Origin of the sequence: Bradyrhizobium sp. BWC-3-1, assembly GCF_032917965.1 — a bacterium.
GTDB classification, from domain to species: Bacteria; Pseudomonadota; Alphaproteobacteria; order Rhizobiales; family Xanthobacteraceae; genus Bradyrhizobium; species Bradyrhizobium canariense_D.
On sequence record NZ_CP136625.1, the window covers coordinates 735790 to 789595 of the forward strand.

Sequence of the window (53806 nt, forward strand, 5' to 3'; positions counted from 1 at the left end):
CGCTGATGCAGCGCGCTTACGGCAAGGCGCCGGAGAAAATGTACTTCATGGGGTCGTCCGAAGGCGGCCGCGAAGGCCTCACCATGGCGCAGCGCTACCCTGATGATTTCGACGGCATCTTTGCTCGCGTGCCCGTCATCAACTGGGTCGGCCTGCAGCATGCCGGCACGCGTTCGGGGCTCGTGACCATGGGCGATGGCTGGATCAATCCGGCGCAGGTGAAGCTAGTCGGCGATGCCGTGCGGGCCGCTTGCGACAAGGCCGACGGCTCCGATGACGCGCTGGTGCAAGATCCCGTTTCCTGCAAGGCGGCCTTCAAGGCGGAGACGCTGCGTTGCGCGAGCGGCAAGACGGGCGATCAGTGCCTCACCGACGCACAGATCAAGGCGATCGAGACCTTGCATGCGACCTACAAATTCCCGTTCGCGCTCGCCAATGGCCTCGACGATTATCCAGGCTGGGGCGTGTCGGGCGAGGACACGCCGGCGGTCGGCCCGACCGGCGGCTGGGTCGCGTGGTGGCTTGGCACGGCGCCTCCCGCGCAGCCGCCCGCGCCCAATAATGGCATCGCCTGGATCTACGGCGCCGGCGGCATCCAATACGTGTTCGCGCGCGATCCCAAGCTCGACGTGACGACGTATAAGCCCGAAGCGCACAAGGCGCGGCTGCTCGAGGTCTCCAGCCTGATGGATTCCACCGACCCCGACCTCAGCCGCTTCCGCGCTCGCGGCGGCCGGCTGATCATGCTCGAACATATGGCGGACTACGCGCAAAGCCCCTATGCCGGCATCCGCTATTTCGAGAACGTCGAACGCAAGGTCGGCAAAGCCGAGACGGCCGAGTTCGCGCGGCTCTACACCGCGCCAGGGGTCGACCATGTCGGCTCCGGCGCGCCGGCCAATGTCGACATGCTGAGCGTGCTGGTCGACTGGGTCGAAAAGGGCAGGGCGCCCGGCGATCTGGAAGTTACCGAGCAGAAGGTCGAGGCGCCGTCGTTTGCGACGCTTCGCGCGCTGCCGCTGTGCCGCTGGCCAACGTGGCCGCACTACAAGAGCGGCCCAGTGACGGAGGCGTCGAGCTTCACCTGCGCGCCGTAGCAGGCGCGCCACTTCGGAGCGTCACCCGGTGGCCATTGCCTGCGCGCCGCCGAGCAGCTGCGCGTTAAGCCGGCCGCCGGAGAACAGCATGTCGTCAAGGGCTTCGTCGATATCGGCGGAGATCACGGTGTTGCCGCCGTCCCGCGCGATGCTTCCTTGCGCCAGTCGTCGCATCAATTCCTTGATGAAGGCGCAACTTGTGCCCGCGCTGCGCCGGGCAGCCTCTGCGATCACCGCCCCATCGAGCGGCAGTCCCTTGCCGTAGAGCCGGACCAGCTTGCCGCGGCCGGTCTCGTCGGGCAGCGGCACTTCGATGGCTTGATCGATGCGGCCGGGACGACCCGCGAGAGCTCCCTCGAGGTCCTCCGGCCGATTGGTGGTCAGGACGAACAGGATGTCGGCATCTTCCTTCAGCCCGTCCATCTCGTTGAGCAGCTTGTTCAGCATGGATTCCTCACACGGCCCCATGTCATCGCGGTCACGGGCGATGAGATCGACATCCTCGATCACCACCATCGACGGCTGGAGCAGCCGTGCCAGGCTCATATAGGCGCCGAGCAAACCGATCTGCTCGGCCGTGATGATCAGCGTCGTATGCCCGGGCAAATGCGTTGCCAGATAGCGGATCGTGTGGGTCTTGCCGGTGCCCGGCGGCCCGTACAGCAAGATGCCTTTGCGTGTCGATTGGCCCAGCCGGCGCAATTGGTCTCGGGTGTTGACGAAGGTCAGAACGTTGCGATCGAGCAGCCGCAGGGTCTGCTCCGGCAGGATCACCTCGTCGCGCGTGACCTGCGGCAAGCGATGCACCGTGATGCCGCGCGAGCGACCGCGATAGTCGGAATCGGCATCGAGCGACAGGATCTTGCCGCGATAGGTCCGCGCAGCCTGTACGGCTTCTTCCAATTCACTGAAGCATTGCTGGACGAGAGCCGCGCCTGCGGAACCTGAGGGTACCAGGATTTCGATCCGAATTCCGGGCTCGCGACTGTATTCGCGGTGTGCGCAGAGCAAAACCGCATAGCGGAGATGATCCTGCTCACACAGCCACAGCCCGTTATCCAGACACTTGACCGGGCTCTTCTCGCCTACGTCGACGTCGGAATATTGCAGCGGGGCAATCGCGATCGCATAGCGGCCCTCCTTGAGCAGTCGTGGAATCGACAGCGTTTCGTAGCGCTGCTCCTCGTTCAGTCCCACCAGCCGGATGGCCTTGCCGAAGAGCCGGTCGACGGCGGCCTGGAGATCGACCCGCATGTGGCCAGGAAACTGGCGGATCGTGGTCACGAGTTTGCTGCGCGCGGTGCTGGCAAGGTGCCAATCGAGAACGTCGCAAGCAAAGTCGAAATCTTCCTCTTGTTCGTTCGAGGGTTCATCCGCCGCACGCATGCAGTCGCTGCACAGCCAGACCGTTCGGTCGCCGATACGAACGTCGGTCTGTCCCTCAGGCTTGCCACAGAGTTCGCAAGGAGTCTTGACCGCCTCTAGCGTGACCTGCAGTTGGTGGCCGGCCAATTCGATGGATTGTTGCGCAGATTTGAAAAGGGCTTCGGCAACCGATTGCGGGTAAGGTCCGCAAACCGCTTTTTCCTTCTGCTCGATCTGGGTGATCAGCGCGGTCGCTTCACGGTCTGATTTGCCGAAAACCTGCCGAAGCAGATCCATCACGAATTGGTCCGGCGTATCATCGTCATTATGAATTACGAGCTGGGTCGGCTGGTTCTCGCCACGCATACTGTTCATCACGAAAGGTCTCCGGGACAATCTATGATTGAATAGAACGAATAGAGAACATAAAAGGAAGCGGCCGTCAAGCGTGACGGCGGCGGCTAATTGCGATTGGTGGGTGAGGTCCTGGTGCGCCGGGGCGGCCCTGTTCCTCGACGACTGCCGCGGCACATGTCCAGCTGCCGTCCTTTGACAATCTGATCCGCCTCGATTATCTATTTCGCATGCGAAATAAAGACGCGGGCGCGAGACACCATCGGTTGATCTACCTGTTGAGCGTGGCGCAGCGGCGCGTGCAGCGCTGGATGGCGGCGCAGCCTTCGAGCGAGGTCACGCCGGCGCAAGCGGGGCTGCTGTTCATCCTCGGCAAGCAGAACGGCGTCCTGATGGGTGAGGTGGGCGCGGCGCTCGACATGGGGCCGGCCGGCATCTCGGGGCTGGTCGACCGTACGGCGGCGGCTAAACTGGTCGAGCGGCGCGCGGATCACGAGGATGGTCGCGCCTGGCGCGTCTGGCTGACGCCGAAGGGGCGGACGGCACTGGCGCAGGCGAAGGCCAGCGCGGCACAGGTCAACGCGGCGTTGACGGACGGATTCACCAGTGCGGAGATCGATATCGTCGCGCGCTGGCTGACCAGCATTCAGGACAAGTTTCCAAGACAGCTTTCAACAGAGCTTTCTAGAGATCCATAGGAATAGAGGAGAGACCCATGACCGAGCACGTCCGGATCCGGAACGACGGCGGAATTCTCACGCTCACGCTGGCACGCCCCGACAAGAAGAATGCGCTGACGGATGCGATGTACGGCAAGCTCGCCGATGCCATCGAATCAGCCGAGCACGATCCGTCGGTCCGCGTGATCCTGATCCGCGGCGAAGGCGACATGTTTACCGCCGGCAACGATGTCGGCGAGTTCGCGGCGGTCGCGGCGGGCAAGTCGGAAGGAAGCCGCAACGTCGTGCGCTTCATCCAGTCGCTGGCGCGCTGCTCCCGGCCCTTGGTGGCCGCGGTGCAGGGCCGCGCCGTCGGCGTCGGCACCACGATGCTGCTGCATTGCGACCTCGTCGTGCTTGCCGCCAACGCGCAATTGTCGACGCCCTTCGTCAGCCTCGCACTGGTGCCGGAAGCAGCTTCCAGCCTGCTGATGCCGGCGCGCATCGGCTATGCGCGGGCCTACGAGATGTTCGCGCTGGGCGAGACGGTGCCGGCCAAATCCGCGCTGGAATGGGGGCTCGCCAACCGCGTCGTGCCGCTCGACAAGCTCGATGCCGAGGCGCTCGCGCTGGCGCAGCGTCTTGCCCGTCAGCCGGCCGGCGCACTCACCGCCACCAAGAAGCTGATGCGCAACGGCGAGACGCTGGTCGCGCAGATGAATGCCGAAGGCGAGCAGTTCGGGCTGCGCCTGCGCACCGCTGAGGCGCGCGAGGCCTTCACGGCGTTCGCGGAACGCCGCCCGCCGGATTTCACCAAGGTTGCGTGATATCCGGGACTGCGCTGAGGCTCGTCGGGCCGGAAACTCACGCCCATTCGATTAAAACCTTAACGGAACATTGGCATGTCGCGGGCAAGGTGGCGCTCGAAAGAATAGGCCCCCCGACCCAGGCCCCCGACACCATGGCAATGTTTAAGAAATCGGTAAGTTCGCTCCTTCTGACCTTGATGGCCCTGCTGGCTGCGGGTGCGCTGGCCTCCACGGCGATCCAGATGGTTGGGGCGTTCGGCCGCTATAGCGACAGCCTCGAGACCGCGCGGCTTGCCGCGGCCGACAAGGCGATCTTCCATGGCGTGCTGGCGCTGCGCAACAATCGCGGCGATGCCCAGAGCGCGATCCTCGGCGAGGATGATCCGCGAGCAAAACTCGAGGCGGCGGAGAAGGCCGAGCAGGGCGGCTATGACGCCATCGGCGCCGCGCTCGCCACCGTCGATTTCGCCCGCCGCGACGAACTCGCCGGCACATTGAAGCAGGGCTGGAGCGCCGCCGCGCCGCAATTCCAGCTGTTCTACGACGAGGCCAAGCGCCCGCGCGCCGAACGCAAGATCGAGCGGACCAACTCCTGGTATGATGCCGTCACCAAGGTGATCGAAACGGCCAACCTCGCCTCCACCGCGGTGTCGAACCGTGCCTGGATGAATGACCCTTTCATCGCCCGCATGATCCAGGTCCGGCGCTTCGCCTGGCAGGTGCGCGACCGTTATGGGATCCATTGTTCGTCGCTTCGCTCCAACGTCAACAGCAGCAAGCCGCTCGACGACGCTCAGAAGCGGTCAGTGGCGCAATGGGATGGCACGATCGCCTCCGGTTGGGCGGGCATGGCCGAGTTGCTGGCCGCGCCCGGCGTCGCGGCGGAGCTGGTGACGGCAGCGGCGGACGCGAAGGCCAAGACCGACGGTGCCCTCAAGCAGATCGGCGACCTCACCAAGAATTTCGACGGCAGCGGTAAGCCCGCGATGCCCGCCGCGGAATGGAATACGCTGTGTCAGTCACCCTTTGCGTCCATCGTCGCGGTGGCCAACAAGGCGCTCGACCAGTCAATCGTCCGGGCGGAAACGGTGCAGGCCAAGGCGCTCACCAATCTCGTCGTGCAGTCGCTCGCGTTCCTGCTCGCGCTCGCCGTGACCCTGACCGGCGTGTACGTGGTGCGCAATCGCCTGATGCGCCCGGTGCGCGCCATCCTGGACGCGATCGCCAAGATCAGCGCCCGCGACTACGCGACGCCCGTCCCGCAATCCAGGTATCCCGACGAGTTCGGCACCATGGCGGCCGCACTCGAAAGCCTGCGCGAGAGCGCGGCGACCGCGGAACGCCTGGGCCAGGAGCGCGAATCGCAGCAGGCGCTCCAGCTCGCCCGCTCCGGCACCGTCGATGCGGCCTGCCGCAGTTTCGACGACACCGTGCAAGCCGTCATTCACAGCGTTGCGGCGTCGACCAAGGAGCTCGATGCCACCGCGACGGACGTCCGCTCACTGGTTTCGGAATCGAGCAGCCAGACCGCGGCGGTCTCCTCCTCCGCCGAGCAGGCCACCAACAATCTCGAGACCATCGCAGCGGCGACCGAAGAACTCTCGGCGTCCGTCGGCGAGATCTCCGCGCAGGTGCAGGCCAGCGCCCGCGAGGCCCGCGAAGCCGTGTCGCAGGCAGCGCAGACCAATGCGACGGTCGAAATCCTCGATCAGACCGCTGGCCGCATAGGCGAGGTCGTGAAGATGATCAACGCCATCGCAGGGCAGACCAATCTCCTGGCGTTGAACGCCACCATCGAAGCCGCGCGCGCGGGCGAGGCCGGCCGCGGCTTCGCCGTGGTCGCCGGCGAGGTCAAGAGCCTCGCTTCGCAGACGGCGACGGCGACGGAAGAAATCTCCCGCCAGGTCGCGGAGATCCAGGGCGCGACGGGCCAGGCGGTCGCGGCCATCCGCGCGATCGGCGGCGCGATCAGCGGCATCGACGAAAAGATGACGGCGATCGCGGCAGCGGTCGAACAGCAGCGTGCGGCCACCACCGAGATCTCCCGCAACTTCCAGCAGGCCGCGCAGGGAACCCGCGAGGTCACCGACACCATCGGCAGCGTCGCCAGGCTGAACCAGGAGACGGGCAATGCCGGTTCGGTCCTGTCGGTGTCCGTGACGAAAATGTCCGCCGACGCCGATCGTCTCCGCGTCGCGGTCGAGGGCTTTTTGGGCGCGGTGAGGACCGCATAGCTTCGACAATCTTCCGTCCTTACGTCGCGCGATCGGCATTGCCGCCGATGCGCGCGGCGGGTACATCTGTGGCGCTGTGCGAGCGTCGCGGCAGATGTAAGAGATATCAGGGATGGAGAGTTCGATGCCGGTCACGCCCCACCACAAGGCCCAGCGCCCCTATCGCGGCGTGTTCCCGGTCGCACCCACCATCTTCGACGAGCGCGGCGAACTCGACCTTGAGGGACAGCGTCGCTGCATCGATTTCATGATTGACGCAGGCTCGAACGGTCTGTGCATTCTCGCCAATTTCTCCGAGCAGTTCGTGCTCACGGATGCCGAGCGCGAGACCGTGATGCATGCGGTGCTGGAGCATGTCGCGGGCCGCGTTCCCGTGATCGTCACCACCACGCATTTCAGCTCGGCCGTCTGCGCCGCGCGCAGCCGGCAGGCCGAGGCGGCCGGTGCCGCCATGGTCATGGTGATGCCGCCCTATCACGGCGCCACCTTCCGCGTGCCCGAAAAAGGCGTCGTCGAATTCTTCAAGGTGCTGTCGGGCGCGATCAAGATTCCGATCATGATCCAGGATGCGCCTGTCGCCGGCACCCCCCTGTCGGTTGAGCTGCTCGCGCGGCTGGCGCGCGATTTCGCCAACATCCGCTATTTCAAGATCGAGGTGCCGGGCGCGGCTGCAAAGCTGCGCAGCCTGATCGACGCCGGCGGCAGCGATATCGAGGGTCCCTGGGACGGCGAGGAAGCGATCACGCTGCTCGCCGATCTCGATGCCGGCGCCACCGGCGCGATGACCGGCGGCGGCTATCCCGACGGCATCCGCCAGATCGTCGATCCTTATTTCGCCGGCAAGCGTGAAGAGGCCAAAGCCGCCTACGAACGCTGGCTGCCGCTGATCAACTACGAAAACCGCCAATGCGGCCTGATCGCCTGCAAGGCGATGATGCAGGCCGGCGGCGTGATCAAGTCGGACACGGTGCGGCATCCGCTCCAGCCGTTGCACCCGGCGACGCGGGCCGGGCTGCTGGAGTTGGCCAAGGAGCGCGATGCGCTGGCGTTGAGGTGGGGGAAGTAGCGCAACGCTGTCGTCCCGGCGAAGGCCGGGACGACGCTGAGTGTGAGGTGCGCACCCTGGCCTGATCCCGCCAGCTTCCATCTGGCTGAAGGCGTCGAATTAACGCGGTTCGGGCGGTTTCCCGCAGCCCGGCGATGACATATTGTACGCTCGCCAACCTGGCCCGCGGAGCAACTCAAGACATCGCGCAACAGCTCTTCATTATGCCGCTATTCCGAACCAGGTTGGTGCGAACCAACGAAACAGGGAGGCAGTGCCATGACGATGAGGCCGGATCCCACCTTTCACGCATCGCCCAAGCTTGCGATGGAAGCTCCTGCGGAGAACTTTGCCTACACGTTGCTGCTCAGTCCGGATTTCTCGAAACCGGATGCTCTCGCGGTGATCGACGCCAAGCCGGGATCGCCGACCTACAGCCAGATCGTCCACACCGTGACGATGCCCAACAAGGGCGATGAGTTTCATCACTTCGGTTGGAATGCCTGCTCCTCCGCCTTGTCGCCGCTCACTGGGCATGCCTTCATCGAGCGGCGCTATCTCATCATCCCCGGGCTGCGCTCGTCGCGGATTTACATCATCGATACGAAGCCCGATCCGACCAAAGCCAAAATCCACAAGATCATGGAGCCCGAGGAAGTCTTCAAAAAGACCGGCTATTCGCGGCCGCACACCATCCATTGCGGGCCGGACGGCGTCTATGTGAGCACGCTCGGCGGCGGCGGCAAGGACGGCACCAACGGGCCTCCAGGCGTCTTCATCATGGATTGCGAGACGTTCGAGGTCCTTGGACGATGGGAGATCGACCGCGGTCCGCAGACGCTGCACTATGATTTCTGGTGGAACCTGCCGCGCGACTACATGGTGACGAGCGAATGGGCATTGCCGCCGCAGTTCGAGAACGGGATCGTCCCGGAAGATCTGCTGGCGAACAAATATGGCCATCGTCTCCACTTCTGGGATCTCCGCGCCCGTCGCAACGTGCAGACCATCGACCTCGGCGCCAATCATCAGATGGCGCTGGAGGTACGGCCGGCGCACGATCCGGTTCGCGAATACGGCTTTGTAGGCGTTGTGGTCGACACCACGAATCTCGAAGCCTCGATCTGGACCTGGTGGCGCGAAGGCGGAAAATTCCATGCGGAGAAGACGGCGACGATCCCGCCCGAGCCTGCGCCAAAGGAGAAGCTCCCGCCGCTGCTTCAGGGCTTTGGCGCCGTGCCGCCGCTGGTGACCGACATCGACCTGTCGATGGATGATCGTTTTCTCTATGTCTCGTGCTGGGGCACGGGTGAAATGCGCCAGTACGACGTGAGTGATCCGCGAAAGCCGAAGCTTGCGGGCTCGGTTCACATCGGCGGCATCGCGCGCCGCACCCCCCATCCGAACGGCAAGGCATTTGCGGCCGGTCCGCAGATGGTCGAGATCAGCCGGGACGGCAGGCGGGTGTACTGGACCAATTCGCTCTATTCCACCTGGGATGACCAGTTCTATCCCGATGGCGTTCCGGGTTTGGAAGTCATGGCCAATGTCGGTCGCAATGGTGGCCTCGAGCTCGACAAGAACTACTTCGTGAGCTTCCCCGACGGATATCGTGCGCACCAGATCAGGCTGGAGGGCGGCGATTGTTCGACGGACTCCTTTTGCTACCCGTCGGCCTAGATTGGGCACACGCGAGCCTCGGCTGGCTGTGGCTCGCTCTTGTTGCGAGCGGTCTCTATCACGGGGTCAATCCGGGAATGGGCTGGCCGCTCGCCGTTTCGGCCGGGCTCATGGACAAGAGCCCGCGCGCGCTCTTTCGTGCGTTGTGGGCTCTGGCCGCCGGACATCTCCTGGCAACGCTTCTCGTGCTGCTGCCATTCGCGTTCCTGCTCGTGCTGGCCGAGTGGCAGCGTTCGATCCAGCTCGGCGCGAGCCTTTTCGTCATCGGCTTCGGCGTCTATCGGCTGGTCGAGCGGCGCCATCCGCGCGCGCTGGCACGAATTCCGCCGACGCAATTGGCGCTCTGGTCATTTGCCGTTGCCATTGCTCACGGCGCCGCCTTGATGCTCGTGCCGATCTATCTCGGGCTCTGCCAGGCCTTCGAACTCGATGCCGGCCATGAGGCCGCCGGCGCGCTGATGAAGGCGAGTCTCGGGATGGCGGTTCTGGTGTCTTTGGTGCACGTCGCTGCCATGGTCAGCGCCGGCGGATGTCTGGCGTGGCTGGTCTACCGCCATCTGGGATTGAGGTTCGTCTCGCGAAGCTGGTTCAATCTGGATGTAATCTGGGCCACCAGCCTCATTCTGGTTGGCGTTGTGGCCTTCGGCTTCAATCTCGCGAGCTGGCACTGACGCTTACTGGGTCAAAGCCCACTCGCCGATGATGCGGAAGCGAGCCTTGGCGTGGTCCTGTTTGAACAGCGCGACGCGATCGATCGCAAGCGTCTTGAGGCCGAGCGCAGCAAACCTTCCCTGCAGCATTTCCAGAATCGGCCCGCGCCGCTCCACGTCGAGCCGGCCCGTCAACGTCATGTGGAAACGGAATTCCTCCATCACGTAAGGATAGCCCCAGCGGTCGAGATAGTGGCGCTGCCGTTCGCTCAGCTTCTCCGGCTTGCGCCGCGCACGGTCTTCCGCGCTCAGCGGCGCGCGGAAGGAGTCGAAGTCGCGCGCGCAATCGGCGGCGAGCTGCTGGAGTTCGCCGACCGGCTCCCCGGGAATGACGGCGATGAAGCCGCTGATGGAATCGACGACCGGGCGGATCACCGGAATTGCGCGTGCCCTGCCGGCGAATGTCGCGCAGGCCGCAACAAGCTCGACCTCGCGCCTGTCGGACGCCAGCGCCATCGGCGCCTTCAGCGTGGCGTGAAAGCCGTATTTGCGGGGATCGGCGGTGACATCACGCCAGTCCGGCGCGAGACGCGATGCGTCGGCGGGAAACGGCAGCTCGTTGCCGGTATAGGCATCGTAGCCGAGCAACTCCGCGCCGAAGCGGGTGAGCGCGCTGTCGCTGCCTGCGGCAAAATAGATCGCGTAGCGGGGGAAACTCGTCATCGTCCGAGCATAGCGGGTTTATGCCGCGGCGACAGCTTGGCGCGGGGTAGCTGGCATGCCAAGCAACCGCGTCGCCTCGGTGAGATGCACGAGCTTGCCGCCTGATATCACGGCGATCAGCCGCGGCCGCAGCGGCATGCTGTCGTCGACCAGCAGAATGTCCGCGCGCCGGCCTTCCGCGAGCACGCCGCGATCTGCAAGACCGGTCGCGCGCGCGGGCGCGGCGGAGACCAGATTCCAGGCCTCGGTCAGCGGCAGCACGCCATCGGCGGCGAGCCGGAACGCAGCGAGCAGCTGCGCGGGATAGTAGTAGTCCGAGGCCAGAACCGAGCAGAGCCCTTTGGCGATCATGTCGGATGCCCTGGTCCAGCCCGTGTGGCTGCCTCCGCGCACGACGTTCGGCGCGCCGTAGACGATGGCGTCACCGTGGCTTGCTGCCGCCCGCGCTGTCTCCTCGTTGATCGGAAACTCCGCAATCGCCACGCCCATGGCGCGAAAGCCTTCGCGCATCGCGGGCGTCGCATCATCGTGCGAGAGCATCCGCACGTCGGCGGCGCGGGCCGTCGCGGCCAGCCGTGACACGGAAGCCGGCACATCCGCGGCGCGGGACATTATGTGTCCGACCAGCCGGTCGAATTCCTCGCTCGACAGGCCGGTGCGCTCCACCATGCGATTGCGCTTGCGCGGCTTGGCCATGTCCCCAACCGTGCCGTCCATGTGGTCGTTGAAGGCGAACAGGTCGACGCGGCCCTCAGTGAGCCATTGGCTGATCTCGGTTTCGGCGTCGAGATTGTAGGTCTCGTGGCGCAGGTGAAAGCGGGTGTCGGCGGCGAATTGCGGGCGCTGCCGTTCGATCGCCTCCATCAGGCTGCGCGCATTGCCGGCTCTGCGCAGGCCCGGCTCCCACGAACAGGTCGTGGCGTGAAAAACCGTGGTGATGCCGTTGCTGATCGCCTGGCGGTCGCTGTCGGCGAGCGCGACGTCGATCGGGAAATCGACCCCGGCGCGCGGCATCATCTGTCGCTCGAAGGCATCGCCATGCAGATCGACGATGCCCGGCAGGACCAGCAGATCGCGCGCGTTGATCGCCAGCCGCGCCCGGCTGCGCGAGGCATTGATCTCTGCGATGTCCGTTCCGGACACGAGAAGCGACGTTTCGGCGAACTCGGAGCCGATCAGGGCCCGCCCGCCCTCGAGGAATATGTCTGTCACGCGACCGCGCTTCGTTTGCTGGCAGAAGAGGGTGCCCCTGCTTCGTATGCCGTGAGGAAATCCTCAATCCCGAGCTTGCGGAAATTGGGCAGGGCTTCACGCAACTTGTCGTGATCCCAGTCCCACCAAGCGAGCCTCGCAAGCCGCCCCGCAACCTCTTCCGAGAACCGCCGGCGAACGATGCGCGCCGGATTGCCGGCAACGATGGTGTAGGCCGGCACGTCCTTGGTGACGATGGCGCCGGCCGCGATCACCGCGCCGGTGCCGACGTTGCGGCCCGGCAGCACGATCGCGCCATGGCCGATCCAGACGTCATGGCCGATATGGACGTGATGCTGGCGCCGCCAGTCGAAGAACTCGGTGTCGTCGCTCCCGCCTTCGAAATAGGCGCTCGAACGATAGGTGAAATGCGCCTGCGTGGCGCGGTGCATCGGGTGATTGCCCGGATTGATCCGCGTCATCGCCGCGATCGAGCAGAATTTTCCGATGGTGGTGTAGGTGATCTGGGCGTCGTTCACGACATAGGAGTAATCGCCCATCGTCACTTCGTGCAGCATCGTGCGGGCGCCGACCTCTGTGTAGGCCCCAAGCCTGGTGTCGTGCAGCTTCGCCGAGGAATCGACAGTCGGCTGGAGCGAAAGAGCTTTGGCGGCCATGTTGTATCCGAACGAGAGGGCGAGTGTTTCTCTTCGAGCGGCTTGATGACAATGTCATGACGGCGCGATGACAGGGGATGAACAGGGGATGAGGTGTGTAGGATCGCCGCATCGCAACGTCCGTGTCACACAAGTGTCAAGCGCCGGCGTTAGCGGTGGGTCCCAGCTACTCTGGAGCCCTGCATGCTGGTGGTTGAAGGTCTGACGTGTCGCTTCGGCGTGAAAGCCGCGGTGGACGACGCCTCGTTTCAAGTCTCTCCCGGCGGCTTCGTCGGCGTGATCGGACGGTCCGGCGCCGGCAAGTCGACCCTGCTGCGGACCATCAACCGTCTCGCGACCCCTTCGCAGGGTCGCATCCTGTTCGACGGTCTCGACGTCACCGCGCTACGCGGCAAGGAGCTGCGGCAGTGGCGGGCGCGCTCGGCGATGATCTTTCAGCAGTTCAATCTGGTCGGCCGGCTCGATGCTCTCACCAACGTTCTTATGGGACGGCTCGCGACGATGCCGGCCTGGCGCTCGCTGTCGCAGAGCTGGCCCGAGCAGGACAAGGCGCTGGCGATGTCCGCGCTCGAGCAGTTCGACATCGCCCCACTCGCAGCCCAGCGCGCCGACCAGCTCTCCGGCGGCCAGCAGCAGCGTGTCGCGATCGCCCGCGCGCTGGTGCAGCAGCCCGACATCATCCTTGCCGACGAGCCGATCGCCTCGCTCGATCCGCGCAACACCAAGATCGTGATGGATGCGCTTTTGCGCATCAACAAGCATTTCGGCATCACCGTGCTCTGCAATCTGCATTCGCTCGACCTGGCGCGCAGCTATTGCGACCGCCTGATCGGCATGGCGCAGGGTCGCGTGGTGTTCGACGGCGCGCCGGCCGAGTTGACCGAGCACGTTGCGCGCGAGCTCTACGATCTCGAAGCCGCCGAAGTCATGGGCGGCACGCCTGCACCGGTGCGACAGGGCATTCCGGCGCTTGGAACGGCGGCCGCCGCCTGAGCTGCGCCGCATCAGGACTTACCAATTTTGCGTCAACCGACCTCAACCAATGAAGAGGCTATCATGATTACTCGCAGATTGATTCTCGCCGGCGCCGCCGCGCTCGCGTTGACGACTTCGGCCTCCGCCGAAGACTGGAAAGCCAAATATCCCGAGCTGACCTTCGCGGTCATTCCGGCGGAAAACGCCTCGGGCGTGACCGAGCGCTGGGCGCCGTTCATGAGCTATCTCTCCAGGGAATTGGGCGTGAAAGTCACGCTGCGCATCGCCAACGACTACGCTGCCGTGATCGAAGGCCAGCGTGCCGGCAACATCCACATCGCGAGCTATGGCTCGGCTTCGTTCGCTCGCGCCCGCCTGACCGGCGTCAAGACCGACGCCTTCGCCAACGACATCAACTCCGACGGCTCCACCGGTTATTACTCGGTGTTCTTCGTCAAGGCGAGCAGCCCCTACAAGAGCATCGATCAGCTCAAGGGCAAGAACCTCGGCCTGGTCGATCCGAACTCGACCTCCGGCAACAACGTGCCGCGCTTCGAGCTCGACAAGATGGGCATCGCGGACGCCGACACCTATTTCAGCAAGGTCGTCTTCACCGGCAGCCATGAGAACGCGATCCTGGCACTGGCGCAGGGCACCGTCGACGTCGCCGCCAACCAGTGGACCAGCGACGACGATTCGACATTGGCGCAGATGTTGACCAAGGGCATGCTGAAGAATGCCGACGGCTCGGCGATGAAAAAGGACGATTTCCGCATCATCCACAAGTCGGCGCCGATCATCAACGGTCCGTATGCCTACAATTCCGACCTGCCGGAAGAGGCCAAGGCCGCCATCGCGAAGGCGTTCTTCGACGCGCCGGCCAAGGACAAGGCTGCCTTCGACCGCCTACAGGACGGCCAGAAGAAAGGTTTTCATCCCGCGACCAGCAAGGATTGGGATGGCACGATCGAGCTGATCAAGTTCGTCGATGCGCTGCGTAAGAAGAAGGCGTCCTGAGTTTCGGGACGATGCCACTGGAGCCGGGTCGATGGACCCGGCTCTTTCTCTTTGATCGACCACCTTTCCTGATCAGATGACCGTCGCGGTTTCGATTCTCCCCGAGCAGCAGCTCGCCGTGCTCAACGCCGGCTATCGCCAGGCGGTGGCGCGCAAGCGGCTCCGAATCCTGTCTGGAGCCGTGATCTTCGCCGCAGCACTGTGTCTGGCCGCGATCGGCGCTGAAGTGAATCTGCGCACGCTGTTCGCCCACTTTGGCAACTTCATCAGCTATTTCGACCGCATCCTCACACTCGACACCGGCCAGCGGGTCTGGACCGATGTCGGCGAGTGGCTCTGGGGCTGGCGCAAATGGCTGAGGATGCTGGGCGAGACCCTGCTGATCTCCTATGTCGGCACGCTGATCGGCGCGACTCTTGCGTTCTGCCTGAACTTCTTCGCCGCTGAAAACACCTCGCCCGCGCCCTGGCTGCGTTTCATGGTGCGGCGCCTGCTCGAATTCGCGCGCACGGTGCCTGGCATCGTGTTTGCGCTGATCTTCGTGATCGCCTTCGGGCTCGGTCCGATGGCCGGCGTGCTTGCGATCGCGATCCACTCCACCGGCGCGCTCGGCAAGCTGTTCTCGGAGATCGTCGAGAATGCCGACATGAAGCCGGTCGAAGGCGTCCGCTCGACCGGCGCAAGCTGGCTCTCCTGCATGCGCTTCGCCATCCTGCCGCAGGTCACGGCAGGCTATGCCAGCTACGCGCTGCTGCGGTTCGAGATCAACGTCCGCGAGGCCTCCGTGATGGGCTTCGTCGGTGCCGGCGGCATCGGCCAGGAGCTCGTCGTCGCCATCCGCAAGTTCTATTACTCCGACGTCAGCGCCATCCTGCTCACCATCATCGTCACGGTCTTCATCATCGACATCAGCACCGGATGGCTGCGCGGCCGTCTGTTCGGCAAGGAGGCGCGGACGTGACGGGACCGCAGGAGACCGACACTGCGGCGCTTCGCGCGCGCTATCCTGACGTGTTCGACCGGCCGGCCTCGGCGCGGCTCGCCATGCCGGCGATGAGCGTCGCGGCGCTCGCGATCCTGATTTACGGCCTCGTCGATCTCGACTTCTCGCCGTCGCGGTTCGTCGCGGGCCTCAACCAGCTCGGCTGGATCAGCCTGATGATGATCCCGCCGGATCCCGGCTCGTCGCTGCCGGTCTATCTGAAGGCGCTGGGCGAGACGCTGTCGATCGCGCTGCTCGGCACAACGCTCGCCGCGCTGTTCGCACTGCCGGTCAGTCTTCTTGCGGCGCGTAATGTCGTGCCATCAAAGCTGCTGCGCTTTCCGGTCCGACGTTTCCTGGATTTGATTCGCGGCGTCGACACGTTGATCTGGGCGCTGGTGTGGATCAACGTGGTCGGGCTCGGCCCGTTTGCCGGCGTGCTCGCCATCGCCGTGTCGGATTTCGGCGCCTTCGGAAAACTGTTCTCGGAGGCGATCGAGGGCGCCGACCAGAAGCAGGTCGAGGGCATCCGCGCCTCCGGCGGCAGCGCGCTGCACGAGATTCGCTTCGGCCTGCTGCCGCAGGTTTTGCCCGTGATTGCGGGGCAGGTGCTCTATTTCATCGAGTCGAACACGCGCTCGGCCACCATCATCGGCATCGTCGGCGCCGGCGGCATCGGCCTCCAACTCGCCGAGCAGATCCGCGTGCTGGAATGGCAGAAGGTGTCGTTCCTGATCCTGATGATCCTGGTCGCAGTCGCTGCGATCGATTTCGTTTCGGGCAAATTGCGTTTTGCGATTATCGGGCGGCGGGCGGTGGCGTAACCTTCTTCCTTCTCCCCTTGTGGGAGAAGGTGGCGCGAAGCGCCGGATGAGGGGTCTGCATCCTCAATTCAGATCAGTGCGCGGAGGCAACCCCTCACCCGTCTCGCCGCTAGCGCGGCGAGCCACCTCTCCCGCAAGGGGAGAGGGGCAGAGGGCAGCCAGTTCACCCGTTCTCCACCAGAAATTCCACCCGCTCCGCGGCAAAGCGCGAATGCTTGGTCACCAGCGGCTTGCCGTCGAGATCGTGATCGGTGGCGTCGACCACCAGGATCGGCCGTCCCAGCGCCAGATCGAGCCGTGCGGCGTCGGTTGCGTCGACGATACCGGCGGTGATCCGGGTCGCGCCGCGGCGATAGTCCCGGACGCCGTAATGCTCGAGCAATTTCGTCATCGAGCGGGTCGCGGCAAAGACGTCGCCCGCAGCCGGGAATAGCTGCGCCGACAGCCACGTCGTGGAGACACAGATCGGCGTGCGGTCGGCGAGGCGCATCGCCTCGATCCGGACCAGCGGTGCGCCGGTCTTGAGGCCAAGCTCCCGCGCGAGTTCGCGGGTCGCAACGTCAGCGGACGCCTCGATCAGCCGGCCATGCGGTTCGCGGCCGTCCGCGCCGACGATCTCGGAGAAACGGGTCCGCGAGCGCAGTGGATAAGCGAGCTTCTGCGCCTCGACATAGGTTCCGCTGCCGCGTTCTGCCCGCACGATGCCGCGCTCGGCAAGCGCGGCCAGCGCGCGTCGCACGGTGTGGCGGTTGACGCGATAGGTTTCGGCGATCTCCACCTCGCCCGGCAGCTTGTCGCCCGCCGCAAAGCGGCCGTCGGCGATGCCGCGCTCGATGCCGTCGGCAACGAGACGCCACAACGCGACGCCGGAGGAGGCTGTGTCCTGCATGCTCATGTGGCCGGGAAGCTACTCCAGAAATCACGCCTTTGTCACGAAACAGTCATGGCGCTCCCGTATCAAGTTGTCTAGTATCATAGACAACTTGGATTCGGCAAGTTCTGCAGAGAAGTCGGTGGATGCGGTGACCCAGCACAATAATCAGCAAGCCCAGCGCAAGGCCGCAATGGCCGTGCTGGCGCACGCGGAGGCGGGCGAGATCGCCGCTCGCCTCGACGCTCTCGTTTTGCCGGCGCATCAGGATCTGCGCGCGCCGGAAAACGGCCTCGTCATGCTGCGCGGCCGGGTCGGCGGTGACGGTGCGCCGTTCAACCTCGGTGAAGCCACGGTGTCGCGCGCCGCGGTGCGGCTTGCGAGCGGCGAGGTCGGTTTCGGCTACACGCTCGGTCGCGACGGCGAGAAGGCGCGGCTGATCGCGCTGTGCGATGCCCTGGTGCAGTCCCGCGATTTCGCCGGCGCGGTGGAGCGGGACATTATCGCGCCGTTGCGTGAGCAGCTTATGGTCAGGCGCAAGCAGGTGGCGGCCCAGACCGCCGCGACGAAGGTTGATTTCTATACCATGGTGCGCGGTGAGGGGTGAGATCATGACCACGATTGCGGAACTGCCCCCCGGGTTCGCCGACAAGGTGCTGTCGGCGCAATCGACCTTTCGTTCGGTCATGGACGCGATGGCCCGGCCGGGGTCGGTCCAGCGCATCGTGCCGACATCAGGAGCGCCTCATGTGATGATGCGCGGCACGGCCGCGATCGCGTTGACGCTGTTCGATCACGACACGCCGCTCTGGCTCGATGCGCGCATGCATGAGACTTCCGACGTCGTGAAATGGCTGAAATTCCATACTGGTGCGCCGGTGGTGCAGGATTCTTCCATCGCCAGCTTCGCGCTGATCAGCGACGGCGGGGCGCTGCCTTCGCTGGAGCGCTTCGCGCTCGGCACCAGCGAATATCCGGATCGGTCGACCACGTTGATCCTGCAGGTCGAGAGTCTGGACGGAGGGCGGAGCTTCGAGCTGCGCGGCCCCGGCATTGACGGTGTCGCGACGCTCCAGGCTTCGATTAAGCCGTTCGACCTGTTCGAGCGCCTGCGCGTCAACGAAACGCTGTTTCCGCGCGGCATCGATGTGGTGCTGGTCGCAAATGATGCCGTGGTTGCGATTCCGCGCACCACGCGTGTCGTGAGCAAGGGAAGCTAAGCATGTATGTCGCAGTCAAAGGCGGCGAACGCGCCATCGAGAACGCCCATCGCCTGCTCGCCAGTGCGCGGCGTGGCGACCAAAGCGTTCCGGAAATCTCGCTCGACCAGATCTCCGAGCAGCTTGGTCTCGCCGTGGACCGCGTCATGAGCGAAGGCTCGCTCTATGATCGCGAGCTCGCGGCGCTCGCCATCAAGCAGGCGCGCGGCGATCTGATCGAGGCGATCTTCCTGGTCCGCGCCTTCCGCGCGACGCTGCCCCGCTTCGGCGCCAGCGAGCCGGTCGAGACCGGCGCGATGCGGGTACGGCGGCGGGTGTCCCCGACCTTCAAGGACATTCCCGGCGGCCAGATCCTCGGCCCGACCTTCGACTATACCCACCGCCTGCTCGATCCCTCGCTCGCCGAGGGCTTTGTGCCGGAAGCGCCGGCGACGGCCGAAGCATCGTCTGCGCCGACCCCGCGGGTGACCGACATCCTCGGCCGCGACGGGCTGATCGAATCCTCGCCTAAGGCCGAGGAAGGCGCCAGCGTCGGCGATCTCACCCGCGAGCCGCTCAATTTTCCCGCCGATCGTGACCTGCGCCTGCAAAATCTCGCGCGTGGCGACGAAGGTTTTCTGCTGGCGATGGGCTATTCCACCCAGCGCGGCTACGGCCGCAACCATCCCTTCGCTGGCGAGATTCGCTTCGGTGAGGTCGAGGTTGAATTCTCCGCGGAAGACGTCGGCTTCGCCGTGCCGCTCGGCTCGATCGAGCTCACCGAGTGTCAGATGGTCAATCAGTTCAAGGGCTCCGCGACGGAGGCGCCGTGCTTCACCCGCGGCTATGGCCTCGCCTTCGGCCAGAGCGAGCGCAAGACGATGTCGATGGCGCTGGTCGACCGCGCGTTGCGTGCGCGCGAGCTCGGCGAAGAGGCACTCGCCCCCGCGCAAGACGAAGAATTCGTGATGTCGCATTCGGACAACGTCCAGGCTACCGGCTTCGTCGAGCATCTGAAGCTACCGCATTATGTCGACTTCCAGTCTGAGCTCGGCCTGTTGCGCAAGCTGCGGAAGGAATTCACTGAGGCCAATGCGCCCGATGCCATGAAGGAGGCCGCGGAATGAACGCGCCCGCCTACAATTTCGCTTATCTCGACGAACAGACCAAGCGGATGATCCGCCGCGCGATCCTCAAGGCGATCGCGATCCCCGGCTATCAGGTGCCGTTCGCCAGCCGTGAAATGCCGATGCCCTATGGCTGGGGCACCGGCGGCGTGCAGGTGACGGCCGCGATCCTCGGGCCCGAGGACGTGCTGAAGGTGATCGACCAGGGCTCCGACGACACCACCAATGCGATCTCGATCAGGAAGTTCTTTGCCAAGACCGCCGGCGTCGCCACGACGACGGCGACGATCGATGCGACCGTGATCCAGACCCGCCACCGCATTCCGGAGACGTCGCTACACGCAAATCAGGTGCTGGTCTACCAGGTGCCGATCCCGGAGCCGCTGCGCTTCGTCGAGCCGCGCGAGACGGAGACGCGGCGCATGCACGCGCTCGCCGAATACGGCCTGATGCATGTGAAGCTCTACGAGGACATCGCCCGCTTCGGCCACATCGCGACGGCTTACGCCTATCCGGTGAAGGTCAATGCGCGCTACGTGATGGACCCGTCGCCGACGCCCAAATTCGACAATCCCAAGATGGACAATTGCCCGGCGCTGCAACTGTTCGGCGCCGGCCGCGAGAAGCGCATCTATGCGATCCCGCCCTATACGCAAGTTGTGTCGCTCGACTTCGAGGACCATCCCTTCGAGCCGTACCGCTTCAACGCGCCGTGCGCGTTGTGCGCCGCTGAGAATTCCTACCTCGACGAGATCGTGACCGACGACAAGGGCGGTCGCATGTTCGTCTGCTCCGACACCGATTATTGCGAGGGACGTCAGGCCGCCGGCCATCACGGCAGCCTCAGCGCCGCGCCGTACAAGGACAAGGCGCAGGAGGCATCGAATGGCTGATCAAGACATGCTCGAGAACGACGAGCCGCTGCTGGTCGCAAAATCCCTCAGTAAGTCCTATGGCCGGATCGCGGCGTGCCGCGACGTGTCCTTTGCGCTCTACCCCGGCGAGGTGCTGGCGATCGTCGGCGAATCCGGCTCGGGCAAATCGACGCTGCTGCAGCTGCTGTCGGGTCAGCTCGCGGCCAGCGGCGGTGAGGTGTCCTACCGGATGCGCGATGGCGTCACCCGCGATCTCGCCACGCTGGGCGAGGCCGAGCGGCGCTTCCTGTTTCGTACCGATTGGGGCTTCGTTCATCAGGATCCCGCGCAGGGGCTGCGCATGGCCGTCTCGGCCGGCGCCAATGTCGGCGAGCGGCTGATGGCGGTGGGGTGGAATCACTACGGCCGCATCCGCGATACCGCGTCGGACTGGCTGACTCGCGTCGAGATCGACATCGCGCGCATCGACGATGCGCCGCGGACCTATTCCGGCGGCATGCGCCAGCGGCTCCAGATCGCCCGCAACCTCGTCACCGAGCCGCGGCTGGTGTTCATGGACGAGCCGACCGGCGGCCTCGATGTTTCCGTGCAAGCCCGTCTGCTCGACCTCGTGCGCAGCCTGGTCGCGGAGCTGCATCTCGCGGTCATCATCGTCACCCATGATCTCGCGGTCGCGCGCCTGCTGTCGCATCGGGTCATGGTCATGAAGGGCGGCCGAGTCATCGAGACCGGCCTCACCGATCAGGTGCTCGACGACCCCCGCGAGCCCTATACCCAGCTGCTCGTCTCCTCGATCCTGCCGCCATGAGCCTTCCAACGTAATGAGCCTTGCAAGAAGAGTTCTCCAATGACCGCCATGATCGACATCGCCGACGCCAACAAGACCTTCACGATGCACCTGCAAGGTGGCATCGAGCTGCCCGTGGTGCGCGGCGTGACCTTTCACGTCAATCCCGGCGAATGCGTCGTGCTGTCGGGGCCATCAGGCGCCGGAAAATCGTCGATCCTGAAGATGATCTTCGGCAATTATCGTTGCGATTCCGGCCGGATCGGCATCCACCATCGCGGCGCGCTGGTCGATCTCGCCACCGCCGAGCCGCGGCAGGTTCTCAACATCCGCCGCGCGACCATTGGCTATGTCAGCCAGTTCTTGCGCGCGGTGCCGCGCGTCGCGACCCTCGACGTGGTCGCCGAGCCGCTGATCGTCAACGGCCTGGCGCGCGCGGAGGCGCAAGCCCGTGCTGGCGAACTGTTGCATCGCCTCAACATCCCCGAGCGGCTCTGGCAGCTTCCGCCCGCGACCTTTTCCGGCGGCGAGCAGCAGCGCGTCAACATCGCGCGCGGCTTCATCTCGGATCTGCCGATCCTGCTGCTCGACGAGCCGACCGCGTCGCTCGACGCCGCCAACCGCGCCGTCGTGGTCGGGCTGGTAGCCGAAAAGAAGCGCCAGGGCGTCGCCATGGTCGCCATTGTCCATGACGACGAAATCCGTCATCAGATTGCCGACCGCATCGTCGACGTCACCAGCTTCGCCGCCGCGGCCTGAAGGAAATGGACATGAACGCCAAGAAGGACATCGTGATCGCCAACGCCAGGATCGTGCTGACGGAACGGGTGATCGAGCAGGGCTGGCTTGCCCTCGCCGATGGACGCATTGCCGAGATCGGCGAGGGCAGGGCGCCCGCGGGGGCAGAGGATGCCGGCGGCGATCTGATCATGCCCGGCTTGATCGAGCTCCACACCGATCACCTCGAGGCGCATTACGTGCCGCGACCAAAAGTGTTCTGGAATCCAGTCGCCGCCGTCGTCTCCTATGACGGCCAGCTCGCGACATCAGGCATCACGACGGTGTTCGACTCGCTCCGGGTCTGGCGCGAGGATGGCGCCGAGGAAGTCGACGGCCGCGCCGGCACGCTCGCCGCCGCAATCACGACCGCTCGCGATGCTGACCTGCTCCGCGCCGATCACTTCCTGCATCTGCGCTGCGAAATCCCGATGCCGAGCGTGGTCGAGGAGGCCAGGGAGCTGATCGACCGTCCCGACGTGCGGCTGATGTCGCTGATGGACCACACCCCCGGCCAGCGCCAGTTCCGGGACGAAGGCAAGCTGCGCGACTATTATCGCGGCAAGGGCGGCGGCAAGACCGACGCCGAGCTCGACGAGCTGTTCGCGAAGCGCTTCGAATATCAGAAGGCCTATGCCGCGACCAACATGCGCGAGATCGTGGCGCTGGCCCACAAGTACAAGATCCCGCTGGCGAGCCATGACGACACCACTGAGGAGAACGTCGTGGACGCCGTGCGCGATGGCGTTTCGGTGGCGGAATTTCCGACCACGCTGGAGGCCGCGCGCGGCCTGCACGAGGCCGGCATCGACATCCTGATGGGCGCGCCGAACGTCGTGCGCGGCGGCTCGCATTCCGGCAATATCGCCGCGGTCGATCTCGCCCGCGAGGGCCTGCTCGACATCCTGTCGTCGGACTACATCCCCTCGAGCCTTCTGATGGCCGCGCTGCACTTGCCCGAGCACGTGCCCGCCATCACTCTTCCGGCGGCGATCCGCACCGTGACGAAGGCGCCCGCGGAGGCAGTCGGCCTGTCCGACCGCGGCGAGATCGCGATCGGCAAGCGTGCCGATCTGATCCGCGTGCATGTCGCGGGCAGCGTCCCCGCGGTCCGCAGCGTCTGGCGCGAAGGAAGCCGTGTCGCATGAGCGAGGCCGTCACCGTGGCGGGAAAGACAACGGGTGCGATCGGGCCCGGGCGGCTCGTGCTCGTGGTCGGTCCCAGCGGTGCCGGCAAGGACACGCTGCTGCGGCTGGCGCGGGCAGCCTGCATCGAGGATCACGACATCGTCTTCCCGCGCCGTGTCGTGACGCGCGAATCCTCGGCCGACGAAGACAATATTGCGGTGAGCCCTGACGAATTCCGTCGCGCGCGCGATCGCGACGATTTCGCCGTGCATTGGGAGGCGCATGGGCATTGTTACGCGCTGCCGCTCGACCTCAACGACGATATTCGTGCCGGACGCGCCGTCGTGGCCAATGTTTCGCGCACGGTGATCGGCGTGCTGCGCCAGACCTATGCAAACGTCGTGGTGGTCGCGATCACGGCGCCTCCGGATGTGCTGGCGCAGCGGCTTGCCGCTCGCGCCCGGCACAGCGACGGCAATATTGCGGAACGGCTGACGCGCAGCGTCGACGACGCATCGACTCAGGCCGACGTCACCATCCTCAACGCCGGCAGCGCGGAGTATCACGGCCGCCAGCTTCTGCGCGTGATCAGGAACCAGGGCTGGCACGAATAGCCCGCACAACAAGGAGACTGGAATGTCGGTGATCGAAACGGTCGAGCAGCTGGAGGCCATCTACGGCGTCACCAACGACGCATCGATCGTGGAAGTCGCCGACCACGTCACCCCGCTCTATCGCGTCTTCATCGAAAAGGCGCCGTTCGCCGCGCTCGCTACCATCGGACCCGAGGGGATCGACTGCTCGCCGCGCGGCGATCTCTCCGGCTTCGTCCGCATTCATGACCCGAAGACGCTGATGCTGCCGGATCGCCGCGGCAACAACCGGGTCGATTCCTTGCGCAACATCGTGCGCGATCCCAGGGTGTCCCTGATGTTCCTGATCCCCGGCTCCGGAAATGCGGTTCGGGCCAATGGCCGGGCGCATCTGTCCATCAATCCCGAGCTGCTCGCCTCGTTCAAAGTCGACGGCAAGGCGCCGCGCAGCGTGATGGTGATGACGGTCAACGAAATCTACTTCCAGTGCGCCCGCGCCATCGTCCGCTCCGATCTCTGGAATCCCGACAAGCGCATCGACCCCAAGACGCTGCCGACGCCCGGCCAGATCCTCGCCGAGATGAGCGAGAACAAGGTCGGCGGCGCGGAGTATGATCGCGCCTGGCCCGAGCGTGCGGCCGCGACGATGTGGTGAGTTCGTTCTTCCCCTCTCCCCTTGCGGGAGAGGGTGGCTCGCCGCGTAGCGGCGAGACGGGTGAGGGGTCTCTCTCCGCGTGCGACTCTCTTGAGGATTCGCGGAGGCAAACCCCTCATCCGGCGCTTCGCGCCACCTTCTCCCGCAAGGGGAGAAGGAAGAACTCATCGCGAGATGAATTCGTTTGCCGGCGCTCGCACGCGGAGAAGCGCCCCTGCGCGCTCATCGCAATTACGGATAGACATTTCATTGACCGTTCGCGCTAAACGCTCGATATTCGACGCATCGACACTGCTCCTTCGAGCCGAAGCCGCGATATGAGAACCGATCACCAGCGCAGTAACAATGACATGCATGCGTGCATGACGCGCCGCTGTTTCTCGGCGGCCACCGGCGCATGTTGTTGTTGCTGACCGCCGCCTCCTAGCAGCACCTCACCCAGCAAATCCCAAGAAGCAAATCCAAAGACAGGAACGCCGAGACCCGGCGGACGAGCAGTCATGTCCCGAACTCAATCGAATGCCTACGTCATCGAGATCCACGACCGCGCCGCCGGCATCGTCACGAGGGATACGCGCGGCTTCCGCTTCTTCTCCTCCGAGCGTCTGTTCGACAGCCTCGAAGGCCGCCAGTTCCGCTCGGCGCGCGAGGCGGAGCGCGCCGCCCGTGCGGTATTCTCCGAGCGGGGCCGGCGCGCGAACTGATCAGCTCCGGCGGCGCGCCCTGGTGCGTGCCGCCTTCTTTGCGGCGGTGGAGCGGGCCTTGACGCCCTTGGTGCGGCTCGCCTTGCGCGCGGCGGCTGAACGCGACGCGGCCGTTCGCCGGCTCGCGGCGCGCTTGCCCTGCTTCGACAGTGCGCTGCGCGATGCGGTCGAGCGCGGCTCCTTCTTCAAAACCTTTTCGACTGCTTGCGACACGCGCGGCCGGCGCTTCGGGGTGCGTTTGCCCTGACCGACGTCATAGGCATATTTGGCGCTGCGGCGCGTCGCCTTCTTGACGCGACCTTTGCGCGGTGGCGGCAGATCGACGCCGGCGCGGCGCGCTTCGGACAGACCGATGGCGATGGCCTGCTTCGTCGAGCGGGCGCCATGCTTGCCCTTGCGGATCTTGTCGATCTGGTCCTTGACGAATTCACCGGCCTGCGTGCTTGCCGATTTTCCGGCACGCTTGTCTTGCCTGGCTTTGCGAATGACTTCCTGTCTTGGCATGGGTCCAGTTCCCTCTGGAATTCACGGGAATGTCTGACCGCAACGCGCAAGATGGACGATTGATCCTGTCAGTTCCGTAGCGCAGCGAGCAGTTCATCGGGGCGTTCGGCCATGATCATGTGGCCCGCGCCGGGCACCACGACGGTCTTCGCATGCGGGATCGCGGCGGCAAGTGCCTTGCCGGCCTTCACCGGCGTCATCATGTCCCGTTCGCCGAGGATGAGCGTCGTGGGCACCTTCACGCTTGCGGCTGCTTGCAGCGCATTCGCGTAAGCATTGCAGGCCGACAAATCCCGGAACAGCACGCCCGGCTCGCTGTGTTTCAATACGGCCTGCGCGCCGCCATGCATCCACAGGCCCGGTGCGAGGCTGCCGCCGAGCTCGGCGTTGAAGCCGAGGCCCCAGATCGAGACCATGTCGTTGGCATCCTGCGAATTGGCTTCGGCCGCCTTCAGCAGATCCGGGCCGACCGTCATGGTCGCGGCCGTGCCGATCAGGCTGAGCGCGGAAACCTTGTCGGGGTGACGTGCGGCCGTCTCCAGCGAGATCAGCGATCCCATGGAATGGCCGATCAGATGCGCTTTCGTCGCTCCGGCCGCATCGAGCAGGGCCGCCGTCCAGTCGGCCATTTCGGCGATGCTGCCGAGCGAAGGTCCGGGCGAGCGGCCGTGGCCGGGCAGATCCGGCGCCAGCACGCCAAAGCCGTGATGCGCGAACCAGCGGGTGTGCAGTGCCCAGGTCGAACGGTCGAAACCGGCGCCGTGGAGGAAGACGACGGCGGGCAGGGATCTGTCGAAGTCGCGGCCGCCGGTTGCGACCAGCACCTCGGCGCCGTTGACGGAGAGCTTCATGGTGTCAGACCTTTTGCGAGATGCGCAGCGCTTGGGTGAGATCGTCGATGATGTCGCTTGCGGTCTCGATGCCGACCGAGAGTCGCACCAGCTCCTCGCCGATGCCCGAGGCCTTGAGCTGCTCGGCGTCCATCTGCTGGTGCGTGGTCGAGGCGGGGTGGATCACCAGCGTCTTGGCGTCGCCGACATTGGCGAGATGACTGATCATGCGCAGCGATTCGATGAATTTGCGGCCCGCGGGCCGGCCCCCCTTGATGCCGAAGGAGACGATCGAGCCGGCGCCACGCGGCAGTAATTGTGTTGCGAGCTGGTAGTCCGCATGATCTTCGAGCGAGGGATGCAGCACCCAATCGACCGCCTTGTTGGCTTTCAGTGCTTCCAGCACGAGGTGCGTGTTCTGCATGTGGCGGTCCATGCGCACGCCGAGCGTCTCGACGCCCTGCAACAGCTGGAAGGCGTTGGTCGGCGATAGACAAGCGCCGAAATCGCGCAGGCCTTCGGTGCGCGCGCGCATGATGAAGGCGGCGGTGCCGAACTGCTCGTCGAAGACGATCCCGTGATAGCCGCCATAGGGCTCGGTCAGCACGCCGAATTTTCCGGATGAACGCCAGTCGAAACGACCGCCGTCGACGATGGCGCCGCCGATCGCGATGCCGTGGCCGCCGATCCATTTGGTCGCCGAATGCATGACGATGTCGGCGCCGAGCTCGATCGGACGGCTGAGATAGGGCGTGGCAAAGGTGTTGTCGATCAGCAGCGGAATCTTCGCGTCATGCGCGATCGAAGCGACGTTCGGAATGTCCAGCACCTCGAGCCCGGGATTGCCGATGGTCTCGCCGATCATCAGCTTCGTGTTCGGCTTGATCGCCGCGCGGAACGCGTCGAGATCGCGCGGCTTGACGAACGTTGTGGTGATGCCGAAGCGCGGCAGCGTGTGCGCCAGCAAATTGATGGTGCCGCCATAGAGCGAGCTCGATGCCACGATATGGTCGCCGGCGTTCAGAAGCGTGGCGATGGCCAGATGCAGCGCCGCCATGCCGCTCGCGGTGCAGATCGCGCCGACGCCGCCTTCCAGCGCCGCAAGCCGTTCTTCCAGCACGCCGGTGGTCGGATTGGAGATGCGCGTATAGATGTGGCCGGCGCGTTCGAGATTGAACAGCGCGGCGGCGTGATCGGAATCCTGGAACACGTAGGACGTGGTCTGGTAGATCGGCACCGCGCGGGCGCCGGTCGCGGGATCCGGATGCTGGCCCGCATGCAGGCTCAGGGTCTCGAAGGCAGGCGGTTTTGGCGCGGGCATGCGGGGCCTCGTTGCTCGGTCGGCGGAGGCGGCTCTTGTGCCATAAAATGGCGCGCGGCGTCAGCCCATTGACAGCGTTGTCTAACCCCGGATCGCCTGCTCGATGATCCGCGCCTCCCGCAGCAGGATCTCCGCGACCTCCTGTTCGCGTCGTGGGCCGAGCCTGGTGCGAACGGCGGAGACGGTCATGGCGGCAGCGGGACGGCCGTCCGGGGTCTTGATCCAGGTCGAGATCGACTTCGTGCCCTGCACGAGACCAATTTCCCTCATGCCGTATCCCAGCCGTCTTGCGGCGGTGACCTGGCCCAGCACCGTCGCAACATCGGTCCGGTAGGCCTCCAGTCTCTTCTCGTTGGCTGCGACGATTTTTCGCGCGTCCTGCGCCGGCATCGCGGCGAGGATGGCGACGCCTGCGCTGGAGACGCCGAGCGGTCGGCGCGCGCCGACCTCGATCGACAGCACCTGGATCGGATAGACGCCAATCCGGCGATCGACGCACAGCGTGTCATTGCCGGTCCGCACCGTCAGGAACAGCGTGTCGCCGATCTCGGCCGAGGCGCGTTGCAGCGACGGATTTGCCGCGATCAGCAGCCGCGACGGCCGAGGCCGTGCGAGCGCGAGCTCCGGCACCTGGTTGCCGATCGCGTAGCGGCCGGTCCGGTCATGCCGTTCGACGATGCCTTCCTCGATCAGCACGTGGACGATGCGGTGCACGGTCGGGCGGGTGAGGCCGGTCGCCCGCAATACCTCGGCCAGCAGCACGCCGTCTTCGCGGCCTGCGGCAAGGATGCGCAGCACCGCGAGCGCGCGCCGGATCGCCTGCGCGCCCTGTCGCGGTCCCGTGATGCGGCGGGTGGATTTCGCGGAAGTCGTCTTGTCCATAATATGGACGAGAACGCCACAATTCACTCGACAGGTAAAGCGCCCATCTGGAGATTGCGCTCCGAATCGACATGCCGTGTACGACGTCAGGCAAATCGACGTAAAATTTGGAAGCGCCGCCGGGAGGTTAACATGCGATTAATCTGGATTGCCCTAGCTGCCGCAGCGGCGATGTTGACGGGACCGGCGTCGGGCCAGCAATGGCCGGCGCGCAACGTCAAGCTGATCGTGCCCTATCCGGCCGGCGGCAATGTCGATAGCGCCGCGCGCATCATCGCGGACAAGCTCCAGGAAAAGCTCGGCCAGCCCTTCATCATCGAGAACAAGGCGGGCGCCGGCGGCATGATCGCGGGCGAGGCCTTCGCGAAATCCGCGCCCGACGGCTACACGCTGTTCGTCGGCGCCAACGGCCCGGTGCTGTTCGCGACCGAAATCAACAAGCGCGACGCCTACAATTGGAAGAAGGACTTCCTGCCGATCACGACGATCTCGATGACGCCGTTGGTGCTCGAGGTGCATCCGTCGGTGCAGGCGACCACCTTCAAGGAATTCATCGACCTCGCCAAGCGCGAGCCGGGCAAGCTGACGATGGCCTCGCCCGGCCCCGGCACCACCAATCATCTGCTCAGCGAGCTGATGCAGTCCAGCCTCGACCTGCAATGGGTCACCGCGCATTATCGCGGCAATGCGCCTGCCGTCAACGATCTCTTGGGCGGGCAGGTGCAGTTCGCGTTCGACCAGCTCACGGTCAGCCTGCAGCACATCAAGGCCGGTCTGTTCCGGGCGCTGGCCGTCACCAGCCCGCACCGCCTGAAGTCGCTGCCCGACGTGCCGACCTTCGCCGAGCTTGGTTACAAGGATTTTGACGGCCAGACCTTCACCGGCCTGTTCGCACCGGCAGGCACGCCGGCGCCCGTGATCGACAAGCTGCACGAGGCACTGACCGCGATCCTGAAGGACCCCGCCGTGGTCGACAAGTTCGAGAAGCTCGGCGGTGAAGCCGTCGCGATGACGCCCGACGAATTCAAGGCCTATCTCGCGCGCGAGGACGCCAAATGGATTCCGATCGTGCGCAAGGCCAACATCAAGGCGGATTGATCGATGCGGATCGACCCCAGCGAGCTCGGCGCCGAGCGCATCTACCGGCTGATGACGGGCATCGTGGTGCCGCGTCCGATCGCCTGGGTGACGAGCCTGTCGCGCGCAGGCGTGCTCAACCTCGCGCCGTTCAGCGCCTTCACCTTCGTCTCGCAGAAGCCGCCGATGCTCGCGATCAGCGTCGGCCGCAAGGGCGCGGACTACAAGGACACCGCGCATAACATCCTCGATACCGAGGAATACGTGATCCACATCGCCGATACCCCGCTGATGCAGGCGGTGCACGACTCATCGGTCGAGCATCCGCCCGAGATCAGCGAGGTCGCGGAGCTCGGCCTTGAGACGCTCCCGAGCGAGCGCATCAAGGTGCCGCGGCTCAGCGTTGCACCCGTTGCGATGGAGTGCCGCTTTCGGCAGTGCCTCGAATTCGGCGACGCCCGCAGCCGTCTCATCGTGGGCGAAGTCGTGATGTTCCACCTCCGCGACGGCCTCGTGAACGACGGCAAGGTCGAAACCGTCGCGCTCGATCCGATCGCGCGCATCGGCGGGCCGCGCTACGCCCGGCTCGGCGAGATCGTGACGCTGCACGGCGTGTTCCAGACTCCCAAATCGAAAGACTGAGCGCGCCGCCCCCGCGCGCGCCCCAAGACCATTGGAGAACGACCATGCGACTCCTAAGCTATCTCGTGGACGGAGAGCCGCGCTACGGTGCCGTCATGGAAGGCGGTGTCGTCGATCTGACCCGGCGGATCGGCCGCGACTTCTCCGACGTCAGGGCGCTGATCGCAGCCAACGCGCTGGCCGACGCGCAGGAAGCCGTCGCCGGACAAAAGCCGGACTACGCGCTGGAAGAGCTCGTGCTGCTTCCGCCGGTGCTGGCGCCGGAAAAGCTCTGGTGCATCGGAGTCAATTACGCCGAGCGCAATGCGGAGTATAAGGACAGCTCTGACCTGCCCAAATATCCCAGTCTGTTCGTGCGCAGCATGTCCTCGATGACGGGCTCAGGCCAGCCGCTGGAGAAGCCTCACGTCTCCGAGCAGCTCGACTATGAAGGCGAGCTCGTCATCGTGATCGGCCAGGGCGGCCGCCACATTCCGCGCGAAAAGGCCTGGGCGCACATCTTCGGCATGACGCTGTGCAACGAGGGCACGATCCGCGACTGGCTCCGCCACGGCAAGTTCAACGTCACGCAGGGCAAGAATTTCGACCGCTCCGGCAGCATCGGTCCGTGGATCGTCACCGCGGACGAGCTCGATCCGCGCGGGCCTCATGACATCGTCACGCGCGTCAACGGCGAGGTGCGGCAGCAGGACACCACCGAGCGGCTGATGTTCCCGTTCGATTTCCTGATCTCCTATCTCTCCACCTTCGCAACCCTCAAGCCCGGCGACATGATCGTGACGGGCACGCCGACCGGCGCCGGCGCCCGCTTCGACCCGCCGCGCTGGCTCAAAGTCGGTGACGTCGTCGAGGTCGAATCCAGCCGCATCGGCGTGCTGCGCAACACCGTCGCGGCGGAGCAATAGGTCATGCTGGATACTGCCACGATCGAACGTCTTGCCACGCGGCTCGACGAAGCCGAACGCACCAAGACGCTGATCACGATGTTTTCGAAAGACCATCCCGATTTCAGCATCGAGGATGCCTATGCCGTTCAGCGCGCCTGGACCAGACTCCAGCTCGGACGCGGCCGGGTCATCAAGGGCCACAAGATCGGCCTGACCTCGAAGGCGATGCAGAACGCGGTCGGCATTTCCGAGCCGGATTACGGCGTGCTGTTCGCCGACATGTTCTATGCCGATGCCACGCCCATCCCGTTCGACCGCTTTCACGCGCCGCGGATCGAGGTCGAGCTCGCCTTCGTGCTGAAGGCGCCGCTGCGCGGGCCCGATTGCACCATCTTCGACGTGCTCAACGCCACCGACTACGTCACGCCCGCGCTGGAGATCCTGGAGACGCGCATGCACCGCGTCGACCCCGAAACGGGCAAGGCGCGAAAGGTCATGGACACGATCTCGGACAACGCGGCGAACGCCGCGCTGGTGCTCGGCGGCCGGCCGTTCCGTCCGATGGATGCGGACATGCGCTGGATAGGCGCGCTGTTGTTCCGCAACGGCGAGGTCGAGGAAACCGGGCTTGCCGCCGGCGTGCTCAACCATCCCGCCAACGGCATCGCCTGGCTCGCCAACCGCCTCGCGCCGCACGAAGAGCACCTCGCCGCCGGCGAGGTCGTGCTGGCGGGATCGTTCACGCGTCCGGTCGACATCCGCCGCGGCGACACGTTTCATGCCGACTATGGCGCGTTCGGCTCGGTGTCGTGCCAGTTCGTCTGAACTAACACATGAAAGGGAGCGCATCATGACCGGTCACACGCGGCGCAAGAGCATCCATATCGGCGGCTTCAAGCATGCCAACCCGATTCCGAACGCCTGCCGCATCGGCAATCTCGTGATGTCGGGCGTCATCCTCGGCCGCGATGCGACTGGTGCGATGCCCGAGAGCCTGGAGGCGCAATGTGCCAACATGTTCGCGCATATGAAGGCGACGGTAGAGGCCGCCGGCGGCACCACCGACGACATCATCAAGATGACGGTGTGGCTGAAGGACCGTACGCAGCGCGGACCTGTGAATGTCGAGTGGCTCAAGATGTTTCCGGACGAGCATTCGCGCCCGGCGCGCCACGCGCTGCCGATGGACAACATGGACGGCGGCGCGCTGGTGCAGTGCGACTTCACCGCCGTAATCGACTGAGGGAGTTTTGCGCATGCCGACCTATCTGCCGTTCGACCCGAACCCGCGCCGCCCGGTCAAGGCGCCGCCGCCCAAAACCGTCGACAGCCAGTTTCACGTGCTCGGCCCCCTCGACAAATATCCGGAGCGTCCCGGTGCTGCCTATCGGATGCCGACCGCGACCTGGGAGGCGGCGCTGCGCGTGCACAAGACGCTCGGCATCGAGCGCGGCATCATCGTGCAGACCACGACGTATGGCGCCGACCATGCCGTCGTGCTCGACGGTCTCGCCGCGATGGGCCCGAACTATCGCGGCTGCGCCAACGCGCTGGTGTTCGCCGAGGCGAACGATTCGTATCTTGCCAAGCTTCATGATGCAGGTGTCCGCGGCGCGCGCTTCAGCTTCCGCCAGGAGCTCGGCGCCGTGCTGTCGGATGCCGATTTCGCCCGCGCCATTGCGCGCATCCGCGAGCTCGGCTGGTACGTCAAGATCCAGCCCGAGAAGGACGGCATCGTCTCCAGCGTCGCCAAATACGAAAATCTCGACGTGCCCGTGCTGATCGACCACATGGCGCGGCCCGATCCGGAAGCCGGCAGGAACGATCCGAACCTGCGCAAGATGCTGGAGCTGCTCGGCAAGGGCAATTTCTGGGTGATGCTGTCGCTCGGCGAGAAGACCTCGAAACTTGGCGCTCCTTACGACGACGTCATCCCGATCGCGCGTGCCTATATCGAGGCCGCAGTCGACCGGTGCGTCTGGGCCAGCGACTGGCCGCATCCGGTCTCGGTCAAGCAGCCGCCCAACGACGCCGATCTGCTGGAGTTGATGTACCGCTACGCACCCGACCAGTCGACGCTGGAGAAGATTTTGGTGCACAATCCGGCCAAGCTGTTCGGCTTTCCGGATTAGGGCGACCTGTCATTGCGAGGAGCGGAGCGACGAAGCAATCCAGACTTGCTTCCGCAGAAGCACTCTGGATTGCTTCGCTGCGCTCGCAATGACGAACGCGCCATTGCCAAGTCGACCGCGCCAGACTGCGCGCTCACCCCGCCAGCCGGTCCCTTACCCCGGCTGCGATCTCGAACGAGCGCAGCCGCGCGGCGTGGTCGTAGATCTGGCCCGTGGTCATCAATTCGTCCGCGCCGGTCTCGGCGATCAGCGCCTTCAGCTTCGCTTCGACCATGTCAGGCGAGCCGACCGCCGAGCACGACAGCGACTGGCCGACCATCGCCTTCTCGGCTGGCGACCACAGCGCGTCCATGTCGTCGACCGGCGGCGGCAGCGGGCCGGGCGTGCCGCGGCGCAGATTGATGAACTGCTGCTGCAGCGAGGAGAACATGCGCTGCGCGTCCGCGTCGCTGTCGGCGGCGAACACGTTGACGCCGACCATCGCATAGGGCTTGTCGAGCTGCGCCGATGGTTCGAACCGCGCGTGATACTCCCGCAGCGCCGGCATCATCATTTGCGGTGCGAAGTGTGAAGCGAACGCGAACGGCAGGCCGAGCATGCCTGCAAGCTGCGCGCCAAAGGTGCTGGATCCCAGGATCCACAGCGGCACCTTCGTCCCCATGCCCGGCACGGCCCGGATGGCCTGGTTCGGCTGCACGTCGCCGAGCAGCGCCTGCAACTCCAGCACGTCCTGCGGAAAGTTTTCCGAACTCGTCGCGAGGTCGCGCCGCAGGGCGCGTGCGGTAAATTGGTCGGTGCCCGGTGCCCGCCCGAGCCCGAGATCGATCCGCCCGGGATAGAGCGAAGCCAGCGTGCCGAACTGCTCGGCGATGACGAGCGGCGAATGGTTCGGCAGCATGATCCCGCCGGACCCGACCCGGATCGTCTTCGTCCCGCCCGCGATATGCCCGATCACCACCGACGTCGCCGCGCTCGCGATCCCCGTCATGTTGTGATGCTCGGCCAGCCAGAACCGCTTGTAGCCCCAGCCCTCCGCATGCTGCGCGAGATCGAGCGAATTGCGGAACGCTTGTGACGCATCGCCGCCTTGGCGGATGGGCGCGAGGTCGAGCACGGAGAAGGGGATCATGGAAGGGTCCGGATGGAGCGTGTGGTGGTAACGTGGACTCGACATGTAGGAGCCGGTCGCAGGAATACCAGCCGAAACGATCATGGTGCTGCGCCGGCGGCTCCATCGCGTGGAGACGAGGCCATCGCTGCGCTGCATGCGGCAAATTCGCCTGTATGGAAACCGCGGGCCGCATTGCCGCGTTGCCGGCCGGTTTGATCAATCGCGACGATTTTCATTTCGGGGGCTTTCTTTGGACAGATTCAACATCGGTGTTCATGTCGTTGCGCTGGCTGCGGCCTTCGCACTCGCCGTTCCCATTGGCTGGGACCGCGAGAAGCGGGCGCGAAGCGCGGGCTTGCGCACCTTTCCACTGGTCGCAATGGCAAGCTGCGGCTTCGTGCAGGCCAGCGAAAGCCTGCTCGTGCATTCGCCTGACGGAATGGCGAAGGTGATCGAGGGCCTCATCACCGGCATCGGCTTCATCGGCGGTGGCGCAATTCTCAAGCAGGGGAATTCGGTGCAGGGGACCGCGACGGCCGCGAGCCTCTGGGCGACCGGCGCCATCGGCGTCTCCGTCGGGCTCGGCGCTTTTGATGTCGCGGTGACGGTCGCCGTATTCACGTTCCTGACGCTTCGCTTGTTGACGCTGGTCAAGGAAGAAGACGATCACTGATGCATGTGCGAGCGGCCTGCACCCCGTTCACAACAACGTCATCGCGACCCGCTGCGTACCCCGGCCCAACTGTGCGTCTGGCGCGTTTTCCTGTACACTCACTGAGCCATTGGACGCTCGCCAGGAGGAACCGACATGACCACGGTCGTACTCAATCGCCGGAGCCTCCTCGCCGCGGGCGGCTCGATCCTCGCAACCGGGCTCTTGGCGACCGGCGTCCCCGGCCTGCTGTTGCCTGCACGCGCGGACGGCCTCGCACCGACCGAGACGATGTCGGGCGGGGCGAACAACTACCGCAAGGGCGCGGCGATCGTGGAGCGGATCGGAAAGGGTGGCTTCTGGATGAGCGGCACGGTGCGCCGCGCCGGCGACGGGACTCCCTTGGCCGGGCAGCGCATCCAGATCTGGGCGCACACGGTCGAAGGCCAGGAGCACGAGCCGCAGAGTCATGGCGCCACGCTCACCGACAAGGACGGCAAGTTCCGGCTCGAAATGCCGCAGATCATTCCCATCTTCGGCCAGCCGCATGGCCACCTCGCCTATGACAGCGGTGAATTCAAAACCGTCTTCCTGCGGCCGATAATGCGGAGCGCAAAGGAAACCAGCCTCGAGGCGCACTTCGTCCTGCAGCCGGCCTGATCGCATTGGAGATGAAGGGGCGGAGATCGGCCCGGGCGCCCCTGATCTGGATCGCCCTTGCCTTGGCCATCGGCGTGCCGATCGCGCTCGCTGCGGGAAGCGAACAGCTCACATGGCGCGGCCCGGTCTACATCCTCGCCGGCTTCGCTGGCATCATTGCGCTCGGTCTGGTGCTCGTTCAGCCCCTGCTGATCGGCGGATATCTGCCGGGACTGTCGGCCTATCGCGGCCGGCGCGCCCACCACCGGATCGGCGGCACGCTGGCTCTGGCGGTGGTGATCCACGTCGCCGGCCTCTGGATCACCAGCCCGCCCGACATGATCGACGCCCTGACTTATACGTCACCGACACCGTTCTCCCCCTTCGGCGTGACCGCCATGTGGGCCATCTTCATTGTTGCGCTCCTGGCTCTGCTGCGCTGGCGGCTGGGATTGCGGTTGCGCACGTGGCGCATCGTCCATATTCCCCTCGCGATCGTCATCGTCGCAGGCAGCGTCGCCCATTGCCTGCTGATCGAGGGGACGATGGAGACGATCTCGAAGGCTGCGCTTTGCGCAGCTGTGCTGGCGGCGACCGTCAAGGTGATGGTTGATCTCTGGAGAAGGCGGACGTTGCGCGATAGCAGCATTGCGCGGCCGTAAGCGTAGGGCAAAGGCGCGTAGCGCCGTGCCTACCATCTATCTATCAATGGTGGTTGGTGGGCACGCTTCGCTTCGCCCACCCTACGAGCTCCGAAACTTTCGCTGACCCCCTTGTTCCAACACGTTCGGCGTCGTTAGCGCTGGTATCGGCTCCGCTTGCCCGGGAAGGCGGTCAAGATTATCCTCGCGCGATGGCCGTCAGTGTCCCCGACCTGAGAGCATTCCTGCTCGCCACACCGTTCTTCGGCGGTATCCCGGATCAAAGTCTCGACCTCCTGATGTCGATGCTGGTTGAGTGCCGATTTGATACCGGAGCAACCGTCGTGACGGAGGGCGAGCCCGGACGCTCGCTGTTCATCGTCAAATCCGGCCGGCTGGCGGTGAGCAAGCGGGCGAATGCGGGCAACGTCATCCCGATTTCCGTTCTGGAGCCCGGCGATTTCTTCGGTGAGATGACGCTGATTGAAATGCAAAATCGATCCGCCACGGTGGTCGCGGAGAGTCCGACCGTGCTTTACGAGCTGACCGCCCAGAAGCTCTACGCTTGCTACAAGGCCGATATCCACACCTATGTGATCGTCCTGCAAAACATCAATCGCGAGCTATGCCGACGGCTGCGCCGTTCAGACGATCGGTTAGCGGGGCATCAGGTGGGTGACGAGAGTTGACATGCGTAGCATGGGTAGAGCGAAGCGAAACCCATCATGTCTCGTCACCGCGCAAATCTTCCATGGATTTTCGTTTCGCTGTACCCATCCTACGAACTCCCCGGCACCGTAGGCTTCGAATAGGAAACTAACATGGCTCAAGCCGGAGATAATGGACGGTTCGCGGCGTTCAAGCACCACGCCAAGGTGCACTCCTTCAGAGTCAGCACTGCTTTTCTGACTTGGATTCTGCTCGGCGCGACGCTCTTTTACAAGCCTGAGTGGGTCCGATGGGCCCTGCGAACCGGCACGCACGCTATTGAAGCTGTCGGCGATGCGCTCCCTGGTTATTGGGGCGCTCAGGCCGAAATTGTCTTGCGCGAACTCGGTGGTTTCCTTTGGATCCAGATCACGGCCGCGATCCTGTTTGTCCGGTTCGTGTTCTGGCTGATCGGGGCCTCGTGGCGCCGTGGTCGGCGGTAGATCCAGTCAGCTCGCGTAGGATGGGTAGAGCACTTGCGAAACCCATCATGCTTCGTCACCGAGCAATGCTATGCAATTCCTGGCCAAAACTGACTGGAGCTCTCGCTCGGGCGATGCCCGCAAGTGACCCCGAAGCGGCGGTCGCGGGGAAGTTGAGGTTCGCTAAGGCCCCACAGGCCTAAAATGTGCTCTAAGGAATATAAGAGACATCCTCAGCTGAGGGAGCCAACCTCAGCGGCGATTTCTTCCGTCAACCACGCAATGCCCGCATCCATCATTGCTGCCTTGGTCGTAATGGCCATGATTGCATCGGACTTCCGCTTCAAAGGAAGCTCAACCAATTGCAGCGCGAAACGAGCCGCGTATCTCTCGACGAGGCGGCGCGGCAATGTTGCTATCAAGTCCGAGTTTGAAATTTGCGTGAGTGCCATCATAAAGGTGGGCACGGTCAGGACAATGCGGCGCTGGAGGCCGCGCTTCTCCAGGAGTTGGTCGACAAAACCTCGCGGATCGCCGTCGAGCGACACAAGAAGATGCTGTGCTCTGCAGAATGCAGCAATCGTTGGTGCGCGGGCGAATCCGTTTCCCTTGCGCATTGCGACCACGAAACACTCATCGTAAAGCTTTCTTGCCTGGAAGCGGGTTGGCACTGTGCCCAGGGGCAGGATGGCCAAGTCGATTTCGCGCTTCTCCAGCTTCTCCAGGCTTGACCGCCAAGGGTGCTCCACAGCGCTTGCATGCCGCCCTGGCATCAGATGGATCAAGCTCAGGTCGGCACGGGGTGCCTTTCTCCTGAGCCGCCCCGCAAATGGTCCCATCACCGTGTCCATGATCGCATCAGGAGCGCCAATGGAAAAACGGCGGCTACTTGTAGTCGCGTCGAACGGCGTAGCTGAAGCAAATACGCGCCCTACGCGAGAAAGGATATCTCCTACTGGCTCGCCGAGTTCCAGCGCACGCTCCGTCGGCACAACACCCTTCGGCGTCCGTAAGAACAGGGGGTCATTAAATAGATGCCGTAGCCGCCCAAGTGAATGACTTACGGCAGAAGGGGTGATGTTCAAGCGGCTAGCCGCTCGCGCCACGTGGCTCTCCTCCAGCACAGTGTGGAAGACCAGCAGCAAGTTAAGATCGACTTTTGACAAGGAAATGTGGTTCAGCATATTGCTGAGGTTATATCACTGGATTCATGTCCCTGAAAGCTCCATGGATTGCGCAACGTTAGCCACAGGAGCTGAAATGACCAAACACCATGCAAACTGGCCAGGAACGCTGTCACGGCGGTCCGCGATCACGACAGTCGCTGCGGCATCGTTGACCCCTCGATTTTGCGCTAGTGTGGCTGCCAGTGACGACGTCGCTCACCTTATCGAGCGCGCCGCTGCGAAAAACGCGGCCTTCATGCGCGGGGACATGGATCGTTGGCTGGCCCTTGTTCGCATCGCCAGTGACTTCACGTTAATGCAACCATTCGGCGGCCCAACTAGCCACGGGTTCGACGCAAGTCCTGAACGTTTGGCGAAGCTATCCCGGTTTTTCAAGAACGGTGAGACGACCTTGGAGGTCGTGCAAACCTATGCATCGGACAAGCTGGTCGTTCTCGTCATGGTCGAGCGGCAATATGCCGAAGTCGGGAGCTTACCAAAACAAGACTGGTCGCTCCGAGTTACGGAAATCTATCGCAAGGACGGTTCTGAATGGCAGTTAGTCCATCGCCACGCAGACCCGCTGGTTCATGGCGTTACGTTGCAGGAGGCGGCGACGATTGCTCGCGGCGGACGTAAGGATGAATGACCGCGGCAACTGGCGTCTTCAGAAGAAGGATCGATTGCGCCGAAGACTGCATTACATGCAGGTCCACTTCCCCTTTTGGCCCGATTCCGTTGAAAAAGGCCCGAAGTAGTTCGCTGTAATGGTACGAGTTGCGATGCGGACGAAGGGCTCACCAGTTCTTATGCGAGCCTTGGGGTTGGCATTGGGATCAGCTTGGCCATTTTGCGGAGGTTCTGGGCTGTGGCTGCGAGGGTGAACTCGTCGCGCGCGCCGTTCGGACCCCTTAGTCGCAGGCGATCGAGCTTGAGAATGCGCTTGAGGTGCGCGAACAGCATCTCGATCTTCTTGCGGAGCCGACGAGAAGTGCGACCCTCCCATGATCTTGCGATCTGGCGCGCCATGTCGCGAGCGCCCTCGTAGATCGAGCGTGGCACCCTCCGTGAGGCCTGCGTGGGGCAGCACCGGAGCTTCAATGCGCAGCGATCACAATCGCGCTTACTGGCCAGGTAAAGCATGGTGGCACCATCATTCACCAGCGTTCCGGTCGTGGTAAGAACTTTGCCATCGGGGCAACGATAGACGTCTCCGGTATGGTCATAGGTGAAGTCGTCGCGCGAGAAGATCCCGTCTGTGCGGGCCGACTTGTCGAACACTGTAACGTGGGGCTCGATGCCGTGCTCATAGAGCAGCCAGGCGAGCATCTCGGCCGAGCCATAACCGCTGTCGCCGAGGAGCCGGCTTGGATAGAGATCGAACCGTTCGAGCGAGCGCTCAATCATGCGCTTGGCAGCCAGCACCTCCGCCTGCCGAATCGCCGTAGTCGCCTCAACATCGACGATGATCGCGTTCTCGACGTCGATCAGGTAGTTCGTGGAGTAGGCGAAGAAGGCTTGGCCACCGTGAGCCCCCGTCCAGCGCGCCGCCGGGTCGGAGGGCGACACGAACTTGGGGGTGACTTCGGTCGCTGCCCCGAAGGCTGCATCGTCGAGGACAGCTAGATACTCATCGATGGCTCGTCCGGCCGCCGCTGGCGGAAGTCCCTTGTCGCCTTCGATGCCCTTCTGCCGATTGGCATCGGCCTTGATCAAGCTCGCATCGACTGCAAACCCTTCACCGCCGACCAGCCGCTCCTCGATGCAGCGGCGCAACACGCACTCGAACACGCGTCGGAAGAGATCGCTTTGCCGGAAGCGGCCGTGCCTGTTCTTGGAGAACGTCGAGTGATCCGGCACCGCCCCCTCGAGACCGAGCCGGCAGAACCACCGGTAGGCCAAATTAAGGTGAACCTCATCGCACAGGCGCCGCTCTGACCGGATACCGAAGCAGTAACCGATCAGCAGCATCCGGATCATGAGCTCCGGATCGATCGAAGGCCGACCGATGTTGCTGTAGAAAGGTGCCAGGTCCCGCTTGATCTCTCCGAGGTCAACAAACCTGTCGATCGACCTGAGCAGGTGATCGGCGGGAATATGCTTCTCAAGTGAGAACTCATAGAACAAAGCGGCTTGCTCGACTTGCCGATGCCCCATCATGATCTTCAGTCCTGCCAACTAGACAGACTGAATCACTGATCTATCTGCGCCGCAACAGCCGACTTTTTCAACAGAATCGGCCCCATAGCAGAAGTCTGCTCGACGTCGGCTTGTATCCCCTTCCATAGGTGGGGCGATATACGTGCTTAGGCGCGCGCTAGGCAGGCAAATCTGACCCGTCGGGCAAAACACCTCTCTCCTGCAAAATCTCGTCAACCCTCCTCCACAAAAATATTCCACTTTACCGAAATTCGGAATCGCAGTATCAATCCGCCATCCCGGTCCAGGGAGAGGGGCGATCGTCCGTCGTAACGTACGTGGATCGGGGGGCGGTGGACGCGGCAGTGTCGGGCACGCGAAGGCGGAACCAGGGCGAGATGAACCTCGTGAGGTCCTGTTGCGTGCGGACGAACGGCGCCTGTGTCCGGCGAAGCCTTTTGGCGAAGCCGGATCGCTGCGTACGGCAAAATCGTGTGGTCCTGGCCGTCGTTGCTACGGTCAAGCCTTGCGGAGATGGATCGAGGCTCAACCGGGTCTCAATGCATCGTCAATTCGCAAGGCGACGGTGACAAAAAGGAACTCGTCGCCGGGGAGAGCGCGGCATAAGCCGTCAACCCACTGCGCAGGGAAGGCCGAGTGTTCGGCGTCACCTGTATGCTGCTGTGCGGTCTTTTTGCGCTACATTTTCGCGCAGCGGACCGCGGGTGCCAGCCGGCACCCGGTCTTCCCTGCGCCCTCTTCACAGAGGAGGGTCAAGGTAGAAGCAAAACTCGGGCATCTCATGCCGCGAGAAGGCTGTTTCATGTGTGATTTGAGCGAGGGAATGGTGCTGCCAGACAGGATTGAACTGTCGACCTCTCCATTACCAATGGAGTGCTCTACCACTGAGCTACGGCAGCATGTGCTGGGATAAGAATCGGCCGCCACGAGGGCCTACCAAGCGGGCCGATATCTGCCACAAGGCCCCCTCCTGTGCAAGCTTGCTAGCTCTGCCAAAGCGATAAAATCGGGTCAATATCGGGGCCAAAATGCCTGTTCTGGCGCGAAACGGCCGACTTTCCGCGGAATAGGTTCCGATATCCCCACCCAACTGGCCAGTTGCCCGATACGCCGGATTCGATCCATTTCGATTTTCGCACGATCGGATCGCGCAGGCCTCTTGAGCCGCCTTATTCCTCGGGCATGTTATCGCCGATCGCTGTAATGGACCGGTGATGGCAGACGAGAACGACAAGAGCACGAAGCAGGACGCCAGACAGGCGAGGGCGTCCCGCGACGACCGGCTCAAATCGGCGCTGCGCGAAAACCTGAAGCGGCGGAAGATGCAGGCGCGCGAACGCGCCGCAAGCACCGACCCCTCGCAGAATGAAGATGGTTCCCTAGATGAGGGGGCCGCCGGCGAGATAGCCGGCAAGACCGGCGACTAGAATTTTTGGAGTGCATGGACGTGGCAATGGGGCAGGACGAATCGCAACGACCCGAGAGTGACGCGCAGATGTCGCGGTTCACCCGCCCTGAACAGACCTTTCCGGCGCTGACACCAGCCGAGATCGAGCGTGTCAGGCATTTCGGCGAGGTCCGCAACTATGCCGATGGGGAATTCCTGTTCGAGACCGGTAAGCCGGGACCCGGCATGTTCGTCGTGCTCAAGGGCCACGTCGCCATCACCCAGCGCGACGGCCTCGGCCATGTCACGCCGTTGATCGATCAGGGGCCGGGGCAATTTTTGGCCGAGCTGAGCCAGCTCTCCGGACGGCCGGCGCTGGTCGACGGCCGCGCCGAAGGCGATGTCGAGACGCTGCTGTTGCCGCCGGAGCGGCTGCGCGCGCTGCTGGTCGCCGAGGCCGAACTCGGCGAGCGCATCATGCGCGCGCTGATCCTGCGCCGGGTCAATCTGCTCCAGGGCGGCGTCGGCGGCGTGGTGCTGATCGGTCCGTCGCATTCGGCAGGCGTGGTGCGGTTGCAGGGCTTCCTCACCCGCAACGGCCAGCCGCATCATCTGCTCGATCCCGCGCGCGATCGCGACGCCGCCGACGTCATCGCGCGTTATTCGCCCAAGCCGGACGACTGGCCGCTGGTCGTCACACCCGATGGTGCGGTGCTGCGCAATCCCGGCGAAACCGAGCTTGCGCGCGCGATCGGCATGATCGGCGGTCCGCGCAACGACCGTATCTACGACGTCGCGATCGTCGGCTCGGGGCCAGCCGGGCTCGCCACGGCCGTGTATGCCGCGTCCGAAGGCCTCTCCGTCGCCGTGCTCGACACCCGCGCCTTCGGCGGCCAGGCCGGCGCCAGCGCGCGCATCGAAAACTATCTGGGCTTTCCGACCGGCATTTCCGGCCAGGCCCTGACCGCGCGCGCCTTCAACCAGGCACAAAAGTTCGGCGCGGAAATCATGATCCCGGTGACGGTGAAGTCGCTCGACTGCACGCGCAAGGACGGCGCGTTCTCGGTGGCGCTTGACGGCTGCGATCCCCTGCATTCGCGCGCGGTGGTGGTCGCAAGCGGCGCACGCTATCGCCGGCCCGAGATCGAGAACCTCGACAAGTTCGAAGGCCGTGGCGTCTGGTATTGGGCCTCGCCGGTCGAGGCGAAGCTCTGCGCCGGCGAGGAAGTGGCGCTGGTCGGCGCCGGAAACTCGGCGGGGCAGGCCGCTGTGTTCCTGTCGGGGCACGCCAAAAAAGTGCTGATGATCATCCGCGGCGGCGGTCTCGGCGCCAGCATGTCGCGCTATCTCATCGAGCGCATCGAAGCCACGCCGAACATCGAACTGATGTTCAACACCGAGATCACGGCGCTCGAAGGCGACGAGGCCTCGCTGCTGCGGCGCATCCGCTGGAAGAGCCGGCTCTCGGCCGACGAGGATTTCGCCGACATCCGCAATCTCTTCCTGTTCGTCGGCGCCGATCCCGCCACCAGCTGGCTCGACGGCTGCGGCATCACGCTCGATCGCGGCGGCTTCGTCGTCACAGGCGCGCAGTCCGAGCAGAACCAGGGCCGGCTGGTTGCGCCGCTGGAGACGTCGGTGCCCGGCGTGTACGCCGTCGGCGACGTCCGCTCCGGCTCGGTCAAGCGCGTCGGCGGCGCCATCGGCGAAGGCGCCCAGGTCGTGGCCTCCCTGCACGGCTTCCTCGGCGACGCCGCAAAACCGGCGCTTTAGTCAAGGACAAGGCAAGTAAATGGCAAGTCGAATGAGGCTTGCCATCTTGCGGTGTGATGCGTGACTATCTCCTCATCCTGAGGAGCGCGCATTGCGCGCGTCTCGAAGGATGAAGGCCCAGCTGCCAAAGCCGGGCCTGCATGGTTCGCGCGGCGATGCGCAAGCATAGTCCGCAGGGGCGCTCGCGCGCCTCCTCACCATGAGGATCGACAAAGAAGCGCTTAACGGGAGGACTAAATGGCTGAAATCGTCGTGCTGTATAAAACGCCCACGGATGCTGCGGCCTTCGACAAATACTATGCCGAGACCCATATTCCGCTCGCCAAGAAACTTCCAGGCTTGAAGAAGTACGCCATCAGCAAGGGGCCGGTCGGCTCCCCCGCTGGACCTTCCGGAATCCATCTCGTCGCCATTCTCACCTTCGACAGCACGGCCGACATCCAGGCGGCATTCGCTAGCCCGGAAGGCAAGGCGACCGGTGCCGACGTGCCGAAATTCGCCAGTGGCGGCGCCGACCTGTTGATCTTCGACACCAAGGAAGTGTGAACCGCGATTCGACTTCGTCGACTCGTAGCCCCGGATTTCGCTTCGCTCCATCCGGGCTACAACTGCCGTCGTTTGTGACAGCGGTGCAAATAATTCAGCCATGCGTTTTCTATTCGCACGACGACGCATGGCTGCGCACGCATGTGTGACGCCAGCGCGTGTGGCAATTCGATGAGGACCGTAATATCAATCCCGACCTCAATATGGAGTAGGAGAGATGTCATGGTTCTTGGGTTGAGCTTGCCCGCCTTCACGCTGGTTCATGTCATCATCAGCCTGATCGGCATCGCCGCCGGCCTTGTCGTGATGTTCGGCCTGCTCGGCTCGAAGCCGATGCCGCGCCTCACCGCGATTTTCTTAGCGTTCACGATCCTCACCAGCGCCACCGGCTTCCTGTTTCCGTTCAAGGAGCTGCTGCCGTCGCATATCATCGGCATCATCTCGCTGGTGCTGCTCGCGATCGCCTGCGTCGCGCTCTACGGCATGAAGCTCGCTGGGGTGTGGCGCCCGGTCTACATCGTGACCGCGATGATCTCGCTCTATTTCAACGTCTTCGTGTTGGTGATCCAGTCGTTCCTGAAGGTGCCGGCACTCGCCGCGCTCGCTCCCGCCGTGGCGCCCGCGCCGCCCGGAGGTCCGGTGTTCGCCGTGGTGCAGGGCCTCGTGCTGGTGTTCTTCGTGGTGCTCACCGTCGGCGCCTGGCGCCGCTTCAAACCGATGGCGTTCGCCTGAACATACAAGGAGCCTGACAATGCCCACCATCACCACCAAGGACGGCGTCGAGATCTTCTACAAGGACTGGGGCTCGGGCCAGCCGATCGTGTTCAGCCATGGCTGGCCGCTGTCGGCCGACGACTGGGACGCCCAGATGATGTTCTTCGTGACGCGCGGCTATCGCGTCATCGCGCATGACCGTCGCGGCCATGGCCGTTCGTCGCAGGTCGCCGACGGCCATGACATGGATCATTATGCCGATGATCTTGCGGCGGTGACCGCCCATCTCGATCTCAAGAACGCAATCCACGTCGGCCACTCCACGGGCGGCGGCGAAGTGGTGCATTACATCGCGCGCCACGGCGAGAGCCGGGTGGCGAAGGCCGCGATCCTCTCCGCAGTGCCGCCGCTGATGGTGAAGACGGAGGCCAATCCCGGCGGCCTGCCGAAGAGCGTGTTCGACGCTTTCCAGGTGCAGCTCGCTGCCGGCCGCGCCAGCTTCTACCGCGACATCGCGGCCGGCCCCTTCTATGGCTACAACCGTCCCGGCGCAAAGCCCTCGGAAGCGGTGATCCAGAACTGGTGGCGCCAGGGCATGATGGGCGGCGCGAAAGCCCATTACGACGGCATCGTCGCGTTTTCGCAAACCGACTTCACCGAGGATCTGAAGAAGATCAATGTGCCTGTGCTGGTGATGCACGGCGACGACGACCAGATCGTGCCTTACGCCGACTCCGCGCCGCTGTCGGCCAAGCTCTTGAAGAACGGCACGCTGAAGACCTACAAGGGTTTCCCGCACGGCATGCCGACAACGCACGCCGAGACCATCAACGCGGACCTGCTTGCGTTCTTCAAGGAGTGAGCGGCCTCAGTCCACGCGCGGACCGATCTGATTTCGAACGGGCCGGGTGCGAACACGTTCCAGTCGCGTGTGAGCCGGTGGTTGCAGCTTTTCATTAGTCAGTCTGCCGCGGAAGGCGCGCTGCGGGGAGGTCCCGATGCAGATCATCATCTTCGGCGCGACCGGCATGGTCGGGCAGGGCGTTTTGCGCGAATGCCTGATCGATGCCCGCATCGATCGCGTGCTCGTGGTCGGCCGCAGCCCGACCGGCGTGCGCCACGCCAAGCTCACCGAGATCACACACGGCGAGTTCACGGACTATTCGGCGATCGAAGCGCAGCTCACCGGCTTCGATGCCTGCTTCTTCTGCCTCGGCGTCTCCTCGATCGGCATGAGCGAGGAGCGCTACCGCCATCTGACCTATGACATCACGCTCGCAGCGGCGACCGCGCTGGCACGGCTCAATCCGCAGATGACATTCGTCTATGTCACGGGCGCCGGCACTGATTCCACCGAGCAGGGTTCGCGGATGTGGGCGCGGATCAAGGGCAAGACCGAGAACGACCTGCTCAAGCTGCCATTCAAGGCGGCCTACATGTTCCGGCCCGGTGCGATCCAACCGCTCCACGGTGCCCGCTCCAAGACTGCGTGGGTGCAGGCCGTGTATGCAGCAAGTTGGCCGCTGTGGTCGGTGCTGCGCCGGCTCTCGCCGCGGCTCGTTACCTCGACCGAGCAGATCGGCCGCGCCATGATCCGGGTTGCGCGGGAGGGGTATCCGCGAAAGGTGCTGGGGATGGAGGATATCAATAGCCTCTAGTCCCGTAGGGCATTAGTTCTAGGGAAATTTCGCCGCCCGCGCGCGTTGAGCCCTATCCGCCCGAAGGAGAAAGCGCCGTCGATGTCTCCCCAGCTCAAACTGATCGCACTCGACGCCGACGACCTCTCCGTAATCTCGGCCCACGTCCAGGACGCCCGCGTGCAGCCCTCGGACATCATCTGGCGGCAAAGTGAAAAGCGGCTGGTCGTCGGCATGAGCCGGTTGGACTGGGAGCAGACGCTGGACGGCGAAGCCGAGCCGCGCAGGCTGGTGGCGGCTCTCCGGTTCGACCGCGTGCTCGCCTGCAAGTCGCGCGACATCGACCTCGACGCGCCGGACACTGTCCTGGACCTTGTCGGCATCGAATTCCACGGCCAGGACGCCCCCGGCGGGAGCGCGCTGCTGCTGTTTGCCCAAGGCGGCGCCATCCGCCTCGACGTCGAATGCCTGGAATGCGAGCTGACTGATCTGGGGGCGGATCAGCTGGGGACGGGGTTGGAGGCTGAAGGCGAGGGGTGAGGTGGCATGCCAACGCCACGCCTTCCGGTTTCGCCAGGACGACGCCGGAGGGGAGCGGCCCGGCTCAAGGGTTGACGCAGCTTCCCCGCCGCGCCATTGAGCAGGGGCCTGGTGAGCCAAACCGCGCCCCCAAAAACCAGTTAGAAGCCAAGATGCCCGTTCGTCTCGACCGCAGCAGCGCCGATTTTGACCAGCGATTCGGGGCCTTCCTCGCCGCCAAGCGCGAGGCCTCGGCCGATGTCGAGGCGGCCGCGCGTGCCATCGTCGACGACGTGGCGAAGCGGGGCGATGCCGCCTTGCTCGAGGCCACGGCAAAGTTCGACCGGTTGACGCTCGATGCATCCGACCTGCGCGTCACCGCCGCCGAGATCGAGGCCGCGGTGAAAGCCTGTGATGCAGCGACGCTGGATGCGCTCAAGCTCGCGCGCGATCGCATCGAGACCTATCACCGCCGCCAACTGCCGAAGGACGAGCGCTTCACCGATCAGCTCGGCGTCGAGCTCGGCTGGCGCTACACCGCGATCGAATCCGCCGGCCTCTACGTGCCCGGCGGCACCGCGGCCTATCCGTCCTCGGTGCTGATGAATGCGGTGCCGGCAAAGGTCGCCGGCGTGACGCGTCTCGTCATGGTGGTGCCTTCGCCCGACGGCAAGCTCAATCCGCTGGTGCTGGCGGCGGCAAAGCTTGGCGGCGTCACCGAGATCTATCGCGTCGGCGGTGCGCAGGCGGTGGCCGCGCTCGCCCATGGCACCGCGACGATCGCGCCCGTCGCCAAGATCGTCGGCCCCGGCAATGCATATGTCGCCGCGGCAAAGCGGCTGGTCTTCGGCAAGGTCGGCATCGACATGATCGCCGGTCCCTCCGAGGTGCTCGTCATCGCCGATGACACCGGCAATGCCGACTGGATTGCCGCCGACCTGCTGGCCCAGGCTGAGCACGATGCCAGCGCGCAGTCGATCCTGATTACCGATTCCGCGCGCCTTGCCGCCGATGTCGAAAAAGCCGTCGAGGCGCAGTTGAAGACGCTGCCGCGCGCCGTGATCGCCAGCGCCTCGTGGGCCGATTTCGGCGCCATCATCATGGTGAAGAACCTCAACGAGGCCATTCCGCTCGCGGATGCGATTGCCGCCGAACATCTCGAGATCATGACGCAAGATCCCGACGCGCTCGCCGCAAAAATCCGCAACGCCGGCGCCGTGTTCCTCGGGGCGCATACGCCGGAGGCGATCGGGGACTATGTCGGGGGCTCCAACCATGTGCTGCCGACGGCGCGCTCGGCACGATTCTCGTCGGGGCTCTCGGTGCACGATTTCCTCAAGCGCACCTCGATCCTGAAATGCGGCCCGGATCAGCTGCGTGCGCTGGGACCAGCCGCGATGATTCTCGGCAAGGCGGAGGGGCTAGATGCCCATTCGCGCTCGATTGGATTGCGCCTCAATTTGTCATGACCCAGCCGCCCGAACAGGACGACTCGACCAATCGCATCGTCGGCGTCACGCTCGACGAGGACTCGATCGGCCGTTCCGGGCCTGACATCGAGCATGAGCGCGCGATCGCGATCTACGATTTGATCGAGCAGAACCTGTTCGCGCCGGAGGGCGCCGACGGGAAGGGGCCGTTCACGCTGCATATCGGGATCACCGGCAGCCGGCTGATGTTCGACATCCGTCGCGAGGACGGCACGCCCGTGGTCGCGCATCTGTTGTCGCTGACGCCGTTCCGGCGGATCGTGAAGGACTATTTCATGATCTGCGACAGCTACTATCAGGCGATCCGCACAGCGACGCCGGACAAGATCGAGGCCATCGACATGGGCCGCCGCGGCATCCATGACGAGGGCTCGCGCACGCTGCAGGAGCGGCTGAAGGGCAAGGTGCGGGTCGATTTCGAGACCTCGCGCCGGCTGTTCACGCTCATTACCGTTCTGCACTGGAAGGGTTAAGCGCGATGGCGGGTCCGCCACGCGCACGCGATCCGCAATCGGTGCTGTTCGCTTGCGCCATGAACAGCGTGCGCTCGCCGATGGCCGAGAGCCTGCTGCGGCACATGTTTCCGCAAGGGCTCTACGTGAAATCGGCCGGCGCCAGGCGCGGCGAACTCGATCCGTTCGCGGTGTCCGTGATGGCCGAGCTCGGCCAGGACATCTCCGCCCACAAGCCTCAGACCTTCGAGGAACTGGAGGATTGGGAGGGGTTGAATTTCGACCTGATCATCACGCTGTCGCCGGAGGCGCATCACAAGGCGCTGGAGCTGACCCGCACGCTTGCCGCCGACGTCGAGTATTGGCCGACGCATGATCCCACCACCATGGAAGGCAGCCGCGACCAGAAGTTGGCTGCCTATCGCGACGTCTGCGACCAGCTCCTGCTGCGCATCCGCCGGCGGTTTTCGAAGGTGGGCGCGGCGAACGGGTAGCATTCGGCGCCCGTAACACCCGCGTCACAGACTGCAGGCACACGCATCCTGTACCCGTCGAATCAGTAAAGTCCGGGTTCCCGGGTTGTGAAATCAGCCCCCGTCCGATAGGTTCCGCGCGCAATTCACCCCCTGCTTCATTCCCCAAATCACCTGATGCTCGGCCGCCCCAAATTCGTTCTCGCCTCCGGTTCGCCGCGGCGCCTGTCGCTGCTCAACCAGGCCGGCATCGAGCCGGACGCGCTCCGGCCCGCCGACGTCGACGAGACGCCGAAGCGGGGCGAGCTGCCGCGCGCCTGCGCCAACCGGCTCGCGCGGGCCAAGGCGGATGCGGCGCTCAAATCGGTGCAGCTTGACGACGAGCTGCGCGGCGCCTTCATCCTCTCCGCCGACACGGTGGTGGCGGTCGGCCGCCGCATCTTGCCCAAAGCCAACCTCGTCGACGAGGCCGCGCAGTGCCTGCGGCTGCTGTCGGGTCGCAACCACCGCGTCTACACCGCGATCACCCTGGTGACGCCGCGCGAGGCCTTCCGCCAGCGCCTGGTCGAGACCCGCGTCCGCTTCAAGCGCCTCTCGGAGGACGACATTCAGGCCTATATCGGCTCCGGCGAATGGCGCGGCAAAGCCGGCGGCTACGCGGTGCAGGGCATCGCCGGCTCCTTCGTGGTCAAGATGGTGGGGTCCTACACCAACGTGGTCGGCCTGCCGCTCTACGAGACCACCACGCTGCTCGGCGGCGAAGGTTTCCCGATCCGCTTCGGCTGGCTCAACGCCACCGCCGTCTGAGCCGAAAAGCCGCTCCTGCAAAAATCGCGAAAACAACCCCATGCACAGTAGAATTGCCCCGCGGAAATCTGGCCGGGACGCCTGCGCTTCCGCCGGGGGAACCCCTTTGGCGACGGGCTCTTGAACTCTCTCACCTCGTGTAAGCTGAGCACCCTATGGACGACCAGGTGAAAAAGCCCGCAAGCCCCCTCAAAACCTGTCCGATCTGCGGCAAGCCGCAGTCCGAGGCCACCCGCCCGTTCTGCTCCTCGCGCTGCCGCGACGTCGATCTGAACCGCTGGCTGAAAGGCTCCTATGTCATTCCCGGCCGGGATGACGAGGCAGACGGAGAGGAATAACCCTGTTCTATCAAGCATTTAAATTGTCGATGCACCGCTACGCGGCGTTGCCTCCGAGCCACGTCCTGCCTTGTGCACAGCCGGGCCACGCCCCGCGAAGCCATCGGCGAAGCGTGGGTGGACAGGCAGCCTTCAGCCCACTATAAACCGCCCGCTCGATGGGCTTTGGCCCCTCTTTGGAGCACGCCCAGGTAGCTCAGTTGGTAGAGCATGCGACTGAAAATCGCAGTGTCGGTGGTTCGATTCCGCCCCTGGGCACCATTTTCGCTCTCCACGGGCAACATCTTGCCCAGCGCCAAGCCTTGAGCGCCAAGCCTTGACCAGCCGGCTCGCGCAGCAATCCGTTCCGGAACCAGATCGCGCCCGCCGTTGCTGGCACTCTGCTTGCTCAGCCAGGACCAAAGTCTGGCCTTGGAAGAGAGGCCGTTTCAGGTTGAGGCAAGTGATGCAAGAAATGTCCCGTTCTGGTGCTGCCGGCGAACTCCGGCTCGATGCGTTGGTCGCCGATTTGTGGTGGCGCGTTAGACTCATCAACACCGACATTCTCGAGGAAGAGGCGAGAGCAGGGGTGTTTGACGTGCTTCAGCCGACCTATCCGCTTCTTGCGCTGAATCTTCGCGCGCGACGCGACAATTTGGTCTCGACGATCGGCGTGCTCGAGCAGCGTGCGCGATCAACGTCGGAAGCGGCTTGAGCGCGGTCTTCTGTTACACCGGGAACGTCAGCGATTTCGCGAGCCTGACCAGATCGACCTGGCGCCGGCAGCCCGTCTTTTCGAAGACGTGAATGAGGTGGCTCTTCACGGTGCTGACGGAAACGCCGAGCAAGGCCGAGATCGCGTCTCGCGTGTGTCCCTCGCAAATGAGCTCGAAGATGCGAATCTCGGCCGGCGTCAGGTCATAGAGCTGGTTGAGCGCATCGTGAGGCAATCGCGGCGGCCCGGAGGCTGACGTCACGAACACGGCGGCAGCGGCGCTCTGGATCAGACCGGATCGTGTGTGGCTGCGTCGCAGCGGCAGAACGTGGACGACGAGAGGCTCACCGCTTTGGCGAGGGATCGGGATGCCGATGCCTTTTTGCCCGAGCGTTGCCTCGTCCTTTGCCGCCTGCGCGACGGCTGATTGCAATGTGGCCGTGCTCGCCGCGGATTGAACCGCGATCCTGCCATGCCTTGCCACGATCGGATCGCCGGCCGCGAGCATCGCCGCGGCTGCGGCGTTGGTGTGAACGATCTTCGAATCCTCGTCGGCCAGGACGACGCCCACCGTCAGGGCCTCCACCGTCGCCGCGAATGTGTTGGCTTCCACCCCCTTCATGTCGAACAGATTGCTGATCGTCACGGCGCGGCGGATGTGAGGCGCCAGAAGGCGCAATCCGTCGACCTGCGCATCGTCGATCCGGCCTGCCGACTCATGCTGGCTGAATATCGCATTTCCAACCATCGTCCTGTCGCGAACGAGGCCGACGGCAACGGCGTCGAACAAGCCCTTGGGCATGGCCCATTCGCGATAGTAGCGGTTGCTGGAAATAACGTCCGGCCGGACGGCTTGGGATTGAACGATCGGCTCGCCGAGCGGGTATTGCCGAATGCGTTCGGCGCCGCCCCAGAGCTCGATGATGTCGGGGCCGTAGCCGACCGCGTTCTGGGCCATCTGGGCCAGGTCAGACCCGGAGACCGCATTGACGACGGCCTTCATGTTGGTGAGGCTGGCGACCGAGAGCGCGCCGGTGGCAAAGCCGAACTCGGCGCAGATCTGATCCAGAACTTCGGTCCAGCCTTCCGGCGCGATCACACAATCATAGATACTGCCGATGAGATCCGAGAACTTCTCGACCGAAGCCTGCTGCATTCCAAACCACTCAATTGAAAATAACCGACGTCACGTGAACGCTAGTTTAGGAGTGGCTTCATCGCCTATGGTGTATTTCACAATCCTGAGGTGATCTTATCATCGTGATTCCGTGGCGCAAACGGGAACACCGAACACAAATGCTTATGACGCTCTCCTGGGCAGCTGCCATGATTTTCACGAATTACGGAACGTCAACGCCTTGGCTGCATAAAGCCGACGCTCGGGTGTCTGATTAAAACTGCGGCAGATTCGACGTCGATTGCAAAATCTACCTTGTTGTCAGGTAGCTCGCAGTGATCCACCAAGCGAAAGGCATAACTCCATGCACAACTCCATCCAGCGATCGCATTGGCGACGTGGTGACACCCTCGAGCGCGACGACGCATCGTCTGCGACCATCGCGACCAGCCCATCGTGCGCGACCATCGCAATCAACCCATCGTCCGGGACCACCGCAATCAACCTAAGGTCCGCGACCGCCGCCACTAAGCGCACTGGCGACGGAGCCGAACTGAGGAGGTTCGGCTCCGCTTCGCGTGATGGATCGTCTGCGCGTGACGCCTATGTCCATTCGCGATTGTGAGGCTGGAGAACGAGCCACGCCCGCGCTCTCATGCTATTGCTGCCTCGCAACGACACGAGGACACCCATGCTCCCCCTTCCCGCCGATATCTTCACCGAGCCCGAGGACGTCTCGCCCGACGGGCTTGCCAATCTCGGCCCGCTCCGCCGTCTCGCCGGTGTCTGGCAGGCCGACAAGGGTATCGACATCAATCCGAAGGCCGAGGGGCCGGAGCGGCGGACCTTCATCGAGCGCATCCGGATGGACCCGATCGATCCGCAGGCCAACGGGCCGCAGCTGCTCTATGGGCTGCGTTATCACATCCACATCAACACGCCCGAGGAAGACATCACCTTCCACGACCAGGTCGGCTACTGGTTGTGGGAGCCCGCGACCGGGTTGATCATGCAGACGCTGGCGATCCCGCGCGGGCAGGTGCTGCTGGCGTCGGGCAAGGCCGGGCCGGGCGACAAGGAGATCTCCG

The 53806-nt window shown here is 64.4% G+C and carries 61 protein-coding genes and 2 tRNA genes (2 of these 63 running past the window's edge); 48 read left to right on the top strand and 15 right to left on the bottom strand.

The window, feature by feature from the left end:
* A protein-coding gene (locus RX329_RS03530; protein ID WP_085361143.1) for a tannase/feruloyl esterase family alpha/beta hydrolase crosses the window boundary here: on the top strand, positions 1 to 1097 show its 3' portion. It extends 562 nt beyond the left edge of the window; the window shows 1097 of its 1659 coding nt (coding positions 563-1659); the start codon falls outside the window, past its left edge; the stop codon is at positions 1095 to 1097.
* Between the two features lie 21 nt (positions 1098 to 1118).
* Here the strand turns inward: RX329_RS03530 and RX329_RS03535 are convergent, their stop codons facing one another.
* Positions 1119 to 2837 (bottom strand): ATP-dependent Clp protease adaptor ClpS, encoded by a 1719-nt coding sequence (locus tag RX329_RS03535; protein ID WP_085351561.1) that lies wholly within the window; start codon positions 2835 to 2837, stop codon positions 1119 to 1121.
* Between the two features lie 209 nt (positions 2838 to 3046).
* Between RX329_RS03535 and RX329_RS03540 the strand changes: the two genes are divergently transcribed.
* The 6 genes from RX329_RS03540 to RX329_RS03565 all read left to right on the top strand — a co-directional run bounded on the left by RX329_RS03540 (position 3047) and on the right by RX329_RS03565 (position 9914).
* On the top strand, positions 3047 to 3514 hold the full coding sequence (locus RX329_RS03540; protein ID WP_085351560.1) for a MarR family winged helix-turn-helix transcriptional regulator: 468 nt from the start codon (positions 3047 to 3049) through the stop codon (positions 3512 to 3514).
* A 17-nt stretch (positions 3515 to 3531) separates the two neighbouring features.
* Entirely contained in the window at positions 3532 to 4302 is a 771-nt protein-coding gene (locus RX329_RS03545) for an enoyl-CoA hydratase (protein ID WP_018453065.1), read from the top strand.
* A 134-nt stretch (positions 4303 to 4436) separates the two neighbouring features.
* Entirely contained in the window at positions 4437 to 6518 is a 2082-nt protein-coding gene (locus tag RX329_RS03550) for a methyl-accepting chemotaxis protein (protein WP_085354355.1), read from the top strand.
* Between the two features lie 124 nt (positions 6519 to 6642).
* Complete coding sequence (locus RX329_RS03555) at positions 6643 to 7584, top strand: dihydrodipicolinate synthase family protein (protein ID WP_026232453.1); 942 nt, start codon at positions 6643 to 6645, stop codon at positions 7582 to 7584.
* 258 nt (positions 7585 to 7842) lie between these two features.
* Complete coding sequence (locus RX329_RS03560) at positions 7843 to 9243, top strand: selenium-binding protein SBP56-related protein (protein WP_085361142.1); 1401 nt, start codon at positions 7843 to 7845, stop codon at positions 9241 to 9243.
* A 77-nt stretch (positions 9244 to 9320) separates the two neighbouring features.
* A complete protein-coding gene (locus tag RX329_RS03565) occupies positions 9321 to 9914 on the top strand; it encodes a hypothetical protein (RefSeq protein ID WP_018453069.1) in 594 nt (197 codons plus the stop codon).
* A gap of 3 nt (positions 9915 to 9917) precedes the next feature.
* On the opposite strand, the gene RX329_RS03570 is transcribed toward RX329_RS03565, so the two are convergent.
* Genes RX329_RS03570 through RX329_RS03580 form a run of 3 tightly spaced genes read right to left on the bottom strand, consistent with a single transcriptional unit; the run spans position 9918 to position 12484 of the window.
* Entirely contained in the window at positions 9918 to 10616 is a 699-nt protein-coding gene (locus tag RX329_RS03570) for a DUF1045 domain-containing protein (protein ID WP_018453070.1), read from the bottom strand.
* A gap of 18 nt (positions 10617 to 10634) precedes the next feature.
* Positions 10635 to 11828: an alpha-D-ribose 1-methylphosphonate 5-triphosphate diphosphatase gene (locus tag RX329_RS03575; protein WP_317245508.1), complete on the bottom strand. Its 1194-nt coding sequence runs from the start codon at positions 11826 to 11828 to the stop codon at positions 10635 to 10637.
* On the bottom strand, positions 11825 to 12484 hold the full coding sequence (locus tag RX329_RS03580) for a chloramphenicol acetyltransferase (protein ID WP_085351555.1): 660 nt from the start codon (positions 12482 to 12484) through the stop codon (positions 11825 to 11827). The genes RX329_RS03575 and RX329_RS03580 overlap by 4 nt, the downstream gene beginning before the upstream one ends.
* Before the next feature lie 183 nt (positions 12485 to 12667).
* On the opposite strand from RX329_RS03580, the gene phnC reads away from it, so the two are divergent.
* From phnC to phnE (RX329_RS03600), 4 genes are all read left to right on the top strand, one after another.
* Positions 12668 to 13477, top strand: coding sequence for a phosphonate ABC transporter ATP-binding protein (gene phnC / locus RX329_RS03585; RefSeq protein ID WP_085361140.1), 810 nt, complete (start codon positions 12668 to 12670; stop codon positions 13475 to 13477).
* 63 nt (positions 13478 to 13540) lie between these two features.
* Entirely contained in the window at positions 13541 to 14476 is a 936-nt protein-coding gene (gene phnD, locus RX329_RS03590; protein WP_085351553.1) for a phosphonate ABC transporter substrate-binding protein, read from the top strand.
* Positions 14477 to 14552: 76 nt separating this feature from the next.
* A complete protein-coding gene (gene phnE, locus RX329_RS03595; RefSeq protein ID WP_085351552.1) occupies positions 14553 to 15437 on the top strand; it encodes a phosphonate ABC transporter, permease protein PhnE in 885 nt (294 codons plus the stop codon).
* Positions 15395 to 16282, top strand: a complete 888-nt coding sequence (gene phnE / locus RX329_RS03600; protein WP_377828922.1) for a phosphonate ABC transporter, permease protein PhnE — start codon at positions 15395 to 15397, stop codon at positions 16280 to 16282. Before phnE (RX329_RS03595) ends, phnE (RX329_RS03600) begins: the two co-directional genes overlap by 43 nt.
* Before the next feature lie 163 nt (positions 16283 to 16445).
* Here the strand turns inward: phnE (RX329_RS03600) and phnF are convergent, their stop codons facing one another.
* On the bottom strand, positions 16446 to 17177 hold the full coding sequence (gene phnF / locus RX329_RS03605) for a phosphonate metabolism transcriptional regulator PhnF (protein ID WP_018453077.1): 732 nt from the start codon (positions 17175 to 17177) through the stop codon (positions 16446 to 16448).
* Between the two features lie 118 nt (positions 17178 to 17295).
* On the opposite strand from phnF, the gene phnG reads away from it, so the two are divergent.
* From phnG to RX329_RS03650, 9 genes are read left to right on the top strand one after another with little or no spacing between them, the layout of a single operon-like run.
* The gene (phnG, locus tag RX329_RS03610; protein ID WP_085384268.1) at positions 17296 to 17760 is read left to right on the top strand and encodes a phosphonate C-P lyase system protein PhnG; all 465 of its coding nucleotides are present in this window, start codon (positions 17296 to 17298) and stop codon (positions 17758 to 17760) included.
* A gap of 4 nt (positions 17761 to 17764) precedes the next feature.
* Entirely contained in the window at positions 17765 to 18373 is a 609-nt protein-coding gene (gene phnH / locus RX329_RS03615) for a phosphonate C-P lyase system protein PhnH (RefSeq protein WP_085384267.1), read from the top strand.
* A gap of 2 nt (positions 18374 to 18375) precedes the next feature.
* Positions 18376 to 19479 (top strand): carbon-phosphorus lyase complex subunit PhnI, encoded by a 1104-nt coding sequence (locus RX329_RS03620; protein ID WP_317245509.1) that lies wholly within the window; start codon positions 18376 to 18378, stop codon positions 19477 to 19479.
* On the top strand, positions 19476 to 20372 hold the full coding sequence (locus tag RX329_RS03625) for an alpha-D-ribose 1-methylphosphonate 5-phosphate C-P-lyase PhnJ (protein WP_085351549.1): 897 nt from the start codon (positions 19476 to 19478) through the stop codon (positions 20370 to 20372). Before RX329_RS03620 ends, RX329_RS03625 begins: the two co-directional genes overlap by 4 nt.
* Positions 20365 to 21162, top strand: a complete 798-nt coding sequence (gene phnK, locus RX329_RS03630; protein WP_085351548.1) for a phosphonate C-P lyase system protein PhnK — start codon at positions 20365 to 20367, stop codon at positions 21160 to 21162. Before RX329_RS03625 ends, phnK begins: the two co-directional genes overlap by 8 nt.
* Before the next feature lie 39 nt (positions 21163 to 21201).
* The gene (gene phnL / locus RX329_RS03635; protein WP_085351547.1) at positions 21202 to 21900 is read left to right on the top strand and encodes a phosphonate C-P lyase system protein PhnL; all 699 of its coding nucleotides are present in this window, start codon (positions 21202 to 21204) and stop codon (positions 21898 to 21900) included.
* 11 nt (positions 21901 to 21911) lie between these two features.
* On the top strand, positions 21912 to 23066 hold the full coding sequence (locus RX329_RS03640) for an alpha-D-ribose 1-methylphosphonate 5-triphosphate diphosphatase (RefSeq protein ID WP_085351663.1): 1155 nt from the start codon (positions 21912 to 21914) through the stop codon (positions 23064 to 23066).
* Entirely contained in the window at positions 23063 to 23659 is a 597-nt protein-coding gene (phnN, locus tag RX329_RS03645) for a phosphonate metabolism protein/1,5-bisphosphokinase (PRPP-forming) PhnN (protein WP_085351546.1), read from the top strand. The genes RX329_RS03640 and phnN overlap by 4 nt, the downstream gene beginning before the upstream one ends.
* 22 nt (positions 23660 to 23681) lie before the next feature.
* Positions 23682 to 24293 (top strand): pyridoxamine 5'-phosphate oxidase family protein, encoded by a 612-nt coding sequence (locus tag RX329_RS03650; RefSeq protein ID WP_317245510.1) that lies wholly within the window; start codon positions 23682 to 23684, stop codon positions 24291 to 24293.
* A gap of 328 nt (positions 24294 to 24621) precedes the next feature.
* Here the strand turns inward: RX329_RS03650 and RX329_RS03655 are convergent, their stop codons facing one another.
* Positions 24622 to 24795, bottom strand: a complete 174-nt coding sequence (locus RX329_RS03655) for a hypothetical protein (protein WP_158091562.1) — start codon at positions 24793 to 24795, stop codon at positions 24622 to 24624.
* Here RX329_RS03655 and RX329_RS03660 point away from each other — a divergent pair.
* Entirely contained in the window at positions 24794 to 24997 is a 204-nt protein-coding gene (locus RX329_RS03660) for a hypothetical protein (RefSeq protein WP_018453086.1), read from the top strand. The genes RX329_RS03655 and RX329_RS03660 overlap by 2 nt on opposite strands.
* Here RX329_RS03660 and RX329_RS03665 read toward each other — a convergent pair whose 3' ends face one another.
* The 4 genes from RX329_RS03665 to RX329_RS03680 form a co-directional block, all read right to left on the bottom strand.
* Positions 24998 to 25501, bottom strand: a complete 504-nt coding sequence (locus RX329_RS03665; RefSeq protein ID WP_085351544.1) for a DUF6496 domain-containing protein — start codon at positions 25499 to 25501, stop codon at positions 24998 to 25000. It lies immediately after the preceding gene.
* Positions 25502 to 25569: 68 nt separating this feature from the next.
* Positions 25570 to 26352 carry an alpha/beta fold hydrolase gene (locus RX329_RS03670; protein WP_085361139.1) on the bottom strand — a complete coding sequence of 261 codons (783 nt, stop codon included), beginning with the start codon at positions 26350 to 26352 and terminating at the stop codon, positions 25570 to 25572.
* A 4-nt stretch (positions 26353 to 26356) separates the two neighbouring features.
* Positions 26357 to 27652, bottom strand: a complete 1296-nt coding sequence (locus tag RX329_RS03675; protein ID WP_085351542.1) for an O-acetylhomoserine aminocarboxypropyltransferase — start codon at positions 27650 to 27652, stop codon at positions 26357 to 26359.
* Positions 27653 to 27733: 81 nt separating this feature from the next.
* A complete protein-coding gene (locus RX329_RS03680) occupies positions 27734 to 28534 on the bottom strand; it encodes an IclR family transcriptional regulator (RefSeq protein ID WP_085384266.1) in 801 nt (266 codons plus the stop codon).
* Between the two features lie 132 nt (positions 28535 to 28666).
* Between RX329_RS03680 and RX329_RS03685 the strand changes: the two genes are divergently transcribed.
* From RX329_RS03685 to RX329_RS03710, 6 genes are read left to right on the top strand one after another with little or no spacing between them, the layout of a single operon-like run.
* Positions 28667 to 29632, top strand: coding sequence for a Bug family tripartite tricarboxylate transporter substrate binding protein (locus RX329_RS03685; protein ID WP_085351540.1), 966 nt, complete (start codon positions 28667 to 28669; stop codon positions 29630 to 29632).
* Positions 29633 to 29635: 3 nt separating this feature from the next.
* A complete protein-coding gene (locus tag RX329_RS03690) occupies positions 29636 to 30253 on the top strand; it encodes a flavin reductase family protein (RefSeq protein WP_018453091.1) in 618 nt (205 codons plus the stop codon).
* Positions 30254 to 30297: 44 nt separating this feature from the next.
* The gene (locus RX329_RS03695) at positions 30298 to 31158 is read left to right on the top strand and encodes a fumarylacetoacetate hydrolase family protein (RefSeq protein ID WP_018453092.1); all 861 of its coding nucleotides are present in this window, start codon (positions 30298 to 30300) and stop codon (positions 31156 to 31158) included.
* Between the two features lie 3 nt (positions 31159 to 31161).
* Complete coding sequence (gene hpaH, locus RX329_RS03700) at positions 31162 to 31965, top strand: 2-oxo-hept-4-ene-1,7-dioate hydratase (RefSeq protein WP_085361137.1); 804 nt, start codon at positions 31162 to 31164, stop codon at positions 31963 to 31965.
* A 25-nt stretch (positions 31966 to 31990) separates the two neighbouring features.
* Positions 31991 to 32383 carry a RidA family protein gene (locus RX329_RS03705; RefSeq protein ID WP_018453094.1) on the top strand — a complete coding sequence of 131 codons (393 nt, stop codon included), beginning with the start codon at positions 31991 to 31993 and terminating at the stop codon, positions 32381 to 32383.
* Between the two features lie 13 nt (positions 32384 to 32396).
* Entirely contained in the window at positions 32397 to 33272 is an 876-nt protein-coding gene (locus tag RX329_RS03710; protein WP_085361136.1) for an amidohydrolase family protein, read from the top strand.
* Positions 33273 to 33405: 133 nt separating this feature from the next.
* Here the strand turns inward: RX329_RS03710 and RX329_RS03715 are convergent, their stop codons facing one another.
* A complete protein-coding gene (locus tag RX329_RS03715; RefSeq protein ID WP_317246385.1) occupies positions 33406 to 34401 on the bottom strand; it encodes an LLM class flavin-dependent oxidoreductase in 996 nt (331 codons plus the stop codon).
* 232 nt (positions 34402 to 34633) lie between these two features.
* Here RX329_RS03715 and RX329_RS03720 point away from each other — a divergent pair, with 232 nt between their 5' ends.
* The 5 genes from RX329_RS03720 (at position 34634) to RX329_RS03740 (ending at position 37466) form a co-directional block, all read left to right on the top strand.
* Positions 34634 to 35056, top strand: a complete 423-nt coding sequence (locus RX329_RS03720; protein ID WP_018453097.1) for an MgtC/SapB family protein — start codon at positions 34634 to 34636, stop codon at positions 35054 to 35056.
* 135 nt (positions 35057 to 35191) lie between these two features.
* Positions 35192 to 35695, top strand: a complete 504-nt coding sequence (locus RX329_RS03725) for a twin-arginine translocation pathway signal (RefSeq protein ID WP_018453098.1) — start codon at positions 35192 to 35194, stop codon at positions 35693 to 35695.
* A gap of 11 nt (positions 35696 to 35706) precedes the next feature.
* A complete protein-coding gene (locus tag RX329_RS03730) occupies positions 35707 to 36336 on the top strand; it encodes a ferric reductase-like transmembrane domain-containing protein (RefSeq protein WP_085384265.1) in 630 nt (209 codons plus the stop codon).
* Positions 36337 to 36527: 191 nt separating this feature from the next.
* Complete coding sequence (locus RX329_RS03735; RefSeq protein ID WP_018453100.1) at positions 36528 to 37004, top strand: Crp/Fnr family transcriptional regulator; 477 nt, start codon at positions 36528 to 36530, stop codon at positions 37002 to 37004.
* 132 nt (positions 37005 to 37136) lie between these two features.
* The gene (locus RX329_RS03740; protein WP_085361134.1) at positions 37137 to 37466 is read left to right on the top strand and encodes a hypothetical protein; all 330 of its coding nucleotides are present in this window, start codon (positions 37137 to 37139) and stop codon (positions 37464 to 37466) included.
* A gap of 212 nt (positions 37467 to 37678) precedes the next feature.
* On the opposite strand, the gene RX329_RS03745 is transcribed toward RX329_RS03740, so the two are convergent.
* Positions 37679 to 38590 carry a LysR family transcriptional regulator gene (locus RX329_RS03745; protein WP_317245511.1) on the bottom strand — a complete coding sequence of 304 codons (912 nt, stop codon included), beginning with the start codon at positions 38588 to 38590 and terminating at the stop codon, positions 37679 to 37681.
* Between the two features lie 115 nt (positions 38591 to 38705).
* Here RX329_RS03745 and RX329_RS03750 point away from each other — a divergent pair, with 115 nt between their 5' ends.
* Positions 38706 to 39260: a YybH family protein gene (locus RX329_RS03750; protein ID WP_240543314.1), complete on the top strand. Its 555-nt coding sequence runs from the start codon at positions 38706 to 38708 to the stop codon at positions 39258 to 39260.
* A 158-nt stretch (positions 39261 to 39418) separates the two neighbouring features.
* On the opposite strand, the gene RX329_RS03755 is transcribed toward RX329_RS03750, so the two are convergent.
* Together RX329_RS03755 and RX329_RS03760 are read right to left on the bottom strand one after the other, a co-directional pair.
* Complete coding sequence (locus RX329_RS03755) at positions 39419 to 40771, bottom strand: transposase (protein ID WP_085384478.1); 1353 nt, start codon at positions 40769 to 40771, stop codon at positions 39419 to 39421.
* A gap of 824 nt (positions 40772 to 41595) precedes the next feature.
* Positions 41596 to 41670 (bottom strand) — tRNA-Thr (locus RX329_RS03760).
* A 315-nt stretch (positions 41671 to 41985) separates the two neighbouring features.
* Between RX329_RS03760 and RX329_RS03765 the strand changes: the two genes are divergently transcribed.
* The 14 genes from RX329_RS03765 (at position 41986) to RX329_RS03835 (ending at position 51601) form a co-directional block, all read left to right on the top strand.
* Positions 41986 to 42198, top strand: a complete 213-nt coding sequence (locus RX329_RS03765) for a hypothetical protein (protein WP_085361131.1) — start codon at positions 41986 to 41988, stop codon at positions 42196 to 42198.
* Between the two features lie 26 nt (positions 42199 to 42224).
* A complete protein-coding gene (locus RX329_RS03770; protein WP_085384273.1) occupies positions 42225 to 43931 on the top strand; it encodes an FAD-dependent oxidoreductase in 1707 nt (568 codons plus the stop codon).
* Between the two features lie 237 nt (positions 43932 to 44168).
* A complete protein-coding gene (locus RX329_RS03775; protein ID WP_007615494.1) occupies positions 44169 to 44477 on the top strand; it encodes an EthD family reductase in 309 nt (102 codons plus the stop codon).
* Positions 44478 to 44699: 222 nt separating this feature from the next.
* On the top strand, positions 44700 to 45209 hold the full coding sequence (locus tag RX329_RS03780; RefSeq protein WP_085361129.1) for a hypothetical protein: 510 nt from the start codon (positions 44700 to 44702) through the stop codon (positions 45207 to 45209).
* 19 nt (positions 45210 to 45228) lie between these two features.
* On the top strand, positions 45229 to 46053 hold the full coding sequence (locus RX329_RS03785) for an alpha/beta fold hydrolase (protein WP_085348318.1): 825 nt from the start codon (positions 45229 to 45231) through the stop codon (positions 46051 to 46053).
* A 136-nt stretch (positions 46054 to 46189) separates the two neighbouring features.
* The gene (locus tag RX329_RS03795) at positions 46190 to 46849 is read left to right on the top strand and encodes an NAD(P)H-binding protein (RefSeq protein WP_085384264.1); all 660 of its coding nucleotides are present in this window, start codon (positions 46190 to 46192) and stop codon (positions 46847 to 46849) included.
* 81 nt (positions 46850 to 46930) lie between these two features.
* Positions 46931 to 47368: a DUF2948 family protein gene (locus tag RX329_RS03800; RefSeq protein ID WP_026232464.1), complete on the top strand. Its 438-nt coding sequence runs from the start codon at positions 46931 to 46933 to the stop codon at positions 47366 to 47368.
* A gap of 152 nt (positions 47369 to 47520) precedes the next feature.
* The gene (hisD, locus tag RX329_RS03805) at positions 47521 to 48816 is read left to right on the top strand and encodes a histidinol dehydrogenase (RefSeq protein ID WP_085361127.1); all 1296 of its coding nucleotides are present in this window, start codon (positions 47521 to 47523) and stop codon (positions 48814 to 48816) included.
* Complete coding sequence (locus RX329_RS03810) at positions 48813 to 49310, top strand: UPF0262 family protein (protein ID WP_018453111.1); 498 nt, start codon at positions 48813 to 48815, stop codon at positions 49308 to 49310. Before hisD ends, RX329_RS03810 begins: the two co-directional genes overlap by 4 nt.
* Positions 49311 to 49315: 5 nt before the next feature.
* On the top strand, positions 49316 to 49783 hold the full coding sequence (locus RX329_RS03815; protein ID WP_018453112.1) for a low molecular weight phosphatase family protein: 468 nt from the start codon (positions 49316 to 49318) through the stop codon (positions 49781 to 49783).
* 156 nt (positions 49784 to 49939) lie between these two features.
* Positions 49940 to 50569: a Maf-like protein gene (locus RX329_RS03820; protein ID WP_007597557.1), complete on the top strand. Its 630-nt coding sequence runs from the start codon at positions 49940 to 49942 to the stop codon at positions 50567 to 50569.
* A 155-nt stretch (positions 50570 to 50724) separates the two neighbouring features.
* Positions 50725 to 50907: a DNA gyrase inhibitor YacG gene (yacG, locus tag RX329_RS03825; protein WP_007597555.1), complete on the top strand. Its 183-nt coding sequence runs from the start codon at positions 50725 to 50727 to the stop codon at positions 50905 to 50907.
* Positions 50908 to 51092: 185 nt separating this feature from the next.
* Positions 51093 to 51168: transfer RNA gene (locus RX329_RS03830), tRNA-Phe, on the top strand.
* 184 nt (positions 51169 to 51352) lie between these two features.
* Positions 51353 to 51601 carry a hypothetical protein gene (locus RX329_RS03835; protein ID WP_007615460.1) on the top strand — a complete coding sequence of 83 codons (249 nt, stop codon included), beginning with the start codon at positions 51353 to 51355 and terminating at the stop codon, positions 51599 to 51601.
* A 13-nt stretch (positions 51602 to 51614) separates the two neighbouring features.
* On the opposite strand, the gene RX329_RS03840 is transcribed toward RX329_RS03835, so the two are convergent.
* Positions 51615 to 52757: a helix-turn-helix transcriptional regulator gene (locus tag RX329_RS03840; RefSeq protein WP_085361126.1), complete on the bottom strand. Its 1143-nt coding sequence runs from the start codon at positions 52755 to 52757 to the stop codon at positions 51615 to 51617.
* A 652-nt stretch (positions 52758 to 53409) separates the two neighbouring features.
* Between RX329_RS03840 and RX329_RS03845 the strand changes: the two genes are divergently transcribed.
* Positions 53410 to 53806 carry the 5' portion of an FABP family protein gene (locus tag RX329_RS03845; protein WP_085348315.1) on the top strand. 278 nt of this gene lie beyond the right edge of the window, so 397 of the gene's 675 nt are visible here — the first part of the coding sequence; its start codon is at positions 53410 to 53412; its stop codon lies beyond the right edge, outside the window.

What these genes read in the sequence shown, in the direction of transcription:
- phnD (WP_085351553.1), top strand. Translation starts at nt 13,541, where the DNA reads ATGATTACTCGCAGATTGATTCTCGCCGGCGCCGCCGCGCTCGCGTTG.
- RX329_RS03840 (WP_085361126.1), bottom strand. Translation starts at nt 52,757, where the DNA reads ATGCAGCAGGCTTCGGTCGAGAAGTTCTCGGATCTCATCGGCAGTATC.
- RX329_RS03650 (WP_317245510.1), top strand. Translation starts at nt 23,682, where the DNA reads ATGTCGGTGATCGAAACGGTCGAGCAGCTGGAGGCCATCTACGGCGTC.
- RX329_RS03545 (WP_018453065.1), top strand. Translation starts at nt 3,532, where the DNA reads ATGACCGAGCACGTCCGGATCCGGAACGACGGCGGAATTCTCACGCTC.
- phnF (WP_018453077.1), bottom strand. Translation starts at nt 17,177, where the DNA reads ATGAGCATGCAGGACACAGCCTCCTCCGGCGTCGCGTTGTGGCGTCTC.
- RX329_RS03620 (WP_317245509.1), top strand. Translation starts at nt 18,376, where the DNA reads ATGTATGTCGCAGTCAAAGGCGGCGAACGCGCCATCGAGAACGCCCAT.
- RX329_RS03810 (WP_018453111.1), top strand. Translation starts at nt 48,813, where the DNA reads ATGACCCAGCCGCCCGAACAGGACGACTCGACCAATCGCATCGTCGGC.
- phnN (WP_085351546.1), top strand. Translation starts at nt 23,063, where the DNA reads ATGAGCGAGGCCGTCACCGTGGCGGGAAAGACAACGGGTGCGATCGGG.
- phnC (WP_085361140.1), top strand. Translation starts at nt 12,668, where the DNA reads ATGCTGGTGGTTGAAGGTCTGACGTGTCGCTTCGGCGTGAAAGCCGCG.
- RX329_RS03770 (WP_085384273.1), top strand. Translation starts at nt 42,225, where the DNA reads ATGGGGCAGGACGAATCGCAACGACCCGAGAGTGACGCGCAGATGTCG.
- phnL (WP_085351547.1), top strand. Translation starts at nt 21,202, where the DNA reads ATGACCGCCATGATCGACATCGCCGACGCCAACAAGACCTTCACGATG.
- RX329_RS03730 (WP_085384265.1), top strand. Translation starts at nt 35,707, where the DNA reads ATGAAGGGGCGGAGATCGGCCCGGGCGCCCCTGATCTGGATCGCCCTT.
- RX329_RS03835 (WP_007615460.1), top strand. Translation starts at nt 51,353, where the DNA reads ATGCAAGAAATGTCCCGTTCTGGTGCTGCCGGCGAACTCCGGCTCGAT.
- phnE (WP_085351552.1), top strand. Translation starts at nt 14,553, where the DNA reads ATGACCGTCGCGGTTTCGATTCTCCCCGAGCAGCAGCTCGCCGTGCTC.
- RX329_RS03795 (WP_085384264.1), top strand. Translation starts at nt 46,190, where the DNA reads ATGCAGATCATCATCTTCGGCGCGACCGGCATGGTCGGGCAGGGCGTT.
- RX329_RS03735 (WP_018453100.1), top strand. Translation starts at nt 36,528, where the DNA reads ATGGCCGTCAGTGTCCCCGACCTGAGAGCATTCCTGCTCGCCACACCG.
- RX329_RS03775 (WP_007615494.1), top strand. Translation starts at nt 44,169, where the DNA reads ATGGCTGAAATCGTCGTGCTGTATAAAACGCCCACGGATGCTGCGGCC.
- hisD (WP_085361127.1), top strand. Translation starts at nt 47,521, where the DNA reads ATGCCCGTTCGTCTCGACCGCAGCAGCGCCGATTTTGACCAGCGATTC.
- RX329_RS03750 (WP_240543314.1), top strand. Translation starts at nt 38,706, where the DNA reads ATGACCAAACACCATGCAAACTGGCCAGGAACGCTGTCACGGCGGTCC.
- RX329_RS03725 (WP_018453098.1), top strand. Translation starts at nt 35,192, where the DNA reads ATGACCACGGTCGTACTCAATCGCCGGAGCCTCCTCGCCGCGGGCGGC.
- RX329_RS03675 (WP_085351542.1), bottom strand. Translation starts at nt 27,652, where the DNA reads ATGCCCGCGCCAAAACCGCCTGCCTTCGAGACCCTGAGCCTGCATGCG.
- RX329_RS03785 (WP_085348318.1), top strand. Translation starts at nt 45,229, where the DNA reads ATGCCCACCATCACCACCAAGGACGGCGTCGAGATCTTCTACAAGGAC.
- RX329_RS03670 (WP_085361139.1), bottom strand. Translation starts at nt 26,352, where the DNA reads ATGAAGCTCTCCGTCAACGGCGCCGAGGTGCTGGTCGCAACCGGCGGC.
- RX329_RS03550 (WP_085354355.1), top strand. Translation starts at nt 4,437, where the DNA reads ATGGCAATGTTTAAGAAATCGGTAAGTTCGCTCCTTCTGACCTTGATG.
- hpaH (WP_085361137.1), top strand. Translation starts at nt 31,162, where the DNA reads ATGCTGGATACTGCCACGATCGAACGTCTTGCCACGCGGCTCGACGAA.
- yacG (WP_007597555.1), top strand. Translation starts at nt 50,725, where the DNA reads ATGGACGACCAGGTGAAAAAGCCCGCAAGCCCCCTCAAAACCTGTCCG.
- RX329_RS03690 (WP_018453091.1), top strand. Translation starts at nt 29,636, where the DNA reads ATGCGGATCGACCCCAGCGAGCTCGGCGCCGAGCGCATCTACCGGCTG.
- RX329_RS03540 (WP_085351560.1), top strand. Translation starts at nt 3,047, where the DNA reads ATGCGAAATAAAGACGCGGGCGCGAGACACCATCGGTTGATCTACCTG.
- RX329_RS03555 (WP_026232453.1), top strand. Translation starts at nt 6,643, where the DNA reads ATGCCGGTCACGCCCCACCACAAGGCCCAGCGCCCCTATCGCGGCGTG.
- RX329_RS03685 (WP_085351540.1), top strand. Translation starts at nt 28,667, where the DNA reads ATGCGATTAATCTGGATTGCCCTAGCTGCCGCAGCGGCGATGTTGACG.
- RX329_RS03565 (WP_018453069.1), top strand. Translation starts at nt 9,321, where the DNA reads ATGGGCTGGCCGCTCGCCGTTTCGGCCGGGCTCATGGACAAGAGCCCG.
- RX329_RS03680 (WP_085384266.1), bottom strand. Translation starts at nt 28,534, where the DNA reads ATGGACAAGACGACTTCCGCGAAATCCACCCGCCGCATCACGGGACCG.
- RX329_RS03815 (WP_018453112.1), top strand. Translation starts at nt 49,316, where the DNA reads ATGGCGGGTCCGCCACGCGCACGCGATCCGCAATCGGTGCTGTTCGCT.
- RX329_RS03640 (WP_085351663.1), top strand. Translation starts at nt 21,912, where the DNA reads ATGAACGCCAAGAAGGACATCGTGATCGCCAACGCCAGGATCGTGCTG.
- RX329_RS03765 (WP_085361131.1), top strand. Translation starts at nt 41,986, where the DNA reads ATGGCAGACGAGAACGACAAGAGCACGAAGCAGGACGCCAGACAGGCG.
- RX329_RS03820 (WP_007597557.1), top strand. Translation starts at nt 49,940, where the DNA reads ATGCTCGGCCGCCCCAAATTCGTTCTCGCCTCCGGTTCGCCGCGGCGC.
- RX329_RS03755 (WP_085384478.1), bottom strand. Translation starts at nt 40,771, where the DNA reads ATGATGGGGCATCGGCAAGTCGAGCAAGCCGCTTTGTTCTATGAGTTC.
- RX329_RS03535 (WP_085351561.1), bottom strand. Translation starts at nt 2,837, where the DNA reads ATGAACAGTATGCGTGGCGAGAACCAGCCGACCCAGCTCGTAATTCAT.
- RX329_RS03570 (WP_018453070.1), bottom strand. Translation starts at nt 10,616, where the DNA reads ATGACGAGTTTCCCCCGCTACGCGATCTATTTTGCCGCAGGCAGCGAC.
- RX329_RS03655 (WP_158091562.1), bottom strand. Translation starts at nt 24,795, where the DNA reads ATGACTGCTCGTCCGCCGGGTCTCGGCGTTCCTGTCTTTGGATTTGCT.
- RX329_RS03625 (WP_085351549.1), top strand. Translation starts at nt 19,476, where the DNA reads ATGAACGCGCCCGCCTACAATTTCGCTTATCTCGACGAACAGACCAAG.
- RX329_RS03580 (WP_085351555.1), bottom strand. Translation starts at nt 12,484, where the DNA reads ATGGCCGCCAAAGCTCTTTCGCTCCAGCCGACTGTCGATTCCTCGGCG.
- RX329_RS03660 (WP_018453086.1), top strand. Translation starts at nt 24,794, where the DNA reads ATGTCCCGAACTCAATCGAATGCCTACGTCATCGAGATCCACGACCGC.
- RX329_RS03665 (WP_085351544.1), bottom strand. Translation starts at nt 25,501, where the DNA reads ATGCCAAGACAGGAAGTCATTCGCAAAGCCAGGCAAGACAAGCGTGCC.
- RX329_RS03695 (WP_018453092.1), top strand. Translation starts at nt 30,298, where the DNA reads ATGCGACTCCTAAGCTATCTCGTGGACGGAGAGCCGCGCTACGGTGCC.
- RX329_RS03710 (WP_085361136.1), top strand. Translation starts at nt 32,397, where the DNA reads ATGCCGACCTATCTGCCGTTCGACCCGAACCCGCGCCGCCCGGTCAAG.
- phnK (WP_085351548.1), top strand. Translation starts at nt 20,365, where the DNA reads ATGGCTGATCAAGACATGCTCGAGAACGACGAGCCGCTGCTGGTCGCA.
- RX329_RS03780 (WP_085361129.1), top strand. Translation starts at nt 44,700, where the DNA reads ATGGTTCTTGGGTTGAGCTTGCCCGCCTTCACGCTGGTTCATGTCATC.
- RX329_RS03715 (WP_317246385.1), bottom strand. Translation starts at nt 34,401, where the DNA reads ATGATCCCCTTCTCCGTGCTCGACCTCGCGCCCATCCGCCAAGGCGGC.
- phnH (WP_085384267.1), top strand. Translation starts at nt 17,765, where the DNA reads ATGACCACGATTGCGGAACTGCCCCCCGGGTTCGCCGACAAGGTGCTG.
- phnE (WP_377828922.1), top strand. Translation starts at nt 15,395, where the DNA reads ATGGCTGCGCGGCCGTCTGTTCGGCAAGGAGGCGCGGACGTGACGGGA.
- RX329_RS03800 (WP_026232464.1), top strand. Translation starts at nt 46,931, where the DNA reads ATGTCTCCCCAGCTCAAACTGATCGCACTCGACGCCGACGACCTCTCC.
- RX329_RS03705 (WP_018453094.1), top strand. Translation starts at nt 31,991, where the DNA reads ATGACCGGTCACACGCGGCGCAAGAGCATCCATATCGGCGGCTTCAAG.
- RX329_RS03740 (WP_085361134.1), top strand. Translation starts at nt 37,137, where the DNA reads ATGGCTCAAGCCGGAGATAATGGACGGTTCGCGGCGTTCAAGCACCAC.
- RX329_RS03560 (WP_085361142.1), top strand. Translation starts at nt 7,843, where the DNA reads ATGACGATGAGGCCGGATCCCACCTTTCACGCATCGCCCAAGCTTGCG.